General features: G+C 67.3%; 49 protein-coding genes, 1 pseudogene and 1 riboswitch (2 of these 51 cut by a window edge). Of the genes and pseudogenes, 16 read left to right on the top strand and 34 right to left on the bottom strand.

Annotated elements, in window-relative coordinates:
* The 7 genes from lgt to G370_RS0113665 all read right to left on the bottom strand — a co-directional run.
* Window positions 1-614 carry the 5' portion of a prolipoprotein diacylglyceryl transferase gene (lgt, locus tag G370_RS0113695; protein ID WP_019661114.1) on the bottom strand. 274 nt of this gene lie to the left of the window's left edge, so the window shows 614 of its 888 coding nt (coding positions 1-614); the start codon lies at window positions 612-614; the stop codon falls past the left edge of the window.
* 51 nt (window positions 615-665) lie between these two features.
* A complete protein-coding gene (locus G370_RS0113690; RefSeq protein WP_019661113.1) occupies window positions 666-1160 on the bottom strand; it encodes a TPM domain-containing protein in 495 nt (164 codons plus the stop codon).
* On the bottom strand, window positions 1160-2047 hold the full coding sequence (locus G370_RS0113685) for a TPM domain-containing protein (RefSeq protein ID WP_019661112.1): 888 nt from the start codon (window positions 2045-2047) through the stop codon (window positions 1160-1162). The genes G370_RS0113690 and G370_RS0113685 overlap by 1 nt, the downstream gene beginning before the upstream one ends.
* A 3-nt stretch (window positions 2048-2050) precedes the next feature.
* Window positions 2051-2671: a LemA family protein gene (locus G370_RS0113680; protein WP_005415338.1), complete on the bottom strand. Its 621-nt coding sequence runs from the start codon at window positions 2669-2671 to the stop codon at window positions 2051-2053.
* Between the two features lie 561 nt (window positions 2672-3232).
* Entirely contained in the window at window positions 3233-4393 is a 1161-nt protein-coding gene (locus G370_RS0113675) for an MFS transporter (RefSeq protein ID WP_019661111.1), read from the bottom strand.
* 226 nt (window positions 4394-4619) lie between these two features.
* On the bottom strand, window positions 4620-5369 hold the full coding sequence (locus tag G370_RS0113670) for a TerC family protein (protein ID WP_019661110.1): 750 nt from the start codon (window positions 5367-5369) through the stop codon (window positions 4620-4622).
* A 33-nt stretch (window positions 5370-5402) separates the two neighbouring features.
* Window positions 5403-5798 (bottom strand): diacylglycerol kinase, encoded by a 396-nt coding sequence (locus tag G370_RS0113665; protein WP_019661109.1) that lies wholly within the window; start codon window positions 5796-5798, stop codon window positions 5403-5405.
* Between the two features lie 212 nt (window positions 5799-6010).
* On the opposite strand from G370_RS0113665, the gene G370_RS0113660 reads away from it, so the two are divergent.
* Window positions 6011-6712, top strand: coding sequence for an SGNH/GDSL hydrolase family protein (locus G370_RS0113660; protein ID WP_019661108.1), 702 nt, complete (start codon window positions 6011-6013; stop codon window positions 6710-6712).
* 132 nt (window positions 6713-6844) lie between these two features.
* Here the strand turns inward: G370_RS0113660 and G370_RS0113655 are convergent, their stop codons facing one another.
* The 3 genes from G370_RS0113655 to G370_RS0113645 form a co-directional block, all read right to left on the bottom strand.
* The gene (locus G370_RS0113655) at window positions 6845-8116 is read right to left on the bottom strand and encodes a sensor histidine kinase (protein WP_019661107.1); all 1272 of its coding nucleotides are present in this window, start codon (window positions 8114-8116) and stop codon (window positions 6845-6847) included.
* Window positions 8117-8269: 153 nt separating this feature from the next.
* The gene (locus tag G370_RS0113650) at window positions 8270-8983 is read right to left on the bottom strand and encodes a response regulator transcription factor (protein WP_019661106.1); all 714 of its coding nucleotides are present in this window, start codon (window positions 8981-8983) and stop codon (window positions 8270-8272) included.
* 87 nt (window positions 8984-9070) lie between these two features.
* A complete protein-coding gene (locus G370_RS0113645; protein WP_019661105.1) occupies window positions 9071-9715 on the bottom strand; it encodes an arylesterase in 645 nt (214 codons plus the stop codon).
* Between the two features lie 75 nt (window positions 9716-9790).
* Between G370_RS0113645 and G370_RS0113640 the strand changes: the two genes are divergently transcribed.
* Together G370_RS0113640 and G370_RS0113635 are read left to right on the top strand one after the other, a co-directional pair.
* Window positions 9791-10438 carry an ABC transporter ATP-binding protein gene (locus tag G370_RS0113640; RefSeq protein ID WP_019661104.1) on the top strand — a complete coding sequence of 216 codons (648 nt, stop codon included), beginning with the start codon at window positions 9791-9793 and terminating at the stop codon, window positions 10436-10438.
* Window positions 10435-12951 (top strand): ABC transporter permease, encoded by a 2517-nt coding sequence (locus G370_RS0113635; protein WP_019661103.1) that lies wholly within the window; start codon window positions 10435-10437, stop codon window positions 12949-12951. The genes G370_RS0113640 and G370_RS0113635 overlap by 4 nt, the downstream gene beginning before the upstream one ends.
* 107 nt (window positions 12952-13058) lie before the next feature.
* On the opposite strand, the gene G370_RS0113630 is transcribed toward G370_RS0113635, so the two are convergent.
* From G370_RS0113630 to G370_RS0113610, 5 genes are all read right to left on the bottom strand, one after another.
* Window positions 13059-13985: a DUF6607 family protein gene (locus tag G370_RS0113630; protein ID WP_019661102.1), complete on the bottom strand. Its 927-nt coding sequence runs from the start codon at window positions 13983-13985 to the stop codon at window positions 13059-13061.
* Between the two features lie 73 nt (window positions 13986-14058).
* Window positions 14059-14658 carry a ChuX/HutX family heme-like substrate-binding protein gene (locus tag G370_RS0113625; RefSeq protein WP_019661101.1) on the bottom strand — a complete coding sequence of 200 codons (600 nt, stop codon included), beginning with the start codon at window positions 14656-14658 and terminating at the stop codon, window positions 14059-14061.
* Between the two features lie 4 nt (window positions 14659-14662).
* Window positions 14663-16906 carry a TonB-dependent hemoglobin/transferrin/lactoferrin family receptor gene (locus G370_RS0113620; RefSeq protein WP_281162052.1) on the bottom strand — a complete coding sequence of 748 codons (2244 nt, stop codon included), beginning with the start codon at window positions 16904-16906 and terminating at the stop codon, window positions 14663-14665.
* 153 nt (window positions 16907-17059) lie between these two features.
* Window positions 17060-17254, bottom strand: a complete 195-nt coding sequence (hemP, locus tag G370_RS0113615) for a hemin uptake protein HemP (RefSeq protein ID WP_005412278.1) — start codon at window positions 17252-17254, stop codon at window positions 17060-17062.
* 247 nt (window positions 17255-17501) lie between these two features.
* Window positions 17502-18473 (bottom strand): aldo/keto reductase, encoded by a 972-nt coding sequence (locus G370_RS0113610; RefSeq protein WP_026347143.1) that lies wholly within the window; start codon window positions 18471-18473, stop codon window positions 17502-17504.
* Window positions 18474-18666: 193 nt separating this feature from the next.
* On the opposite strand from G370_RS0113610, the gene G370_RS0113605 reads away from it, so the two are divergent.
* From G370_RS0113605 to G370_RS0113585, 5 genes are all read left to right on the top strand, one after another.
* Window positions 18667-19965 carry a NupC/NupG family nucleoside CNT transporter gene (locus G370_RS0113605; RefSeq protein WP_019661098.1) on the top strand — a complete coding sequence of 433 codons (1299 nt, stop codon included), beginning with the start codon at window positions 18667-18669 and terminating at the stop codon, window positions 19963-19965.
* Between the two features lie 25 nt (window positions 19966-19990).
* The gene (locus tag G370_RS0113600) at window positions 19991-20956 is read left to right on the top strand and encodes a ribokinase (protein WP_019661097.1); all 966 of its coding nucleotides are present in this window, start codon (window positions 19991-19993) and stop codon (window positions 20954-20956) included.
* A 150-nt stretch (window positions 20957-21106) separates the two neighbouring features.
* The gene (locus tag G370_RS0113595; protein ID WP_019661096.1) at window positions 21107-21538 is read left to right on the top strand and encodes a hypothetical protein; all 432 of its coding nucleotides are present in this window, start codon (window positions 21107-21109) and stop codon (window positions 21536-21538) included.
* Between the two features lie 147 nt (window positions 21539-21685).
* Window positions 21686-22681, top strand: coding sequence for a tRNA dihydrouridine synthase DusB (dusB, locus tag G370_RS0113590; RefSeq protein WP_026347142.1), 996 nt, complete (start codon window positions 21686-21688; stop codon window positions 22679-22681).
* A 63-nt stretch (window positions 22682-22744) separates the two neighbouring features.
* On the top strand, window positions 22745-23572 hold the full coding sequence (locus G370_RS0113585) for a class I SAM-dependent methyltransferase (protein ID WP_019661094.1): 828 nt from the start codon (window positions 22745-22747) through the stop codon (window positions 23570-23572).
* Between the two features lie 57 nt (window positions 23573-23629).
* Here the strand turns inward: G370_RS0113585 and G370_RS0113580 are convergent, their stop codons facing one another.
* The 3 genes from G370_RS0113580 to olsF all read right to left on the bottom strand — a co-directional run bounded on the left by G370_RS0113580 (window position 23630) and on the right by olsF (window position 27333).
* On the bottom strand, window positions 23630-24697 hold the full coding sequence (locus G370_RS0113580) for a metal-dependent hydrolase (protein WP_019661093.1): 1068 nt from the start codon (window positions 24695-24697) through the stop codon (window positions 23630-23632).
* 123 nt (window positions 24698-24820) lie between these two features.
* A complete protein-coding gene (locus G370_RS0113575) occupies window positions 24821-25621 on the bottom strand; it encodes a UDP-2,3-diacylglucosamine diphosphatase (protein ID WP_019661092.1) in 801 nt (266 codons plus the stop codon).
* On the bottom strand, window positions 25618-27333 hold the full coding sequence (gene olsF, locus G370_RS0113570) for a bifunctional ornithine lipid synthase OlsF (RefSeq protein ID WP_019661091.1): 1716 nt from the start codon (window positions 27331-27333) through the stop codon (window positions 25618-25620). Before olsF ends, G370_RS0113575 begins: the two co-directional genes overlap by 4 nt.
* A gap of 327 nt (window positions 27334-27660) precedes the next feature.
* On the opposite strand from olsF, the gene metK reads away from it, so the two are divergent.
* Window positions 27661-28872, top strand: coding sequence for a methionine adenosyltransferase (gene metK / locus G370_RS0113565; RefSeq protein WP_005408103.1), 1212 nt, complete (start codon window positions 27661-27663; stop codon window positions 28870-28872).
* A gap of 140 nt (window positions 28873-29012) precedes the next feature.
* Entirely contained in the window at window positions 29013-29519 is a 507-nt protein-coding gene (locus G370_RS0113560) for an acyl-CoA thioesterase (RefSeq protein ID WP_019661090.1), read from the top strand.
* A 67-nt stretch (window positions 29520-29586) separates the two neighbouring features.
* Here the strand turns inward: G370_RS0113560 and ppc are convergent, their stop codons facing one another.
* Together ppc and G370_RS0113550 are read right to left on the bottom strand one after the other, a co-directional pair.
* A complete protein-coding gene (gene ppc, locus G370_RS0113555; RefSeq protein WP_019661089.1) occupies window positions 29587-32298 on the bottom strand; it encodes a phosphoenolpyruvate carboxylase in 2712 nt (903 codons plus the stop codon).
* A gap of 237 nt (window positions 32299-32535) precedes the next feature.
* Window positions 32536-35052 carry a S9 family peptidase gene (locus G370_RS0113550; RefSeq protein WP_019661088.1) on the bottom strand — a complete coding sequence of 839 codons (2517 nt, stop codon included), beginning with the start codon at window positions 35050-35052 and terminating at the stop codon, window positions 32536-32538.
* Window positions 35053-35171: 119 nt separating this feature from the next.
* A riboswitch (S-adenosyl-L-homocysteine riboswitch) is annotated at window positions 35172-35255 on the top strand.
* A gap of 36 nt (window positions 35256-35291) precedes the next feature.
* Here G370_RS0113550 and ahcY point away from each other — a divergent pair.
* The 3 genes from ahcY to G370_RS0113535 all read left to right on the top strand — a co-directional run bounded on the left by ahcY (window position 35292) and on the right by G370_RS0113535 (window position 37893).
* The gene (gene ahcY / locus G370_RS0113545) at window positions 35292-36737 is read left to right on the top strand and encodes an adenosylhomocysteinase (protein WP_019661087.1); all 1446 of its coding nucleotides are present in this window, start codon (window positions 35292-35294) and stop codon (window positions 36735-36737) included.
* 197 nt (window positions 36738-36934) lie between these two features.
* The gene (gene ybaK / locus G370_RS0113540) at window positions 36935-37408 is read left to right on the top strand and encodes a Cys-tRNA(Pro) deacylase (RefSeq protein WP_019661086.1); all 474 of its coding nucleotides are present in this window, start codon (window positions 36935-36937) and stop codon (window positions 37406-37408) included.
* Entirely contained in the window at window positions 37408-37893 is a 486-nt protein-coding gene (locus tag G370_RS0113535) for a hypothetical protein (RefSeq protein ID WP_019661085.1), read from the top strand. Before ybaK ends, G370_RS0113535 begins: the two co-directional genes overlap by 1 nt.
* Window positions 37894-37968: 75 nt before the next feature.
* Here G370_RS0113535 and G370_RS0113530 read toward each other — a convergent pair whose 3' ends face one another.
* Genes G370_RS0113530 through G370_RS0113515 form a run of 4 tightly spaced genes read right to left on the bottom strand, consistent with a single transcriptional unit; the run spans window position 37969 to window position 41309 of the window.
* Entirely contained in the window at window positions 37969-38526 is a 558-nt protein-coding gene (locus G370_RS0113530) for a DUF3228 family protein (RefSeq protein ID WP_010481895.1), read from the bottom strand.
* A 51-nt stretch (window positions 38527-38577) separates the two neighbouring features.
* A complete protein-coding gene (locus G370_RS0113525) occupies window positions 38578-39309 on the bottom strand; it encodes a LytR/AlgR family response regulator transcription factor (protein WP_019661084.1) in 732 nt (243 codons plus the stop codon).
* Window positions 39306-40352 carry a sensor histidine kinase gene (locus G370_RS0113520; RefSeq protein WP_026347141.1) on the bottom strand — a complete coding sequence of 349 codons (1047 nt, stop codon included), beginning with the start codon at window positions 40350-40352 and terminating at the stop codon, window positions 39306-39308. Before G370_RS0113520 ends, G370_RS0113525 begins: the two co-directional genes overlap by 4 nt.
* A 24-nt stretch (window positions 40353-40376) precedes the next feature.
* Window positions 40377-41309, bottom strand: coding sequence for an alpha/beta fold hydrolase (locus G370_RS0113515; RefSeq protein ID WP_019661082.1), 933 nt, complete (start codon window positions 41307-41309; stop codon window positions 40377-40379).
* Between the two features lie 202 nt (window positions 41310-41511).
* Here G370_RS0113515 and metF point away from each other — a divergent pair, with 202 nt between their 5' ends.
* Entirely contained in the window at window positions 41512-42339 is an 828-nt protein-coding gene (metF, locus tag G370_RS0113510) for a methylenetetrahydrofolate reductase [NAD(P)H] (RefSeq protein WP_019661081.1), read from the top strand.
* Window positions 42340-42379: 40 nt separating this feature from the next.
* Entirely contained in the window at window positions 42380-42964 is a 585-nt protein-coding gene (locus G370_RS0113505; protein ID WP_019661080.1) for a DUF4124 domain-containing protein, read from the top strand.
* A gap of 87 nt (window positions 42965-43051) precedes the next feature.
* On the opposite strand, the gene G370_RS0113500 is transcribed toward G370_RS0113505, so the two are convergent.
* From G370_RS0113500 to G370_RS0113490, 3 genes are all read right to left on the bottom strand, one after another.
* The gene (locus G370_RS0113500) at window positions 43052-44008 is read right to left on the bottom strand and encodes a Nudix family hydrolase (RefSeq protein ID WP_019661079.1); all 957 of its coding nucleotides are present in this window, start codon (window positions 44006-44008) and stop codon (window positions 43052-43054) included.
* A 102-nt stretch (window positions 44009-44110) separates the two neighbouring features.
* Window positions 44111-46843: a preprotein translocase subunit SecA gene (secA, locus tag G370_RS0113495; RefSeq protein ID WP_019661078.1), complete on the bottom strand. Its 2733-nt coding sequence runs from the start codon at window positions 46841-46843 to the stop codon at window positions 44111-44113.
* Between the two features lie 279 nt (window positions 46844-47122).
* Window positions 47123-48079, bottom strand: coding sequence for a M23 family metallopeptidase (locus G370_RS0113490; RefSeq protein ID WP_019661077.1), 957 nt, complete (start codon window positions 48077-48079; stop codon window positions 47123-47125).
* Window positions 48080-48091: 12 nt separating this feature from the next.
* Here G370_RS0113490 and G370_RS0113485 point away from each other — a divergent pair, with 12 nt between their 5' ends.
* The gene (locus G370_RS0113485; RefSeq protein ID WP_026347140.1) at window positions 48092-48541 is read left to right on the top strand and encodes a DciA family protein; all 450 of its coding nucleotides are present in this window, start codon (window positions 48092-48094) and stop codon (window positions 48539-48541) included.
* 282 nt (window positions 48542-48823) lie between these two features.
* On the opposite strand, the gene lpxC is transcribed toward G370_RS0113485, so the two are convergent.
* The 7 genes and pseudogenes from lpxC to murG form a co-directional block, all read right to left on the bottom strand.
* Window positions 48824-49735 carry a UDP-3-O-acyl-N-acetylglucosamine deacetylase gene (gene lpxC, locus G370_RS0113480; protein WP_019661076.1) on the bottom strand — a complete coding sequence of 304 codons (912 nt, stop codon included), beginning with the start codon at window positions 49733-49735 and terminating at the stop codon, window positions 48824-48826.
* Window positions 49736-49906: 171 nt separating this feature from the next.
* Window positions 49907-51142, bottom strand: a complete 1236-nt coding sequence (gene ftsZ, locus G370_RS0113475; protein ID WP_010481920.1) for a cell division protein FtsZ — start codon at window positions 51140-51142, stop codon at window positions 49907-49909.
* A gap of 169 nt (window positions 51143-51311) precedes the next feature.
* Window positions 51312-52547 carry a cell division protein FtsA gene (ftsA, locus tag G370_RS0113470; protein WP_005408083.1) on the bottom strand — a complete coding sequence of 412 codons (1236 nt, stop codon included), beginning with the start codon at window positions 52545-52547 and terminating at the stop codon, window positions 51312-51314.
* Window positions 52548-52615: 68 nt separating this feature from the next.
* Window positions 52616-53293: pseudogene (locus G370_RS0113465) on the bottom strand (cell division protein FtsQ/DivIB); the annotation flags it as partial.
* Entirely contained in the window at window positions 53290-54252 is a 963-nt protein-coding gene (locus G370_RS0113460; RefSeq protein WP_019661074.1) for a D-alanine--D-alanine ligase, read from the bottom strand. The gene G370_RS0113460 and the pseudogene G370_RS0113465, both read right to left, overlap by 4 nt.
* The gene (gene murC, locus G370_RS0113455) at window positions 54249-55685 is read right to left on the bottom strand and encodes a UDP-N-acetylmuramate--L-alanine ligase (protein ID WP_019661073.1); all 1437 of its coding nucleotides are present in this window, start codon (window positions 55683-55685) and stop codon (window positions 54249-54251) included. Before murC ends, G370_RS0113460 begins: the two co-directional genes overlap by 4 nt.
* Before the next feature lie 40 nt (window positions 55686-55725).
* Window positions 55726-56438: the 3' portion of an undecaprenyldiphospho-muramoylpentapeptide beta-N-acetylglucosaminyltransferase gene (gene murG / locus G370_RS0113450; protein ID WP_019661072.1), read on the bottom strand. 376 nt of this gene lie beyond the right edge of the window; 713 of the gene's 1089 nt are visible here — the last part of the coding sequence; its start codon lies beyond the right edge, outside the window; the stop codon is at window positions 55726-55728.

The following is a 56438-nucleotide window of genomic DNA, read 5'->3' as shown; positions in this document are numbered from 1 at the left end:
AGGCCTTCCAGCAGCGCTTCATACAGCTGCGAGGGATGGCGGGCGAACTGGTTCAGCGCGCCGGTGGCGAACTGCGCCTGCAGGGTCGCGTGGTCCAACTGGTTCAGCGGCGCCGGCAGGCCCGACGGGAACACCACGCCCCACGTGCCGTCGGTGTACTTGCCCCACAGCTCGGCGCCGATGAAGTTGCCGATGCGACCAAAACCCAGGCCCAGCGGCACCAGCGGCGCCATGAAATCCATGGTGTCGAAGAAGTGCAGGCGGTGCTTGCGCGACCACCACCAGCAGGCGCCCAGCACGCCCAGCAGGCCGCCGTGGAAGCTCATGCCGCCATCCCATACCTTGAACAGCAGCAGCGGGTTGTGCAGGAAATCGCCCAGCGCGTAGAACAGCATGTAGCCGATGCGCCCGCCCAGCACCACGCCGAGCATGGCGTAGAACAGCAGGTCGGAGAAGCCGTTGGCGTCGACGCCCGGCAGGCGACCGGCGGCGATGCGCGTGCGTCCCAGCAGCCAAGCAGCGGTGAAGCCCAGCAGGTACATGATGCCGTACCAATGCACCTTGATCGGCCCCAGCGAGAGGGCGATGGGGTCGATGTCGTGGAAATAGATCATGGAAGGTGCCTTGCGGTTGAACGCCTATTCTCGGGCCAGTGCCGCCCCGGCTCAACCAAGAAGCTGGGGCGAGTTCGGCAACGCGTCATCGTTCGACCGCGTCGAGGCCGGGAAGTGCCCTTCGATCAGGCTGGAAACCTCGTCGATGGCATCCTGCAGCGCTTCCACCGGATTGGAACCACGCAGGCCCTCGCGCAGATGGGTGCAGACCCGCTGCCACTGCGCCGGGCTGACCCGGCCGTGCAGGCCGCGGTCGGCGACGATCTCGATGGCATGGTCGGCCAGCAGCAGGTAGATCAGCACGCCGTTGTTGTGGGCGGTATCCCAGGTGCGCAGGCGTGCGAAGGCATGCTCGGCGGCCTGCCTCGGGGTGACCTTGTGCCACAACGCGGACAGAGGCAGATCGGCCTCCACAGCGAACATCACCTGACCGCCGTGGCGCTGCTCACCGGCGGCGATGGCCTCGGTGATCGCCTGCAGCGTGGCTGGCGGGAACGCGCGACGTACCGACGGCGAACATACATGGCGGAACAGACGTTGGATCATCACCAGCCTCCCGAAGCGCCACCGCCACCGGAACGGCCACCGCCGCCGCCCCAGCCGCCACCACCGCCGAATCCACCACCACCGCCGAAGCCGCCTCCCCCGCCCCAGCTGCCACCGCCCCAGCCACCACCGCCGGCAAAGCGCCCCGGATGACCGGACAGCATCGCCACGATCAGGCCGACCACGCCGGCCAGGCCACTGGCCATCAGGGTGGAGGTGAACAGGAACGCCGCCAGCGCCGCACCGGCACCGCCGAGCAGGCCGCGCAGCGGTCGCGGTACGCGCGAGAACACGCCGCGCAGGATGCTGCCGGCGAACACGCCGATGAACAGCGCCAGGAACCAGGTGTCGCCGCCACCGCCGGGCTCGCGCCCGCGATGACCGCTGACCGGTGCCGGCAACGCTTCGCCATCGATCAGCTTGACCAGCACCGCAGTTGCATCGGTGATGCCACCAGCGTAGTCGCCGGCGCGGAAACGCGGCACCAGGTATTCCTGGATGACCCGGTTGGCGATGGCATCGGGAATCGCGCCTTCAAGACCGTAACCCGGCTCGATCCGCACGCGCCGGTCGTCCTTGGCCACCACCAGCAGCACGCCGTCATCCACGCCCTTGCGGCCGATCTGCCACTGGTCGAAGACCCGCGTGGTGTACTGCGCGATGTCCTCCGGCTGGGTGGTGGGTACCACCAGCACCTGCAGCTGGCTGCCCTTGCGCTGTTGCAGGTCCAGCGCCTGCTGCACCAGTGCCTGCTTCTGCGCAGCCTCCAGCGTGCCGGTGGTGTCGACCACCGGCGAGTCCAGCGCCGGAATCGGCGCCAGCTGCTGAGCCTGTGCCGCCAGCGGCAGCCACAGCAGCAGGGCCAGCAGCGCAGTGGCCAGGCGCATCGGTCAGTGGCCCGGCTGCGGTGCCGGCTGCTGCTGCGGCGCGTTGCCGAAATCCACCGCCGGTGCGTTGGAGATCTGCGCTTCGTTGTCCACCGTGAAGTTCGGCTTGGTCTTGTAGCCGAAGATCTTGGCGGTGATCACCTGCGGGAACGAACGGATGTAGGTGTTGTAGTCCTGCACCTGCTGGATGTAGCGGCCGCGGGCAACGGTGATGCGGTTCTCGGTGCCTTCCAGCTGGGCCTGCAGGTCGCGGAAGTTCTGGTCGGACTTCAGCACCGGGTAGTTCTCGGTGACCACCAGCAGCCGTGACAGCGCGCTACCCAGTTCGCCCTGGGCCTGCTGGAACTGCTTGAGCGAGGCTTCGTCATCTGCGTTGACGTTGATCTGGCCAACCCGCGAACGGGCGTTGGTGACTTCGGTCAGCACGCGCTCTTCCTGGCTGGCGAAGCCCTTCACGGTCTGCACCAGGTTGGGCACCAGGTCGGCGCGCCGCTTGTACTGGTTGAGCACTTCGGACCAGCTGGCCTTGACCGCCTCATCCTTCTGCTGGATGGCGTTGTAGCCGCAGCCGGACAGCAGGGAGGCCAGCAGCATCAAGGGCAGGACACGGGTGAACAGGCGCATGGCGGAGGTTCCGGGTGGGCTTGGCGCCGAGCATGCCATGGTTCGGGTGAAAGACCGGCCATCGGGCGCCGCCCCCTCCGCGGTGTGGTCCAGCCAGCTCGGGGTGGGCCGGGAGGGTGGGTCGGCTGGGGGCCGCTGCAAGTACGTCCATGTAAGCTCGGTCGCCGCATCCATGCGGCTCACGCCCCCAGCCGACCCACCCTCCCGGCCACGGACAATTTCCTGCGCACCGCGGGAAGATCAAAAGAAAAATCAAAAGCAAAAGCCGGTTCTTCAGGCATTCGTGTCGACCAAGGTCGACACCTACCAAAGCAGAACGCCGTTCCGACCGATCGCGGCAATCTGTCGGAGGTGGGGCGGTGCGGGTTGGCAGGACCGTTGGCGCCATGGATGGCGCCATCGAGCCCCCATGGATGGGTTCACGGCGTGTCCTGCCAACCCACACCGCCCCGCCCAACCCTCAGAAAACCAGCGCCGGCTGTTGCGGTTGCTGTTGCTTCGGCGGTTGCCTTCGCCTTTAGCGGGTGCAGGGCTGCAAGCCCTGCCGGAACCCCATATCACTCAGCAGGCCTCAGCCACCGCAGTGCGGCTACGCCCCAGCCATGCCAGCAGCAGGCCCGACGCGGCCAGCAGGCCACCGGCCACCGGAATGGCGGCGTAGCCCAGGCCCGAGCTGATCACTGCACCACCCAGCGCCGCACCCACGGCATTACCCAGGTTGAATGCACCCACGTTGATCGACGACGCCAGGCCCGGCGCCTCGCTGGCCACCTGCATCACCCGGATCTGCAGCGGCGGCACAAGGGCGAAGGTCGCCGCGCCGAACAGCAGCACGCCGAGCGCCGCGGTGGCGTGACTCATGAAGGCCAGCGGCAGCACGAACATCAGCACCGCCAGGGCAGCCAGCAGGATACGGGTGGCGCCATCGAGCGACCAGTCGGCCATGCGCCCACCGATGCCGTTGCCGAAGGTGAAGCCGATGCCGATCAGGGCCAGCGCCATCGCGATGAAGGCATTGGAGGCGCCGGTCAACTCGGTCAGTACCGGTGCGACGTAGGTGTACAGCGTGAACATCGCACCCGCACCAAGCACGGTGGTGGCCATGGCCAGCAGCACCTGCGGCTGCAGGATCGCCTTCAGTTCGCGGCGCACGTTCGGGCGCGGTCCCGGTGCGGACGCGGGCAGCGCGAAGCCCAACGCAGTGATCGCGACCAGGCCCAGCGCCGCAGTACCGGCGAAGGACAGGCGCCAGCCCATCTGCTGGCCGACCCAGGTCGCCAGCGGCACGCCGCCGATGTTGGCGATGGTCAGGCCCATGAACATGGTGGCCACGGCCGCAGCCTGCTTTTCCTTCGGCACCAGGCTCGCCGCGACCACCGCACCGATGCCGAAGAAGGCACCGTGGTTGAGGCTGGTGACCAGGCGCGACAGCAACAGCATCCCGTAGTTCGGCGCCAGCGCAGACAACAGATTGCCGGCGACGAAGATCGACATCAGCAGCATCAGCGCGGTGCGCTTGCCGAAACGCCCCATCAGCAGGGTCATCACCGGCGCGCCCAGCATCACGCCCACGGCATAGGCGGTGATCAGCATGCCCGCAGTGGGGATGCCAACGCCGACGCCGTCGGCGATGACCGGCAACAGGCCCATCGGGGCAAACTCGGTGGTTCCGATGGCGAAGGCGCCAACGGCAAGCGCCAGCAAGGCGGCTCTGGAATTCATGGGGGAGTCCTGGGGGGCGGGAATCGGGAGTGCGTAGCCTGCGCGCTTTGCTGCGCCGGATTAAGCCTCGCCCCGGGAAAACACTGTTGATCCTGATTCACAAGTGGAGGCCGGAGCGCAGCCAAAAGTGCAAAAACCGCAGTGCCGTTGCAGAGCCAACCTCCCCCACAACGCAGAACCCCCGGCATGCCGGGGGTTCTGAGGGACTCACACGCCTGTGGCGCGCTTACCAGTTGCCGGCACCCGGCACGTTGTGCTCGCGGGCGCGGCGGCGCATCAGCAGATTCAGCCACTCCACCAGCACCGAGAAGCCCATCGCGGCGTAGATGTAGGGCTTGGGCACGTGCACGTCCAGGCCGTCCAGGATCAGCACAGCACCGATCATCAGGATGAAGGCCAGGGCCAGCATCTTCACGGTCGGGTTGGCATCGATGAAGCGGCCCAGCGGGTTGGCGGCCAGCAGCATCACCATCACCGACAGCAGGATCGCGGCGACCATCACCGGGATGTGGTCGGCGATGCCGACGGCGGTGATCACCGAGTCCAGCGAGAACACGATGTCGATCACCGCGATCTGCGCGATCACGTAGCCGAACACGGCCGAGGCCTTGGTGGTGCTGGGATCTTCATCCTCGCCGCCGCTGATCAGCTCCTTGATCTCCATGCAGCCCTTGATGATCAGGAACAGGCCACCAACGATCAGCACCAGGTCGCGGATGGAGATGCCCATGCCGGCCACGGTGAACAGGTTGGCCGCCATGTGCGCCAGGTAGGCCAGCGACACCAGCAGCGCGATGCGGGTGATGCAGGCCACCGCGATGCCGAGCTTGCGGGCGAACGGGCGACGCTCTTCCGGCAGCTTGCTGACCGCGATGGAAATGAACACCAGGTTGTCGATGCCGAGCACGATTTCCAGCGCGCTGAGCGTGAACAGGGTTACCCAGGCATTGGGGTCGGCGAGGAACTCAAAGGACATGGAAACTCTTCAAGGCAGTGGGGGAATGGGGTTTCAGCCGTAGTTGCCGGCCAGCGCGTGCGGAACCACGACCAGCGCCCAGCACAGCAGCACGTTCATCATCAGCACGAAGACCGCCGCCGAGCCCATGTCCTTGGCGCGGCCGGCCAGTTCATGGATCTCGCTGCCGTAACGTTCGATCACCGCTTCGATGGCCGAGTTGGCCAGCTCCATCGCAAGCACCAGCAGCATCGAGCCGATCAGCAGCGCGCGTTCGACCGGCGTCTGGCCCAGCCAGATCGCGAGCGGCGTCAGCAGGATCAGCAGGTAGACCTCCAGCCGGAACGACGACTCGTGCAGCCAGGCAGCGCGCAGGCCCTGCCAGGACCAGCGGGCGGCCTGGAAGATGCGGCGCGGGCCGCGCGGCAGATGGCCGAACTGATCAGCCACGGGGCGAACATCCAGCAACAGGGACGCGGCGCAGCGACCGCTCAGACGCACGGCAGGGGATCATGGGCGCACAGGAATAGGCAGATGGCCGCCATTTTGCCACAAGGCCGCCCGCCGCCGCCCGGCACCGGCCCGGTGAACGGACTGCCAGGGGCAAGCTTCGACCTGCCCCAGCTTCTATCATGGTCGTCCCTACCCTGCCGGAGCGCCTGATGTCCCATCGCCGTACCTGCCTGCTGATGCTGGGCCTGCTGACCGCCGCCCCCCTTGCCCAGGCCCTGGGCCCGGCCAAGTCGCCGCGGGTACCCGAACAGGTCTCCAACGTGGCCTGGGCCAGCGACATGGCCCACTTCGCCAGCGCCGACCAGGCCAGCCCGCCGCCGCGGGGCGGTATCGAGTTCATCGGCAGCTCCTCGATCCGCATGTGGGAGAGCCTGGCCACCGACTTCCCCGGCCAGCCGGTGTTCAACCGCGGCTTCGGGGGTTCGGAAGTGCGTGACAGCACCTGGTATGCCGATCGCATCGTGGTGCCGTATGCACCGTGCAAGGTGTTCTTCTACGCGGGCGACAACGACCTCAACAGCGGCCGCAGCGCCGTGCAGGTGCGCGACGATGTGGTTGCCTTCGTGCAGCGCGTGCATCGCGACCTGCCGAAGACCCGGGTCGAGTACCTGTCGATCAAGCCGAGCCCGTCGCGTGCGCATCTGCTGCCGGCTATCAACGAGGCCAATACGCTGATCAAGGCCGCCCTGGCCACGCTGCCCAACACCGGCTTCACCGACATCTACACGCCGATGCTGGGCACCGATGGCCAGCCGGATGCAACGCTGTTCCGCGAGGACATGCTGCACATGACCCCGGCCGGCTATGCGATCTGGACCAAGGCGCTGGCGCCGAAGGTCAACTGCAACTGAAGCCGACGTGCGCCGGAGGGCGCCAGCGCACGCCCTCCGGTAGATACCAACCTTGGTTGGCATGGGGCACCGGCGTGAATCCTGCTGAAAGCGCCGACCAAGGTCGGCAACTACCGGGCGTCAGGCGCCACGTCAGCGGAAGATGACCGTGGCCTCCGTGCCCTGCCCTGGCTCGCTGGCCAGCCTGACCTTCCAGCCGAAACGGTCGCACAGCCGGCGCACGATCGACAGGCCCAGGCCGGTGCCCTGCGGGCGGCTCGGCTCGGCGCGGTAGAACGGTTCGAAGGCCCGCGACAGGGCGTCTGCAGACATGCCGATACCGGTATCGCGCACTACCACCCGGTCGTTGTGCACATGCACGTCGATGCGCCCCTCGTCGGTGTAGCTGCAGGCATTGCGCACCAGGTTGCTGATCACCACCTGCAGCACCCGCGGCGGCGCATGCAACTGCACCGGGCCGTCGCTGTGCAGGTGCACCGACACCGGGCGAGACCCCAGCAGTTCGTTGGCATTGTCCACCTCGTAGCGGACGATGTCGTTGACGTCGAACAGCTCGATCTGCGGTTCGACATCGGCCTCGCGGGCCAGGATCAGGAACGCATCGATCACCGCCTCCATGTCGCGGCCAGCCCGCTGGATGCGCTGCAGGCTGCGGCGCAGGCGCGGCTGCAGGGTTTCATCGCCAAGGGCCATGTCGCTGGCGACGCGGATGACGGTCAGCGGTGTGCGCAGTTCATGGCTGGCGTCGCGGGTGAAATTGCGCTCGCGCGCCACATGCGCGCTGACCCGGTTGGCCAGCGAATGCAGTGCGGCCGCCAGCTGGCGGGTCTCGCCCTGCATGTCCGCCGGCAGCTTGTTCGGCTCCAGATCGGCCGCTTCGGGGTGGCCCGGGTCCCAGCGCGAGACGCGCCGTGCCAGCCAGTTCACCGGCGACACCAGACGCTTGGAAGCCCGATAGGTCACCCAGCTGGCGCCATACACCGCCAACAGGGTCAGCAGCACCGGCACGATGCCAAACCAGAACGCCAGCATCTCCGCACGCGAACGCAGGAACACCAGGTACAGGCGACCGGCGGGCCGCACATCGACCAGCACCAGCTGGTCATCCTGAGGCAGTTCGTGGAAGCCGGGCTCCAGGTTGCGCAGGTTGGCCGGCAAGGACAGCGCCGACTGCCCGCTTTCCAGCAGGTAGCCGCGGATGTTCTGGGTGTTGGGCGGCGGCTGCACCGGCGACGCCTCGTGCAGCGTCCAGTAATAGGCCGCTTCCTCGCGCAGGGCGGCGCCGACCAGGCTGTGCTTGATCACCAGCGACACCAGCCAGGCACCGAGCAGGATGCCCAGGCTGGCCAGGACTGCCTGCAGGATGAAGGCGATACGGATCTTGCGCGGCAGGCCGTGCGGCATTGCGGGGTCCCGGTCAGAGCGCTGCGATTATAGGCAGCGCGCTGCGCCGTAGTCGTGCACGGACGCTGACCGGCGGCAGCGCCGGCCGGTCATCCGTGCCCGATGCGGGGTCGTTGCCCGGCCGGGCCTGATGCTGCACCGGTCCGGCCCCGATCAGGCCATCGGCTGTGCGATATCGGCAATGCGGTAGCCGGCGCTCTGCACGGTGTGCAGCAGCGGACGGTCGAACGGCTTGTCGATGATCTTGCGCAGGTTGTACAGATGGCTGCGCAGCGTGTCCGAGTCCGGCAGGCCATTGCCCCAGATCTCGCGTTCGATCTCCTGGCGGGTGACCACGCGCGGCGATTCGCGCATCAGGATGGTCAGCAGGCGCAGGCCGATCGGCGACAGCTGCAGCTCGGTACCGGCACGGGTGGCCCGCATGCTGACCGGATCGAGCACCAGGTCGGCGACTTTCAGCACCTCCGAACCCACCTGGCGACGTTCGCGGCGGATCAGCGCGCGCAGGCGGGCTTCCAGCTCCTGGTTCGCGAACGGCTTGGTCAGGTAGTCGTCGGCGCCGAACCCGAGGCCGGTGAGCTTGTCGTCCAGCGTGTCGCGTGCCGTGAGCATCAGCACCGGGGTGGACTTGCGCGCATCGTTGCGCAGGCGACGGCACACTTCGATGCCATCCAGGCGCGGCAGCATCAAGTCGAGCACCACGACGTCATAGCTGTTCTCCGCCGCAAGGCGGTAGCCATCCAGGCCGTCCTGTGCATAGTCGACTTCGAAGCCGCGACCTTCCAGGTATTCGCCGATCATCTCGGAGATGTTGCGGTTGTCTTCGACCACCAGCACCAAGCCGGAGGTCTCCTTCGTCTGACGCATGTGATTCCCTCTAACTTCAGCTTTGTGAAACATGCCGGATCGACGGTGGACGCGATGTGAAGTTCCGTCAAGAGGTACACAAACGGTTCAGAGGAGCGGCCTGAGCAGCGGCCAGACGTTGTCCAGCACCCTCGGTTGCGCCTGCGCCGTGGGGTGCAGGCCGTCGGCCTGCATCATGCCCGGCTGCAGGGCCACGCCCTCCAGCAGGAAGGGCAGCAGCGGCACCTCGTACTGCGTGGCCAGAGCCTTGTAGGCCGCAGCCAGGCGCTGGCGATAGGCCGGCCCGTAGTTGGGCGGTACGTCGATGCCCAGCAGCAATACCTTCGCGCCGGCCTTCTGGCTGGCCTGCACCATCTTTTCCAGGTTGCCCTGCACCTGCGCCGGGGTCAGCCCACGCAATGCGTCATTGCCGCCCAGCGCGATCACCACCACCGTCGGCTTTTCCTTCGCCAGCAGGCCCGGCAGGCGGGTCAGCGCGCCGGCGGTGGTCTCGCCGCTCATGCTGGCGTTGACGATGCGCGCCGGGGTTTTCGACTGCTGCCTGACCCGCTGTTGCAGCAGGCTGACCCAGCCGGCGTCGGCAGGGATATTGTGGGCGGCACTGAGGCTGTCGCCGAGCACCAGCACGGTGCGGGCCGGACCTTTGGCACAGGCCAGCCCCGGCAACAGCAGGAACCCTAGCAGCAGCACCACCATCGCGCCGGCTCGCCGGCTCCATCCCGTCTTGCGCATTGGAGTCTCCTCATCGACAGCCTGTCCCCCCGCAGCGCGCCCGTCGCCATCGCCGTCGACCAGGTCGGCAAATCCGTGCAGGGCCCGGAGGGTGAAGTCCACATACTGGACAACATCACCCTGACCGTCCATGAAGGCACCAGTGCGGCCATCGTCGGCGCCTCCGGTTCGGGCAAGACCACCCTGCTCGGGCTGCTGGCCGGGCTGGACCTGCCCAGCCGCGGCCGCATTGCGCTGTCGGGCCAGGACCTGGGCGACCTCGATGAAGAAGCGCGGGCCCAGCTGCGCGCGCGTGAGGTTGGCTTCGTGTTCCAGAGCTTCCACCTGCTACCGGCGCTGACCGCCGCCGAAAACGTCGCGTTGCCACTGGAACTGGCCGGGCGCGAAGACCGTGCGCGGGTCGATGAAGTGCTGGCCCAGGTCGGGCTGGCCCATCGCGCCCGCCACTATCCGCGCCAGTTGTCGGGCGGCGAGCAGCAGCGCGTGGCATTGGCGCGTGCGTTCGTCACCCGCCCGCGCATCCTGTTCGCCGACGAACCGACCGGCTCGCTGGACCACGCCACCGGCCAGCACATCAGCGACCTGCTGTTCGAACTCAACGCCGGCAGCGGCACCACCCTGGTGCTGGTCACCCACGACCTGCGCCTGGCCCAGCGCTGCCAGTACATCCATCGCATCGACGAGGGCCGGCTGCTGCCGGTCGAGCATGGGGCGCAGGCATGAACCTGCTGCGGCACGCGTGGCGCGCGCTGCGTCGCGAGGCCCTGGCCGGTGACCTGCTGACCGTGTTCGCCGCACTGGTGCTGGGCGTAGCGGTGATGACCGCGGTGGGCACGCTGGTCAACCGGGTCAACCTGGCGCTGACCGGCAGCGCTGCGGAAATGCTCGGCGGCGACCTTGGCATCGTCGGGCGCGATGACCCGCCGCAGGCGTTCGCCGACGAGGCACAGCGGCGTGGACTGGCCTACACCCGCATCGCCAGCTTCGGCAGCGTGCTGTTCAACGGTGATGCCAGCCAGATGGCCAGCATCAAGGCGGTGCAGGCGGGCTATCCGCTGCGTGGCACGCTGCGGGTGCGGGCCACACCCGGCGGCGCCCTGATCGCCGATGCCGGCATGCCGCCCGAGGGCCAGGCCTATGCCGACCCGCGCCTGTTGCAGGGACTGGGGCTGAAAGCCGGCGATGACCTCGAATTCGGCGCCGGCACGCTGCGCGTCGCCGGCATCATCGAGGCCGAACCGGATACCGGTGGCGACCTGCTGACGCTCTCCCCCACCCTGTTGGTCAACCGCGCCGATGTGGAAGGCACAGGCCTGCTTGGCCCCGGCAGCCGCATCAACTACCGGCTGATGTTCGCCGGCTCCGCCGACCAGGTTGCCGCGTTGCGCCAGTGGCTGCTGCCACAGGTGAAAGGCCTTCGCCTGCTGAGCGTGGACGACACCCAGCGCGGCGTGCGCCAGGCCTTTGATCTTGCCGGGCGCTTCCTCGGCCTGAGCGCGCTGCTGGCGGTATTGCTTGCCGGCGTGGCGACCGCGCTGGCGGCCAACCGTTTTGCCCTGCGCCGCATCGACCAGGTGGCGATCCTGCGCTGCCTGGGCGCGCGCCAGCGCGACATTCTGTCCGGTCTGGCACTGCAGCTGCTGATGCTGGCAGTGCCGGCCTGCGCACTCGGCATCGGCCTGGGCATGGCTGCGCAGGAAGGCCTGGTGCAGGTACTGGGCAGCCTGGTGCCGCAGCGCTTGCCGCTACCCGAGGCAATGCCGGCGCTGACCGGCGCCGGCATCGGCCTGTTGCTGCTGTTCGGCTTCGGCCTGCCGCCGCTGCTGCGCCTGCGCGGGGTGCCGCCGATGCGCGTGCTCAACCGCTCCTTCGCCGCCCTGCCCCCGGCCTCGCTGCTGGCCTACGTAGCAGCGCTGGCGGCCAGCCTGCTGCTGGCGGTGCAGGTGACCGGTGATCTCAAGCTGGCGCTATGGGTGCTGGGCGGCCTGGCCGCGTTGGCGGTGGCGGCCGGCGTGGTCGGTTTCGTGCTGCTGCAGCTGCTGCGCGGCCTGCAGCACCGTCTGCACGGCCACTGGCGGCTGGGCTTGGCGACGCTGACCCGGCGCCGGATGCTGGCGGTGATGCAGCTGGTCGGGCTGTCGCTGTCGCTGTGCGCGCTGTTGCTGCTGGCGGTGACCGGCCCCGGCCTGCTGCAGCAGTGGCGCGAACGCCTGCCCGCAGATACGCCGAACTACTTCCTGATCAACATCCAGCCCGGACAGCGTGACAGCGTGCTGGCCGCGCTGCGCGGACTGGGGGCCAACGACGCCAGCATCGAACCAATGGCGACCGGCCGCCTGATCGCGATCAACGGCAAGCCGCCGCTGCGCGTGGATCGCTCGCCGGACCAGAGCGGGCAGCCGGCGTCAGGCGAAGCCCAGCGCGATGACGACGACGAGAACCGGCCGTTGAACTTCAGCTGGCGCAGCAGCTTCCCGCCGGCCAACACGCTGATGAACGGCACCTTCTGGACGCCCGACAGCACGGCGGCGGAGGCGTCGGTTGAAATCGGCTGGGCCAAGCGCTACGGCGTGTATCCGGGCGACCGCATCACCATTTCAGTAGGCGAGCAGGAGCGCGAGTTCACCGTCACCAGTGTGCGCAAGGCCGACTGGAACACCTTCCGGCCGAACTTCTTCGTGCTGCTGAATCCCAATGCGGTGGGCGACACCCCGCACAACCTGCTGTCGGCGTTCCATCTGCCGGCCGGCAACGCGGCCGGGCTGGGCGAGCTGGTGCGCGCGCAGCCCAACCTGTCGCTGCTGGACGTGGACGCGGTGATCTCGCAGGTGCGCGATGTGATGGAGCGGGTCGCGCAGGCGGTGCAGCTGGTGATGGTGTTCAGCCTGCTGGCCGGCGTGCTGGTGCTGCTGGCCGCACTGCAGGCCACGGCGGGCGAGCGCCGCTACGACAGCGCGGTGCTGCGCACGCTGGGCGCGACCCGGCGCCAGCTGCGTGGCGCGGTGCTCGTTGAGTTCGGCGCACTGGGCACGCTGGCCGCGTTGCTCGCGGTGGGCGCGGCGGCCGTCATCGGCGTGGCAGTCTCGCAGAAGGTGTTCGAGCTGCCGTTGCTGCCGCCGTGGCCGGGCCTGCTGATCGGCGGCGTGGTCGGCATCGGGCTGAGCCTGCTGGCAGGCTGGTGGGGTACGCGGGCAATCCTGCATACGCCGCCGGCATTGGCGCTGCGTGAGGCCTGAGGCGGCGCCGGACCGGGGCGCGTGCCGAGCAAGCTCGGCACCTACCAAGTGCACATGACGGCGTTGCCAGTGTTCAAGGAACAAGCACATCCACGCATGGCGTGGCTCTACTGGGCCTTTTCCACGTACTTGGCGAACACGTCGTCAATCTGCGTGTCCTTCACCTTCTTGCCGGACTGGATCTCTTCGGCCTGGGTGAAAAGCGGGATGATCATCGCCATGCCGTCGATCCTGGTCTTCAGGTGCACGCCCGGCGCCTGGGTCAGGAAACCATCCCAACGCTGGCGCACCTTGGCCCAGTAACCGGCGGTGGCCTTCCAGTAGTTGCGCGCCGGGGTGAAGTCGACCTCGGTGGTCTTCACGTAGTCGTTGAAGCCGAACTCGCGTGCGATCTCCACCTGGCTGCCATCGGCGTTGCGCTGCACCTTGGTGTTGAACTGCTCGTGGGTCCAGCCATTGGGCGTGAGCGTGTGGCGGTTGACCACGGCCAGCGCGTTGTAGTCGCTGCGCTTGGTGTACTCACGGCGCGGCAGCGGGCGCCAGCTCAGATCGCTGGTCCAGCTCGGCACGTTGTTGGCGTAGGTCCAGGTGCCGGTGCCGCAGTAGCGCGGTGCGTCGCTCACTTCGTACACGCACTGGGTCCAGGCGCCCTGGTTCACCGCCGACGGAATACTGCGCACCTTCCAGGTCTGGTCGGCGCTGAACTCGAAACGGTTCGGTGCTTCGTACACCCAGTCCTGGCGCCAGTGCTTGGTGATGTGGCCGCTCTTTTCATCCAGCAGCAGGTGCTGCAGCACGATGCGCTTCGGGGTGTCCTCGACCACGATGACCACTTCGCTGCCGCCGCTGCGCATCGCCGGTGCACGCTCGTAGCCCGGCTTCAGCAGCACGGTCTCGTCGAAGGCGAAGTCCACGGTGTACTCACCCTGCATGGCGAGGATGCTGTCGTGGTCGCGGGCGATATCGGAGGGCTGCGCGCTGGCCACGCCGCTGGCGGCGAGCAGCAGCATGGCGCTGGCTGTCTGGAGCTTCATCGGGGTCTTCCTTCGGGGTTGCAGATTCATTGAGGGGCCATCCGTGGCCAACGGGCGTTCCATCAGGAGAAGGTCACAGGCGGATCAGCGGCAGGTCGCCGGGAATCTGGGGCGCCGGACGCCGGGCGGCGTCGGCACAGCAGCAGTCGTCGATCACCAGCTCGCCTTCAGCACCTTCCAGGCGTGCGATGCGGCGCGCGGTGGCCGCGCCCAGCGAGGACAGGGTCGACAGACTGGCGGCCAGCGTGCGTCCGTCGTCGGCGGCATGCAGGCGCAGCGCGCACAGGCGCCAGCGCTGGCCGCCAAGATGGCCGGCCAGGCGCCGCCACAGGCGTTCGCCAACGCTCGCCTCGCTGTCGTGTTCCGGTCCCGGCGGCAGCGGCGCGACCAGACGGTCCCAGGCCAGGAAATCGCTGTCGGGCAGCAGGTACAGGCGCCACACGCAGCGGCCGCGGCCATCAAGGAAGCACAGGCTTTCGCGCAGGCCCTCGCTGTCCACGCCCTGGCAGGCGTGTACGCGTACGGCCTGGCGCCAGCCGCCCAGCTCGTTGCCGTCGGCGTGGTACAGGCACAACACGGTGCCGAGCGTGGCCAGCTGTGCCGGGGTCGGCCAGGCCGCGCTGTTCGGCGCGGCGATGGAGTCATTCCTGCGTGCGGACAAGGCTCGGCTCATGAGATCACCAGGAAACGGCAAGGCTGGCGGAGAAGGTGCGGCCCGGGCTGCTGAAACGATCGCTCAGTGCGCGATCGGTGATCAGGCTCGGGGTGATCGACGACCATTCGATGTAGCGCTTGTCGGCCAAGTTGAACACACCGACATTGAAGGTGGCACCCGGCGCGAAGTTCCAGTGCGCCATCAGGTCCAGCACGCCGTAGCCGGCCGGCTGGTAGACGAACGGCGCCGGTGCGTTCGGATTGGTCTGCGCCGCAGGCGGCGGCAGGCGCTTCTTGCGCTGCACGAAGGTACCGGCCAGTTCGACGCCCCAGGTATCGGTGTCGTACATCAGGCCCAGCGTGCCACGCAGCGGATCGACCGAGGCCAGCGGTTCGTCATCGGTCCGGTTGTCACCACGCGACCATGCCAACGCACTGCGCAGCGCCAAGCCCTTCAGCGCCGGGCTGAGTTCGCCAAACTCGATGCCGGCCTTCATTTCCGCGCCATAGATGCGCGCGTCGGCGATGTTCTGCGACTGGAACACGGTCAAACCCTGCGCGTTGCGACCGGTATCGACGTTGGACTGGATGAAATCCTTGTAGTCGTTGTAGTAGCCGCTGACGCTGACGTACGCCGCCGGCGCGATGAAGCGCAGGCCCAGTTCGTAACCGTCGCTGGTTTCCGGCTTCAGATCCGGATTGGCGATGGCGGTATAGCGGAAGGCGATGTTGGTCAGGCCGATGTTGACGTCGTTGTACGGCGGCGAACGGAAGCCGCGCGCATAACCGGCGAACAGCGACCATTCGTCGGTAAAGCGCCAGACCATGCCCAGCTTCGGCGACACGCTGGTCTTCTTCAGCTGCGCCACGGCCGTGGTCGGGTTGTCTTCGGCGAAGATGCTGTCCACTTCCGGCTTCAGCTCGTAGCGGTCCACGCGCACGCCCGGCACCAGCGACAGCCTGCCATCGGCAAAGCGCATCTCATCCTGTGCATACAGGCCCAGCTCGGTAGTCTTGCTGATCGGGAAGTCACGCACCGGGAAGGTGTCCGGCAGCACCGTGTTGCTGACCACGCCAGCCTTACTGACCTGATAGCCGTCGCGCTTCTGCCGTATCTCGGTACGGGTGCCTTCGAAACCGTAGGTCAATGCGTGCTCGACGCTGCCGGTGGCGAACGCCTTGTTGAACTGCGCCTGCAGGCCATAGGCATGCTGGTCGAAGGAGAACACGCGGTGGCGACGGGTGCCGTCGGTGCGGGTCTCGTCGGTCTGCTGCCGGGTTTCGCTGTTCTGCGCGTACACCTGCCAATGCAAGCTGTCGGCGAACGGCTGGTCCAGCGCATCCATCTCGTGGGCGAAGGAGACGCGGTTGCGCTTCTGGGTGTCGTGGGACTTCATGCCAGTGGCCGCAGCCATCGCGCCGGGGCGCGGTGCAACGCTGGCGATCGCCGACAGCACATTGGTATCGGTGGTGTCTTCGTTGCCTTCCACGGTCAGGCGGAAGCGCTGGTCCTCGCTGGGTGCATAGACCAGTTTGCTGAGCAGGCTGCGGCCGTCGCGATCCTGCGGATTGGACGCGGTGCGGGTGTCGTTGTCGCTGCGAACCGTGCCCTTGTTGTCCGTTTCCTGGCCCTGGTGGTGGTTGACGTTGACCAGGCCGCTCCAGTGGTCGCCACCGAAGGCGGCCGTGGCACCGCCGAGCAGGCCCTTCCACTCACCGTCGTAGCCGAACTTCAGGCCGAAGTAGCTGTTCTTGCCGTCCTTGAGATAGTCGGCCGGGTCTTTGGTCACGAACGCGACCACGCCACCGAGTGCATCGGAGCCGTACAGCGGGCTGGCCGGTCCACGCACGATCTCGACGCGCTTGAGCGTATCGAGGTCGGTGAAGTTGCGGTTGGAACTGGCGAACGAACCGATGTCGAACCGGGTCGGCATGACGATGCCGTCGGTCTGGATGCGCACGCGGTTGCCGTCCAGGCCACGGATGCGGAAACCATCCAGGCCGAAGCGGGTCGCGCTGCGGGTGACCGACAGGCCCGGCTCGTAGCGCACCAGATCCTTGATGTCCTGCACCAGGTGCCGGTCCATCTGCTCACGGTCGATGACATCCACGGTGGCCGCCACGTCGCTCAGCGCCCGCTCGGTGCGGGTGGCGGTGACCTGCACCCGATCGAATTCGCGCGCATCGGGGGCAGCAGTGGCAGCAGCGTGGGCGGACAGCGGCAGCGCCATCCAGACAGCAAGGCAAAGGGCGGTATGGCGGGTCATCGGGTTCGTTCGGTCAGGCAGGGGAACCCCCGGTTACCGGCGCACCCGGAAGGTGCACGCGGTAGACCGAGGGGGAGAGAGCGGGAGCGGACGGGTCGCCCACCCTGTCGGCGCTGCCGGCAGGAGGGAGGGAGGCGGGCGACCAGACCGCGATTACTTGGTCAGGATCAGCTTGTCGTTGCTGGTGTGCCGCAGGCGATAGAAACGGTCGCCGTGCTGGATCAGGATTTCACGACGGCCCTTGAGCAGGGCTTCGCTGTCGATGACCTCTTCCGGCGGAACGACACGGACCGGACGATCGCGGAGGGTCAGCGTTTCGGGGCGCAGCAGTACAGGTTGAGCATTCATGAGCATCTGGACTCGTGCGAGGGACGAGTTAAATGATAATGATTCTCAGTTGACAATCAACAACCATTCTCAATTTCATTGATGAGATTAATGATCGAATTCGGAAATTCGATAAACACCATCAATCAAAAGATTGAGTGCGACACCTTTGTAGAGTCGAGCCACGCTCGACTGCTCTTGGCGCCGTCGCCAGGAAACGCCCGCGCTGCGCGCGGAGTCGAGCATGGCTCGACTCCGCAAAGGGCTGTCAGGCGAAGACGGCTTCGACCTGGGCCCAGCCGGCGGCGTCGACCTGCTCCAGCACGTCCAGTGCCTGCAGGTTCTGCAGCAGCTGGCTGACCCGGCTGGCGCCGAGGATCACGCTGGAGACGTTCGGGTTGCGCAGGCACCAGGCGATGGCCAGCGTGGCCGGGGCCTGGCCCAGCGCGCGTGCCACCTCGCTGAAGCGGCGCACCTGGGCCAGGCGGGCTTCGGCGTCGGCACCCAGCACCAGGTCCTGCAACCACTGCATGCCTTCCCGGCCCAGCCGCGCATCGGCCGGAATGCCCTGGTCGTACTTGCCGGTGAGCAGGCCCGAGGCCAGCGGCGAGAAGATGGTGGTGCCCAGTCCGGCGCCGGCATACAGCGGCGCGTACTCGACCTCGACCCGTTCGCGGTGCAGCAGGTTGTACTGCGGCTGCTCCACCGACGGGCCCTGCAGGTTGCGCGCCTGCGCGATGTCCAGCGCCTGCTGGATCTGCACGGCCGACCACTCCGAGGTCCCCCAGTAGAGGATCTTGCCCTGCCGCACCAGGGTGTCCATGGCATGCACGGTCTCGGCGACCGGTGCGTCCGGATCCGGGCGGTGGCAGTAATAGAGGTCCAGGTAATCCACCCGCAGGCGCTTGAGCGCGGCGTGGCAGGCATCGGTCACATGCTTGCGCGACAGGCCGCGCTGGGTCGGCCGCGGGTCCTTGGCGCTGCCGAAGAACACCTTGCTGGAGACGCAGAAACCGTCGCGCGGCAGGCGCAGGTCGGCGATCACATCGCCCATCACCTGTTCGGCGCGGCCGTCGGCATAGCCCTCGGCATTGTCGAAGAAGTTGACGCCATGATCCCAGGCGGCCGCCACCAGGTTGCGGGCCTCGTCGCGCGGGATCTGGTCACCGAAGGTCACCCAGGCGCCGAAGGACAGGGCGGAAATCGGCAGGCCGGTGGAGCCCAAGCGACGGTATTGCATGCGAATCTCCTGCTGCGGGCCCGCATCCGGGCCGGGATCGAACTCCATTCTACCTGCCGCCGCCGGCCGCAAGCCCTTGCCGTTGCTGGCCCGATCGGTACCGTTGGGTGCGCGCACGCTGCTTTTTCTTGCCCCGGCCCCTGCCCTGCACTAGGCTTCCCGTTTTTCGCGACGCCCCAGGGGAGTCACTCACATGGTCGAAGGTTTGGGCAGGATCGGCTTCGGCCTGTTCGGGTTGGCGGTGCTGATCGGCATCACCTGGTTGTTTTCCAACAACAAGCGTGCAGTTGACTGGAAGCTGGTTGCCACCGGTATCACCCTGCAGATCGCCTTTGCGGCGCTGGTGATCCTGGTGCCGGGCGGGCGCGACGTGTTCGATGCGCTGGGCAAGGGCTTCGTCAAGATCCTCAGCTTCGTCAACGAGGGCTCGGGCTTCATCTTCGGCTCGTTGATGGACACCAAGAACTACGGCTTCATCTTCGCCTTCCAGGTGCTGCCGACCATCATCTTCTTCTCGGCGCTGATGGGGGTGATGTACCACCTCAACGTCATGCAGGCGATCGTGCGCGTGATGGCCTGGTCGATCACCAAGGTGATGCGCGTGTCCGGCGCGGAAACCACCAGCGTCTGCGCCAGCGTCTTCATCGGCCAGACCGAGGCGCCGCTGACCGTTCGCCCGTACATCGCCAGGATGACCCAGTCCGAACTGCTGACCATGATGATCGGCGGCATGGCGCATATCGCCGGCGGCGTGCTTGCGGCCTACGTGGGCATGCTGGGCGGCGGCGATCCGGCGCAGCAGGCTTTCTACGCCAAGCACCTGCTGGCGGCCAGCATCATGGCGGCCCCGGCCACCCTGGTCGTGGCCAAGCTGCTGATTCCGGAAACCGGCACCCCGCTGACCCGCGGCACGGTGAAGATGGAAGTCGAAAAGACCTCCAGCAACATCATCGATGCCGCCGCTGCCGGCGCCGGTGACGGCCTGAAGCTGGCACTGAACATCGGCGCGATGCTGCTGGCCTTCATCGCCCTTATCGCGCTGCTGAACGCGCCGCTGACCTGGGTGGGCGAAGTGACCGGCCTGGCCGCTGCCATCGGCAAGCCGACCAACCTGTCGACCATCTTCGGCTATCTGCTGGCCCCGATCGCCTGGGTGATCGGCACGCCGTGGGCCGACGCCACCACCGTCGGCTCGCTGATCGGCCAGAAGGTCGTGATCAACGAGTTCGTCGCCTACACCGAACTGTCGCAGATCGTGAACGGCCAGATCCCGGGCGTGAGCCTGTCCGCCGAAGGCCGCCTGATTGCCACTTACGCGCTGTGCGGCTTCGCCAACTTCAGCTCGATCGCGATCCAGATCGGCGGTATCGGTGGCCTGGCGCCGGAGCGCCGCCACGACCTGGCCAAGTTCGGCCTGCGCGCGGTGCTAGGCGGTACCATTGCCACCTTCATGACGGCGACCATCGCCGGCGTGCTGACGCACTTCAGTTGAACCCCTGGTTGAGAAAAGATTTCCTATGAGCAGCAGTGTCGTTGTCGTCGGTTCCTTCAATGTCGATCACGTGTGGCGGTGCGAAACGCTGCCGGCACCGGGTGCGACCATTGCCGGCCGCTACAGCACCGGCCCCGGTGGCAAGGGCTTCAACCAGGCCGTGGCGGCCTGCCGCGCTGGTGCGGACACCCACTTCGTGTGTGCGTTGGGCGATGACGCCGGTGGCGCCACTGCGCGCGAACTGGCTGCGCACGATGGCTTCGCGCTGATCGCCGAGGCCAGCAGCGAGCCGACCGGCACCGCCGGCATCTACGTCGATGCCCGTGGCCGCAACACGATCGTGATCGGCCCCGGCGCCAATGCCGCGCTGGGCACCGATTTCCTGCAACAGCAGCAGGCCCTGCTGGCCGGTGCCAAGGTGGTGCTGGTGCAGCTGGAATCGCCGGTGCAGACCATCGAAGCGGCGCTGGCCACGGCCCGCGAGGCCGGTGTCACCACCGTGCTCAACACCGCGCCGGCCGACGCGCCCTCGACCATCGGCCTGCTCAAGCTGGCCGATGTGATCACCCCGAACGAGACCGAGTTCGCCGCCCTGCTCGGCCGCCATGTCGGTGAGCGCGTGGACGCCAACGACGTCGCCGCGCTGGATGGCGCCAGCCTGCACGCGCTGTGCCGCAAGCTGGTCGGCAACGGTACCGTGGTGGTGACGCTGGGTTCGGTGGGCGTGTTCGTCTCGCACGCCGACGAGAACCTGCGCGGCGACACCCAGCCGTACTACCGCGTCGGTGCCGAACAGGTGCAGGCCATCGACACCACCGGTGCCGGTGATGCCTTCAACGGTGCGCTGGCTGCGTCGCTGGCACAGGTGGCCGATGCACCGTTCGCCCGCCACGTGCGCTTTGCCAACCAGTTCGCCGGTCGCTCGACCGAGAAGGAAGGCGCTGCAGCGGCGATGCCGCGCTTCACCCCGGCCGACGCCGAAGCCAAGTAATTCCACGCCACGCGTGGATGACAAGGCCCGGGTGCACAGGCACCTGGGCCTTTCTTTCGCCCATTGCCCAGCCCCTGCGACCGCCTGTCGCATTGCCCACATCCTGCCCCCTCGCTCACGATCCGCGCAGCTTCCTTGCACGGGCAGGACATGGACGGATTCCCCTGGTTGCTGGTCGCGGCCGCAGGCAGTGCCGCTGCGGCGCTGCTGCATATCGGCTGCATCGCCTTTGGCGCTCCTTGGTACAGGTACTTCGGTGCCGGCCCGCGCATGGTCCGCCTGGCGCATGCGGGGCACTGGTGGCCGCCGCTGATGACCGCCGGCATTACGGCCGTGCTGGTGGCCTGGACGCTGTACGCACTGGCCGCTGCGGGCTGGCATTCGCCGCTGCCGGCCAGTCGTCTGGTCCTGTCGGGCATCGCCCTGCTGTTGCTGCTGCGCGCGGCGATGGGGTTCGGGCTGGCGCTGCTGCGGCCCGGCTACAACGGCCGGCGCTTCTGGGTGGTCAGTTCACTGGTCTGCCTCAGCCTGGGGCTGGCCTTCGCGCTGGGTGCCGGCCAGGCCTGGCAGCGCCTGGGGTAGCCGCCCACCTTCGCCCGCCCTTGGGGGCGGCGGAAGCAACCGTCAAGCATCTGCTGATGCCGGTACGGCATGAGGTCGGTGCCGATCGGCCTGAACCGGGGCGCAGCCGATACGGCCGCGTCGCTGTCGGCGCCCTACAATGGGCGCATGCAGATCGGCCCGTACACCATTGCTCCGAACGTCGTGCTGGCGCCCATGGCCGGCGTCACCGACAAACCCTTCCGCCTGCTGTGCAAACGGCTGGGCGCGGGCCTGGCCGCCTCGGAAATGACCATCAGCGACCCGCGCTTCTGGACCACGCGCAAGTCGATCCACCGCATGGACCATGACGGCGAACCGGCACCGATCAGCGTGCAGATCGCCGGGACCGAGCCGCAGCAGCTGGCCGAGGCCGCGCGCTACAACGTCGACCACGGCGCGCAGATCATCGACATCAACATGGGCTGCCCGGCCAAGAAGGTGTGCAATGCCTGGGCCGGCTCGGCGCTGATGCGCGACGAGCAGTTGGTGGCGCGCATCCTCGAAGCCGTGGTCAACGCGGTGGACGTGCCGGTCACGCTGAAGATCCGCACCGGTTGGGACTGTGACCACCGCAATGGCCCGCTGATCGCGCGCATCGCCGAGGACAGCGGTATCGCTGCACTGGCCGTGCACGGCCGCACCCGCGACCAGCACTACACCGGCCAGGCCGAGTACGCCACCATCGGCGAGATCAAGGCCGCACTGCGCATTCCGGTGATCGCCAACGGCGATATCGATTCGCCGCAGAAGGCGGCCAACGTGCTGAAGGAAACCGGCGTGGACGCGGTGATGATCGGCCGCTCCGCACAGGGCCGGCCGTGGATCTTCCGCGAGGTGGCGCACTACCTGGCCACCGGCGACGAACTGCCACCGCCGTCGTTGGCGGAAGTGCGCGACATCCTGCTCGGCCACCTGCATGCGCTGCATGCGTTCTATGGCGAGCCGCAGGGCGTGCGCATCGCGCGCAAGCACTTGGGCTGGTATGCCAAGGACCGGCCGGAGAACGCCGCCTTCCGCGCCGTGGTCAACCGTGCCGAAGACCCACAGAGCCAGATCGCGCTGACCACCGAGTACTTCGACCGCCTGATCGCCGGGGAACCGGCGCTGCCTTCGGCCGCCTGACCGCCCTGCCGCGTCGCAACGTCGAGCCTGCTCGACCGAATTGAACTCCGAGAGCCCGCCTCCATGACCCCGCCGATCTCCTCTCCCACCTACCTCCACGGGTTTTCCGGCACCGAGCAGCAGCGCCTCATGACCCAGGCCCGGCTGCTGGAATCGAGCATCTTCGGCCAGATCGACTACAGCGGCGCGCGGCGCCTGCTGGAAGTCGGCAGTGGCGTTGGTGCACAGACCGAGATCCTGCTGCGCCGCTTTCCCGAGCTGCACGTGACCGGCGTGGACCTGAGCGAAGCGCAGCTGGCTACCGCACGCGAAAACCTGGCGCGTACGCCATGGTGCAGCGACCGCTACACCCTGCAGCAGGCCGATGCCGGCGAGCTGCCGTTCGAGGCCCGCAGCTTCGACTCCGCGTTCCTGTGCTGGGTGCTGGAACACGTGCCGTCACCGGCGCGCGTACTCAGCGAAGTGCGCCGCGTGCTGGCACCGGGTTCGCCGGTGTACATCACCGAGGTGATGAACGCCTCTTTCCTGCTCGATCCGTATTCGCCGCACATCTGGCGCTACTGGATGGCGTTCAACGATTTCCAGTACGACCATGGTGGCGACCCGTTCGTCGGCGCCAAGCTGGGCAACCTGCTCCTGGCCGGCGGCTTCCGCGACGTGCACACCGAGATCAAGACCATCCACCTGGACAACCGTGAACCGGCGCGCCGCAAGACGATGATCGCGTTCTGGGAGCAGCTGCTGCTGTCGGCGGCCGACCAGCTGCTGCAGGCCGGCTCGGTGGACGAGGAAACCGTGGAAGGCATGCGCCGCGAGTTCCGCCTGGTGCAGAACGACCCGAATGCGGTGTTCTTCTATTCGTTCGTCCAGGGCCGCGCCACGGTGTATTGATCCGGTGTTCTGCTGCCGATCGAGGCCGCAGAGCCACGCCATGCGTGGATCCACTGATCAATGCACGGCGGTGTGGTCGGCCGCGCCCGGCGCCGCCGCCGGCTCCTGCCAGATCCGCTGCCACATCGCCGCCAGGCGGCGACCGGCGTCGGCACGCGCGGCGGGACTGCTGTAGTCCACGCGCACCTGCTCGGGAACAATTGCCCGCCACTGCCCGTCGGCCTGCTCGGCCACGACGAAATTGAAGGTGTAGTCCGGCTCCAGCCCCATGCGCAGGTCGCTCAGCACCAGCCGGCCGTCCACGACCTGCGCACGCATGAAGCCACGGTTGAACCACTGCAGGCGCCGCACTGCCGGAATGCCCCCCGCTTCGCGCAAGGCCTGCACGTTGGACGCATGGCCTTCGAACCGCATCGGCCCGTGGTCGGCCACCAGCGAGCGATCACCCACCACGTAGCCGTTGGGCGTCATCGCCACCACCCGCCACAGCAGGGTGTTGAACGGCATCGGCACCGAGAAGCGCGGCGCATCGCCCAGGCCCATCGCGGACAGGCTCTGCTGCGCGGCACGGTCGACCTGTGCCTTGGCGATCAGGCCCCAGCCCAGGTAGCCACTGCTGATCAGCAGCGCCACGCCCAGCACCTTGCCCACCCAGGACCGGGCGCGACCAAACCAGGCCAGCACGCAGCCCAGCAGCAGCCATACCGTGTAGCCAGGATCGATGATGAAGACACTGGAACCCATGGTCGGATGTGGCCGCAACGGCCACCACAGCTGGGTACCGTAGACGGTGAACGCATCCAACAGCGGATGGGTGACCAGCGCCAGCTGGATCGCCCAGAACCAGCGCAGCGGTGACTGCGCGACGCGGCCATTGCCGAAGCGCTTGAACAGCCACCAGATCAATGCGGCCACCCAGGGCAGCACCAGCAGCGAATGACTGAAACTGCGGTGCTCGATCATGTTCGCCACCGGATCGGCTGCGGTGAAACCGAGCCACAGGGCGTCGAGGTCCGGCAGGGTGCCAAGCGCGGCACCGGCCAGCAGGGCCGCGCGGCGGTGGCCAGGCGGGGCGATGGCAGCAGCGACGGCGCCACCGAGCACGATCTGGGTCAGGGAGTCCATGGGCCGATGCTAGCGGCTTGCGGGCGGTGCATGTAGAGCCGAGCCCATGCTCGGCTGCTCTTCATTGCGTGTAACGGCAGCCGAGCATGGGCTCGGCTCTACAAGGGTACAGACGCGGGCGGGTTACGCCGCCTGCGACATGCGTGCGCCCGGCAGCTCCGCCAGCGTCTGGCCGTTGTGGTCCAGCAGGCGCAGCGCGCCATCATGGTCTTCGGCCAGCGCGGTCAGGCTTTCCACCCAGTCGCCGTCGTTCGCGTAGACCAGGCCATCGCGTTCAGTCAACGCAGCTCGGTGGATGTGGCCACAGACGATGCCATCCAGCCCGCGACGGCGGACATCGTCCAGCCCGGCCTGCACGAAGCGCTCGATGTAGCGTTCGGCGGCGCCGCTGCGCTTCTTCAGGAATTCAGACAATGACCAGTAGCGCATGCCCAGCAGCCGCCGCACCGCGTTCAGCGCCTGGTTGCCGGTCAGGATGCGGTAGTACAGCCAATCGCCGAATTTCTCCTGCAGGCCACCGAAGTGGGTCACGCCGTCGTACTCGTCCCCATGCGCGACCAGCAGCCGGCGGCCATGGGCGGTCACGTGGATGGCGCGGCGGCGCACCTGCATCGCCGGCAGCATCAGCCCACAGACCTGGCGCAGCGAGGCATCGTGGTTGCCGGGGATGTAGATGATCTCGGTACCCGCACGGCGCAATGCATGCAGGGCCTGGATGACTTCGCTGTGTGACTGCCGCCAATTGGCCCGGCGATGCGCCATCCACCACAGGTCGATGATGTCGCCGACCAGGTACAACCGTTCGCAACGCAGCTGCAAGAGGAACCGTGCCAGCTCGGTGGCATGGCAATGACGTGAACCCAGATGCACATCGGAGACGAACACTGCGCGCCGGTGCGGCGACAGGTTCGCCAGCGCGCTCATGCCGGCGTCCCCGCGTCGCGCAGGTAGCGTTTGCGCTTGTTCGGCCGGATCGCACACAGGTCCACTTCGATCAGGCCGTCGATCGAATCGCTGAAGTCCGGGTCGACACCGAAGGCGAGGAAGCGGGCACCACCGGGTTCACACAGATCGGTGTACTGGCGGTACAGCGTGGGTACGCCGGTACCGAGCGCAGCCAGGTTGGCCTTGAGCACCTCGAACGCGGCGCCTGCATCCAGCTCACCGAAACTGGGCGGTGCGGCGAAGTACTGGAACGGGCGGTTCGATTCGGCCAGGCCAGCGGTACCGCTGTAATAGCGCTGGTAGTACGCCACCAGCTGCTCGCGCGCTTCACGCGGTAGCGCCGCGCTGATCGACACGGCGCCGAACAGGTAGCGGATGCCCGGCCGGCACTGCAGGTAGGCGCCGATGCCCTGCCACAGATAGTCCAGGCTGCGGCTGCCCCAGTAGTCGGGCACCACGAAGCTGCGGCCCAGTTCCAGGCCCTCGGCGATGTGGGTGATGGCATCGTCGGAATAGCGGAACAGCGACGCGCTGTAGAGCCCGGACAGGCCGTGCCGGGCCAGTGCGTGGGCGCCGCGCATGATCCGGTACGCGCCGGCGATGCGCTGCGCGGCGGCGTCCCAGATCACGATGTGCTCGTACTGCGGGTCGTAGTTGTCGAGGTCACGGCTGCGCCCGGTGCCCTCGCCCACCTGGCGGAAGGTCAGTTCGCGCAGGCGGCCCAGCTCCAGCAGCAGCGGCGAATCGGCAGTACAGGTGGCCAGCAGAATCTGCTTGCCATCGGCGGTCTGGCCCAGCTGGGTCGCTGCGGCAATCCCTGCAGCGACCTGCGAAGGGGGCACCGGGGCGGCCAGCGGCTCAGGGCCTGCGCAGGCAGCGGCATTGCCGGCCGCGCCATTGCGGCCCAGCGCATACAGCGCGCGGCGTACCGCCAGCAGCTGTGCGCCCGGGTCACCGCCATCGCCCAGCCGCATCGGCTCGCCGATGCTCAGCCGCAGCGGGCGGCCACGACGGGTGAACATCTCGCGTGCCAGCAGCGCGGTGCCGGCCGGCTTGAACAGGGTTGATGCGCCGTAGAACAGCGCTGAGTTGCGCGCTTCCACCCGCACTGGCAGCACCGGCGCCCCGGCGGCGCGGGCAAAGCGCACGAACCCGCGCTGCCAGCGACCATCGCGGATGCCTCGCAGCGAGAGGCGCGAGACCTCGCCGGCCGGGAACACGATCACGCACTGCTCGGCGGCCAGCGCCTCCTCCACCGCGTGCAGACTGCCGCGCTGGGCCTTGCCGCCAAGGATGCGCACCGGCAACAGCAGATCCTGCAGTGGCGCGATAGCCCCCAACAGATCGTTCGCCACGATCCGCACGTCACGGCGGATGCGGCCGACCGCGTCCAGCAGCGCCAGCGCGTCCAGCGCCCCGGACGGATGATTGGCAACAATCAGCAGGCGGCCGGTGGCCGGGATCTTCGCCAGCGCGGCCGGATCCACCTGGTACTGGCCATCGACGAATTCCAGGGCGGCGGCGACGAAGCCGAATCCGCGCAACCCTGCACTGCGCTTCAGGAAGGCCTCGATCTGGTCCAACCGCGACCAGCGACCGACGCTGCGCAGCAGCGGCCGTGCCAGCTGGCCACGACGGCCATGGAACCAATCGGGGAAGCGTTGCTGGAGACGCTGTTCGAGTTCCTGCATGGCGGATCCACTCATGCCCGGCGGCCGGATTGGCCGACAGCCTGCGCCCGGCAGGCGGCAGCCAGATGGCGGTTTCGGGGCAGAACGATGACGGCCGGCCCGGCAGGGTCGCGGCCTGCGTGGTCCGGGGTTGGACAGCCCCGTCCGTCGTCACGCTGGTGGAACACTGGGCCTCGAGGCCGGGCCCCAATCCCGTCACGACGGCCCTTGCCAGGCCTACGCGGGCTTAACCACCGGCAACCGGTACCGGTTCACAATGCACAGGCGGCGCACCCCGTGTATCATGCGCGCCCATCTTTCCATCCGAATCAAGGGATATTACGCCTGATGTCCAGCTATCTCTTCACCTCCGAGTCGGTCTCTGAAGGCCATCCGGACAAGGTTGCCGACCAGATCTCCGATGCGGTGCTGGACGCGATCCTGACCCAGGACCAGCGTGCCCGCGTGGCCTGCGAGACCATGGTCAAGACCGGCGTTGCCATCGTGGCCGGTGAAATCACCACCAGCGCCTGGATCGACCTGGAAGCGCTGACCCGCAAGGTCATCACGGACATCGGCTACGACAGCTCCGACGTCGGCTTCGACGGCGCCACCTGCGGCGTGCTGAACCTGATCGGCAAGCAGTCGCCGCACATCGCCCAGGGCGTGGACCGCAAGAAGCCGGAAGAAATGGGCGCTGGCGACCAGGGCCTGATGTTCGGCTATGCCACCAACGAGACCGACAGCTACATGCCGGCCGCGATCCACCTGTCGCACCGCCTGGTCGAGCAGCAGGCCAAGATCCGCAAGAAGAAGAACTCGCCGCTGTCGTGGCTGCGCCCGGACGCCAAGAGCCAGGTCACCCTGCGCTATGAAAACGGCGTGGTCTCGGCCATCGACGCCGTGGTCCTGTCGACCCAGCACGCCCCGGGCATCAAGCAGAAGGACCTCATCGAGGCCGTCCGCGAAGAAATCATCAAGCCGGTGCTGCCGGCCAAGTGGCTGCACAAGGGTACCAAGTTCCACATCAACCCGACCGGCAAGTTCGAGATCGGCGGCCCGGTGGGCGACTGTGGCCTGACCGGCCGCAAGATCATCGTCGACACCTACGGCGGCTGGGCCCGTCACGGTGGTGGCGCGTTCTCCGGCAAGGACCCGTCCAAGGTCGACCGTTCGGCTGCCTACGCGGCCCGCTACGTCGCCAAGAACGTGGTTGCTGCCGGCCTGGCCGACCGCTGCGAAGTGCAGGTCTCCTACGCCATCGGCGTGGCCGAGCCGACCTCGATCTCGGTCACCACCTTCGGCACCGGCAAGATCAGCGATGACAAGATCGAGAAGCTGATCCGCAAGCACTTCGACCTGCGCCCGTACGGCATCATCAAGATGCTGGACCTGATCCACCCGATGTACCAGCAGACTGCGGCCTACGGCCACTTCGGCCGCAAGCCGAAGGAGTTCAGCTACCTCAACGGCGAAGGCGAGACCGTCAACGCCACGGCCTTCTCCTGGGAGAAGACCGACCGCGCCGCCGCCCTGCGCGCCGATGCGAAGCTGAAGTAAGAAACACGAAGGGCCGCTCACGCGGCCCTTCTGCGTTCTGTAGAGCCGAGCCCATGCTCGGCTTTCTTTTTCTTGCGACAAGAGCAGCCGAGCATGGGCTCGGCTCTACAAGAGCTACGCCACGCCGATACAATCGGTCCATGTCGACCGAACTGAAAACCCACCAGCTGTCCATGACCGTGCTGATGTCGCCGGACATGGCCAATTTCTCCGGCAAGGTCCACGGTGGCGCCATCCTGCGCCTGCTTGATCAGGTGGCCTACGCCTGTGCCAGCCGCTACGCCGGCAGCTATGTGGTCACCCTGTCGGTGGACCAGGTGATGTTCCGCCAGCCCATCGCGGTGGGCGAGCTGGTCACCTTCCTGGCCTCGGTGAACCATACCGGCACCTCGTCGATGGAGATCGGCATCAAGGTGGTGGCCGAAGACATCCTCAAGCGCAGCGTGCGCCACGCCAACAGCTGTTTCTTCACGATGGTGGCCGTGGATGAGGAAGGCCGGCCGACGCCGGTGCCAACATTGCAGCCGGTCACCTCGGACGAGAAGCGCCGCCAGGCCGCAGCGCTGATCCGCCGCCAACTGCGCCAGGAAATGGAACAGCGCCACCTGGAACTGCTGGCATCGAATCCTCCGTCGCCGGAGGAGTGAGGGCGTGCGGGGCACGCCCCGCACCCACCGAGGCAGGTAGCGCCGGGCCATGCCCGGCGGATACGCATCAACCCGTGTTCTGCACCCCCTGCGAAACGCCGTTCACGCACGCCACCAGCGCGCGCAGCAGCTCGTCATCCTCGCGCCCGCTGGCCCGCCAGCGCTGCAGCAGATCCACCTGCAGCACGCTGATCGGATCGACGTAGGGATTGCGCAGGCGGATCGACAGCGCCAGCCGCGCATCATGGTCCAGCAGCGTCTTCTGGTCCATCAGCGCCAGCAGCCAGTGCCGGGTAAGTTCCAGTTCGCGCTGTACCTGCGGGAAGAAGCGCCCGTGCAGGTCGCCAGACAACAGCGAGAACTGCTCGGCGATGGTGATATCACCCTTGGACAGCACCATCGCGATGTCGTCCAGGAAGGTGCGGAAGAACGGCCAGTCACGCGCCATTTCGCGCAGGGTCTCTTCATGGCCAGCGTCCACCGCCGCCTGCAGGCCGCTGCCCACGCCGTACCAGCCGGGAATGACGGCACGCGCCTGGCTCCAGGCAAACACCCAGGGAATCGCACGCAGGTTGCCCAGTGCCGCATCCTGGCCGAGCCGGCGCGAAGGACGCGAGCCCAGCGTCATCCGCTCGATCACGTCGATGGGTGTGGCGGTACGGAAGTAGTCCATGAAGCCGGCCTGGCCAACGAAGGCGCGATACACCTCGCTGCTGGCCGATGACACCGCGTCCATCACCGGCCGCCACGCATCCTCGCGCGGCTCGGCGGCACGCGGGCGCAGGCTGGCGCGCAGCACCGCACCGGTGGCCTGTTCCAGCGAGCGCAGGGCCAGCGCGCGGATGCCATATTTGCGATGGATCACTTCGCCCTGCTCGGTCACCCGCAGGCGGCCATCGATGCTGCCGCGCGGTGAAGCATCCACCGCGTGCGTGGTCTTCCCACCGCCACGGCTGATCGAGCCGCCACGGCCATGGAAGAAGGTCAGGCGGATGCCCGCCTCGGCCGCCACCTCCAGCAGTTCCACCTGCGCGCGCTGCAGGCCCCAGCGCGAGGCGGCGATGCCACCGTCCTTGCTGCTGTCCGAGTAGCCGAGCATCACCATCTGCACGTCGCCGCGCGCGCGCAGATGGGTGCGGTACACCGGGTCGTCCAGCAGGTCGCGCAGCGTGGCGGTGCCGCGCTTGAGGTCATCCACGGTTTCAAACAGCGGCGCGATGTCCAGCGGCACCGTGTCATCGGCGTCGACCAGGCCACCGCGCCGCGCCAGCGCCAGTACCGCCAGCACGTCGCTGCGGTCGTGCGCCATCGAAATGATGTAACTGCCCAGTGCATCGCCGCCATGGCGTGCGCGTGCATCAGCCAGCGCGGCAAACACCGCATCCAGCCGCTGGTTGCCTTCGTCGTCGCCCTTCGGCAACGGCGTGTCACCACTCGCATGCGGCGCCAGCAGGCGCGCACGCCCCACGGCACCGAGATCGTCCCACGCTACGTCACTGCCCAGCACCGTGGCCAGCGCACGCGCATGCACGCTCGATTCCTGGCGCACATCCAGCCGCGCCAGATGGAAGCCGAACGTCTTCACCCGCCACAGCAGACGCTGCACGGCAAAGCCGCCGGCATGTTCGCCGCGATTGGCGCGCAGGCTGTCGAGAATCAGCTGCAGATCGTCGATCAGTTCGGCGGGGCCGGCGTAGGCGCCGCTGCCATCATCCAGCGTGGCCTGCAGGCGTGCGCGCATGCGGTCGTTGAGCAGGCGGTACGGCATGTCGGCATGGCGCGGGCGCGACTGCACCTGCGGCAGCAGCTGCTGATACTGCGCCACGCGTGCCTGCAACGCATCACTCACACCCACCCGCTCGGTAGACTGGCTGAGCAGGCTGGCCAGCTGCAGCAGTTCCTTCTGGTAGCGCCCCAGCACTGCCCGCCGCTGTGCATCCAGCGTGTTGCGGATGGTGGTGGCATCCACGTTCGGGTTGCCGTCCATGTCGCCGCCCACCCAGGTGCCGAAGCGCAGCAGGCGCGGCAGGGGCAGTTCTTCGCCGAAGGTATCGCGCAGCGCCTGCTGCAGCGATTCGTACAGCACCGGGATCACCCGGTACAGCACCTGTACCAGATAAAAGCCGACGTGCTCGCGCTCGTCGTCCACGGTGGGCCGCACCGGCGAGGAATCGGTGGTCTGCCACGAAGCGGTCAGCGCCATGCGGAAGCGCGCGGCATCGGCGGCCGCTTCCCCCGGCGTGCGCTGGCCATCAAGGTTGTCGACCAGGCTGGCCACCATCAGCTGCTCTTTCTCCAGCAGCGCGCGGCGCACCGCTTCGGTCGGGTGCGCGGTAAACACCGGTTCGATGTCGATGCGCGGCAGCCATTGCGCCAGCTCGTCCAGCGTCACGCCCTGCGCCTTCAGGTGCTGCAGCGCATCCTGCAGGCCATCGGGCTGCGCCCCTGCGGTACCGGCACGCTGGTAGTCACGGCGGCGGCGGATGCGATGCACGCGCTCGGCAATGTTGACCACCTGGAAATAGGTGCTGAACGCCCGCACCATGGTCTCGGCCTGCTGCGGCGTGCGTCCGGCCAGGCCATCGGCAAGCTCGGACAACGCCGCCTGGTTCTCGCGACGGGCGATGGCGCGGGTGCGCACGTCCTCGACATCGTCGAGAAACGCGGCGGAGACCTGTTCAACCAGCAGGTCGCCGACCAGCGCGCCGAGCCGGCGCACGTCATCGCGAAGCGGAAGATCGGGAGAAGCAAACTCGATGCTGCTGCGGTACTCGTTCATCGGCGACGCACAGGCCTCGGTCAACGGATCCAGACCCCAAGCCTAAACCAGAACGGGCAGCGTGCTGCGATGCAAAAATGGTTTCATCTGCACGTATCCATGGCGGACGCAGCCGAGCATGGGCTCGGCTCTACAAGCGTCATGGCGCGTGACACCGTGTAGCGCCCGAGCCCATGCTCGGGCGGCGGCGCAGCCGCACAGGCGGCCGCTGTTGCAGCGGCCACCCTCATGCACGTATCAGCGCTTCTTCTTCGCCTTGCCCTGCTCGGCCGGGCCAATGGTCTGCTCCAGCCAGCGCTCGCTCTCGGCCAGCATGGTCATGATCGATTCGCGTGCGCGGTAGGCATGCGATTCGTTGGGCAGCATCACCAGCCGCGCGGTGCCACCCAGGCCCTTCACCGCGGCGAACATGCGCTCGCTCTGGATCGGGAAGGTGCCGGAGTTGTTGTCGTCCACGCCGTGGATGAAGAGGATCGGATCCTTGATCCTGTCGGCGTAGTTGAAAGGCGCCATCTTCTGGTAGACCTCCTGTGCCTGCCAGTAGTTGCGTTCCTCGGCCTGGAAGCCGAACGGGGTGAGCGTGCGGTTGTAGGCGCCGCTGCGGGCGATGCCGGCCTTGAACAGGCGGGTGTGTGCCAGCAGGTTGGCGGTCATGAACGCACCGTAGGAATGGCCGCCGATGGCGATGTGATCGCGATCGGTCACGCCACGGCGCACCACCTCATCCACCGCTGCCTGCGCGTTGGCCACCAGCTGTTCGATGTAGGTGTCGTTCGGCTCCTTGGCGCCCTCACCGATGATCGGCATCGACGGGCTGGCCAGCACCACATAGCCCTTGGCCAGGAACGCCTGCGGGCCCCAGTAGCTGACCGCGTTGAAGCGGTACGGCGAATCGGTCACCTGGCTGGCCGCAGCCGCGCTCTTGAACTCACCCGGGTAGGCCCACATCAGCAGCGGCCGCGGGCCGTCCCGCTTGGGGTCGTAGCCCGGCGGCAGCAGCAGGGTCGCGGTCAGGTCGACCCCATCCTTGCGCTTGTAGCGGATCTGCTCCTTCTGCACGCCCTTCAACTGCGGCAGCGGGTGCGCGAAATGGGTCAGCGCGCGCGGTGCAGCACCGGCATCGGCCAGCGACTGCACGTAGAAGTTGGCCGGCTCATCCGGGCTCTCGCGGCTCAGCAGCAGCGAGCTGGCCTGGTCGTCCAGCAACGCCACCGGCAGCGAATAGCTCGGCGCCTGCGAGTGGAACAGGCGCGTTGCCTTGCCCGTGGCGATGTCGAAGCGGTCCACGAACGGACGGTCGCCTTCCGGCGAAGCACCGGCACCGGCCAGGTACAGGCTGCTGCCATCGGGGCTGGTCTGCAGCAGCGAACGACCCCGCTCGTCACTGGCCAGCAGCGGCCGGCCCGGATCGGAATAGCGGTCCTGCGCGTCACGATCCCACAGCAGGCGCGGCTCGGCACCGGCGTTGTCCGGGGCGATCAGCCAGGTCTTGGTCCTGCGGGTCTTCCACCACGATTCGGTCAGCAGGGCCAGGTCACCGCGGCCCCAGCTGATGCCGGCCAGGCGGCTGCCAAGCTGGGCCAGGGTGACCGGCGGTTTGTCGAACGGCGCGGCCTGCATCAGCACCGCATCGCGCACCTTGGCGTCCCTGTTCGGGTCGCCGCCGTCCTGCGCTTCGGCCCAGACCAGGGTGGCGTCGGCATCACCGCGCCAGCTGATGTCGCGCACGCCGGTCACTTCGGCATCGTTGCCGGTCGGCAGCCCTTCCACCAGCGGGCGAACGGCGACGGTGTGCACCAGCTTGCCGCTGGCACGGTCGATCACTTCGATGCGGCGCGGGAAACTGCTCACCGGCACCACGTAGGAGTACGGGCGCTGCACCGGCTGGCGCAGCACGAGGCGGCCATCCGGCGACACCGAGAAGCCCATGAAGATGCCGGCCGCGCCGATCGCGCGGGTGCTGCCATCCAGGCCGACTTCCATTGGCTGGGTAGTGGCGTAGTAGTCGAACTGGCGTGCGTCGGCCTCGTTCTTCAGCAGGTCCTGGTAGGTACGGATCGACACCACGCCGCCGCCCTGGCTGGTCTGCTGCACGGCCGGGCCGGTCGGAATGCCATCGGCGGGCGGGGCCGCACCGAGGTTGGCCGGGCGGGTGAACACCACCAGGCCGCGGCTGTCCGGCAGCCACTGGTAGCCGCTGCCGATCACCGTGTTCAGGCCGGCAACCAGGCGACGGGCACTGCCGCCGGCCACGTCCACCAGCCACAGTTCATTGGCGCCACTGGCAGCGTCGACCTGGTTGAAGGCCAGCCACTTCTGGTCCGGCGACCACATCACACTGGCGATCGACAGCTTGGCCGGCAGGCCGCTGATCTGCCGCTCCTTGCCGTCGGCCACGTTCATCAGCCACAGCTTCTCGCCGAAGCTGAAGCGGCTGTCGGAGAACGTGCGAGGGTTGATGCGCAGGCCAGCCAGCTTCAGTTCCGGCTGCGCCACCACCTGGATCGAAGGCAGCGACGGCATCTGCATCATCGCGGCCACGTCGCGGCGCGGCGACAGGAACAGCGACGGCGCGCGCGGGGCGTCGACCACTGCCTGCAGTGCGGCCGATGGCAGTTCGTAGCCATTGACGCCCTGCGCCTGCGCCGGAGCTGGCTGCGAGGCGGCCGCCCAGGCCAGCGGGGCCACCGCCAGCAGCCCCATCGACAGGACCAGGCCGGTCCAGCGCCGTGTGCGGCGCGCGTGCATGCTCATCGTTCCACCTGTGTGATGCGTGAAAACACCGACCTTAACAGGCCGTGCGAGCGGCCCCATCTGCCGATGGTTGGGTCATGCCGATGTCATGCCGGGGCCGCGATATAATGGGGTTCTCCCCTGCCGAGGGGCGCTGCGACCGGATCCCACGAGGCCCGGCCAGGCTCGGTAAGGTGGCTTTGTAACAACGGCGCCCGGCTAGATTCGAGCAACCGCTCGTCCACAACCGGAGCACACGAATGAACGCTGTTGCCAAGACCTTCTCCACCGAAGGTGACTACAAGATCCGCGATATCACGCTGGCCGACTGGGGCCGCAAGGAACTGGACATCGCCGAGCACGAAATGCCGGGCCTGATGTCGATCCGCCGCAAGTACCAGGCCGAGCTGCCGCTGAAGGGCGTGCGCGTGACCGGGTCGCTGCACATGACCATCCAGACCGCGGTGCTGATCGAGACCCTGAAGGACATCGGCGCCGACGTGCGCTGGGCCTCGTGCAACATCTTCTCGACCCAGGACCACGCGGCCGCCGCCATTGCCGCCACCGGCACCCCGGTGTTTGCCTGGAAGGGCGAGACCCTGGAAGAGTACTGGGACTGCACCCTGGACGCGCTGACCTTCACCCTGGCCGATGGCACCCTGACCGGCCCGGAGCTGGTGGTGGACGACGGCGGTGACGTGACCCTGCTGATCCACAAGGGCTACGAGCTGGAAAACGGCAGCGACTGGGTCAACACCGCCTCCGCCTCGCACGAAGAACAGGTCATCAAGAACCTGCTCAAGCGCGTGGCCAAGGAGCGCCCCGGTTACTGGGGCCGCGTGGTCAAGGACTGGAAGGGTGTCTCCGAGGAGACCACCACCGGCGTGCATCGCCTGTACCAGCTGGCCCAGGCCGGCACCCTGCTGATCCCGGCGATCAACGTCAACGACTCGGTCACCAAGAGCAAGTTCGACAACCTGTACGGCTGCCGCGAGTCGCTGGCCGACGGCCTGAAGCGCGCGATGGACGTGATGCTGGCCGGCAAGGTGGCCGTGGTCTGCGGCTACGGCGACGTCGGCAAGGGCTGCGCGGCCTCGCTGCGTGCCTACGGTGCGCGCGTGATCGTCACCGAGATCGACCCGATCTGCGCCCTGCAGGCGGCGATGGAAGGCTATGAAGTCAACACCATCGAATCGACCCTGGGCCGTGCCGACCTGTACGTCACCACCACCGGCAACCGCGACATCATCCGCATCGAGCACCTGAGCGCGATGAAGGACCAGGCCATCGTCTGCAACATCGGCCACTTCGACAACGAGATCCAGGTCGACGCACTGGTGTCCTACCCGGGCATCAAGCACGTCAACATCAAGCCGCAGGTGGACAAGTACATCTTCCCGAACGGCAACGCGATCTTCCTGCTGGCCGAAGGCCGCCTGGTGAACCTGGGCTGCGCCACCGGCCACCCGAGCTTCGTGATGTCCAACAGCTTCGCCAACCAGACCCTGGCACAGATCGACCTGTGGGCGAACAAGGACAGCTACGAGAAGAAGGTGTACCTGCTGCCGAAGAAGCTGGACGAGGAAGTGGCGCGCCTGCACCTGGAAAAGATCGGCGTGAAGCTCACCACCCTGACCCAGGAACAGGCCGACTACATCGGCGTGCCGGTGGAAGGCCCGTTCAAGCCGGACCACTATCGCTACTGATGCCTGCAGGGTGCCGGACAGCGGCCGGCACTACCGGTGCATGCGACACGGACGGGCGCCTTCGGGCGCCCGTTCTGCGTTGGCGTGTGGTCGTACACCCCGCATCCAGTCCCCACTGGTAGATCCACGCCATGCGTGGATGCTCCGGCAGTAGCTTCGGTCAAGGCAACGCGACCAGCGCGCGCTACGATGCCTGCATGACCCCGGCCATCAACCTGCTCAAGCGCGAGAAGATCGCCCACACCGTGCGCAGCTACGTGCACGACGCCCACGCCGAATCCTATGGCGGCGAAGCCGTGGACAAGCTCGGCCTCGATCCGGCCCAGGTGTTCAAGACCCTGCTGGCCAGCACCGAGGCACACGAACTGCTGGTGGCGATCGTGCCGGTGGCCGGCCAGCTGGACCTGAAGGCGCTGGCCGAAGCGGCCGGCTGCAAGAAGTGCGAGATGGCCGCCGCCGATGCCGCGCAGCGCGCGACTGGTTACCTGGTCGGTGGCATCAGCCCGCTCGGGCAGAAGAAGCGCCTGCGCACCTTCCTGGATGCCAGCGCTCAGGCATTGCCCGCGCTGCATGTCAGCGCCGGTCGCCGCGGCGTGGAAGTGGAACTGGCGCCGGCTGACCTGCTGCGCCTCACCGCCGGCCACTACGCTGCCATCGGCAAGTCTCGCTGATGCGCTGGCCCTGGTCTGCAGCGCGGATACCCCGTCTCGACGATGCACAGGCCGATGTGCTGTTGCAGGACCTGCTGTCGCGCGACGCAACACGCATCACCGATGCCGCACGTAGCGTCGCACGGCTGTTCAGTGCCTCATCGTTGGACGCGTTGGCCACACATGTCGACCTGATCGAACGCAGCTGCGAGGGCATCGCCTTGGGCGGCATGCTGATCAGCAACCAGGCACACCTCAAGGCGGGCCTGCAACGGCTACGCTACTGGCAGGCGCGTAAGGGATGCCTGTGTGCGCTCAACCCCGGCTACCCATTCTTCGATCCGCGTCGCCTGATCGAACAAGGGCAGATGCAGCTGCTCTCGTTGCAGGAGGCCGAGGATGGTTGGGGCGATTGCCACACCGTTGCCTGCACGCAATGCGGCCAGCATTGGCAGGCCATCGACCGCGAGTACCATTACCCGTGGTGGGAATGGAAAGGTGCCTGAAGGCCAAGCAGCCACGCATGGCGTGGCTCTACTGCGGTCCGCACATTCACGCGATGCGTGGATGGCAAATATTGCTCACGGCCGCCAGTTCGCGTTGTTCTCCCAGAACTCGACAGAACGCCGGTACGCCTCACGGTCCAGCGGCACGCCGGAGCCGCCCTCCTCCACGCCCAGCGCATTGCGCATCATCGTGATCGGCGCCATTGGCACCTCTTCCGGTTCGGCGGTGTAGATGCAGCCGACGATGCCCCAGTCGGCCTCGATCGGCGAACCTTCCCTGGCCAGCTGCTCGGCGCTGTACAGGATCACCACCAGGTAGTTCGCACGCGGCGATTCCACGCCCTCGAACCAACGCACCAGCACCGGCAATTCCTCGCGGTTGCGCGCTTCGTAACCACTGCGCAGCAGGTGGCGGTTGGCCTCGGTGACCGGCACCGTCAGGCAGCGCGTGCTGGTCCAGTTCTCGTAGACGAACAGCTTGCAGAACGGGGCGTAGCCGTCGAGTACCTTCAGCGGCGCCTGCGCATTGAGGTGCGCCTCGAACTGCTCGGCAGTGCAGTCCTGGATGGTGTTGCCGCGCGGCACGCGCGGGAACAGGCGGGGACGGGCGAAATCGGTGAGGACGATGGACATGGCGCAGGTGTGATCAGGAGTTCTGCTGCACAGGGTAACTGCTGGCAGCCCCTACAACGCCATCCGTTCGCGCAGTTCACGTGCCTGCCGCCGCGATACCTCCACCTCGCTGCCGTCGTCCAGCGTCAGGTCGTAGCCATCTGCAATGCTGGGCGTCACGCCACGAATGCGGCGCAGGTTGACCAGCGTGTTGCGGTTGGCGCGGAAGAACAACTCCGGCGGCAGGCGTGCTTCCAGCGCGCTCAGGCTGCGGGTCAGCAGGGCGTTCTGGTCGCGGAACCATAGCCGTGTGTAGTTGCCATCCACCAGCAGCCGACGGATCTCCGAGACCGAGACGAACCAGCAGCGTTCGCCCTCGCGCACGAACACCTGGTCCTGCGCGCCCAGCGTGCTGCGCGGCTCCGGCGTTTCGCCCGCCACCACCTCGCGCTGGCGCGCCCGCTGCAACGCTTCCAGCAAGCGCGGCGCCTCGACCGGCTTCACCAGATAGTCCAGCGCGTTGGCCTGGAAGGCGCGCACCGCGTAGGTGTCGTAGGCGGTAACGAAGACCACCGCCGGCACCGTCTCCAGCCCATCCAGCACATCGAAGCCGCTGCCGGAGGGCATCTGCACATCCAGCAGCACCAGGTCCGGCGCCAGTGTGGCGATCGCCTCGCGTGCAGCGGGCACATCGTCGGCCTCGCCCACGCACTGCACCCATGGCAGCGCCGACAACAGCGTGCGCAGCTCCTGCCGCGCCAGCCGTGCATCATCAACGATCAACACACGCAGCACGCCACTCATTGCGGAATCTCCAGCAGGGCCTGCATGCGGTCGCCGACCGGCTGCAACATGAAACTCCCCTGCGTGCCAAGCTGCGCACGCAGGTAGGCAAGGCCGACGCCATGGCCATGGGTGGGCTCGTTGGCGCCGCCCAGCGGATTGTCCACCTGCAGGCGCAGTACGTCATTGTCCAGCGTGGCCCGGATCTCTATCCCGCCGCCGCCCGGGCGGCTGGCGATGCCATGCTTGATCGCGTTTTCCACCAGCAGCTGCAGCGCCATCGCCGGCAGCTGTGCCTGCAGGGCGTCGGCATCGATCTGCCGGTTCACCTGCAGGCGCTGTTCGAAGTGGACTGCCTCGATGGCCAGGTAGTCGTCCACGACCGCCAGTTCCTCGGCCAGCGTGACCTGCTCGCTGCGGTTGTGTGCCAGCGCCTGGCGCAGCGTGCGCGACAGGCGGGTGACCATGTCGCGCGCACGCTCAGGATCTTCCAGGATCAGCGCACGCAGGTTGTTCAGCGCATTGAACATGAAATGCGGGTTGAGCCGTGCACGCAGTGCATCGCGCTCCAGCGCGCTGCGCTCGGCCTCGGCACGCAGGCGCGCCAGGTCCGCACTGCGTATCCGGCGCAGGCTGTGCAGGCCTGCCCAGAGCGCTGCCCACAGGGCCAGCATCACCGCAGTGGTGTACCAGTAGAGCAGCAGCGCCTTGGGGCTGAAGTCGGCCGTCTTCCGCCCCAGGCTCACCCAGTTCCAGGCCAGCGCCGAGTGCAGCGCGATGTTCACCAGCAGCTGCGCCACTGCCGCGCCCAATGCCACCGACAGCGCCAGCCTCAGCAACAGCCCGGCCGTGCCGCGCGCCCACCAGTCGGCACGCAGCGCCAGCGCACGGATGGCACCGCTGCACCCGAACAGGGCCAACGCCAGGCCCAGCGTGATCAACACGCCTGCGCTTCCGGCATCGCTGAAATAGGCCTGGCGCAGGCCGATTCCGGCAACGCCATAGAGCACCCACACCAGCGCATTGAGCAGCCAGAAGCGTACCGTCGAGGAGGAATCCGGCATGTCCATTCCGAGGCGTGTTGAAACTCAGTGGTGGTGGTCGAGGAAGGCCTGCACCTGACCGCGCAGCCAGCGCGGATCATCCCACATCAGGAAGTGGAACCCCTGCGCGCTCATCGCGATCTGCACGCCCTGAAGTTTCGCGTACTGCGCCTGGAACACCGCGCGCGTGCTGTCCTCGGTGCCGCCCATCGGCTGGTAGCCGGCCCAGCTGCCCAGCACCAGTGTCGGTGCGGTGATCGAGGCGATGCTGTCACGCAGGTCGGTGGTCATCACCGCATGCATGGCGTCAGCGGTGGTCTGGCGGTCGCTGGCTTCGCCCCAGCGCCCCAGTTCGGCCTGCCGCTGCGGATCGCGGGTCATGCCCGGCAGGCCGGCTTTCAGCTGCGCCTGCCACTGCGCGGCATCGGCGGCGAGCATGCCCTTGCGCAGCTGGTCGGCCATCGGCCGCACGCTGTCTGCGGTGGCGTTCGGGTCACGCGCCGCCGGCAGGAACGGCAATGCATCGACCACCACCAGCGCGCTGACTGCCTTCGGCTCGGCCTGCGCCATCTGCAGCCCCAGCAGGCCGCCAAGACTGTGGCCGATCACCACCACCGGGCCCAGCTGTTGGTCATGCAGGTAGGCCAGCAGCTGCCCGCGCATGGCCGCCAGGAATTCGGCCGGGCGCGGGTCGGCAGGCGCGGCGTCGGCAAAGCCCGGCAGCTGCACCAGGTGGCACTGCACATCCTCCAGCGCCAGGCAGGTCTCGCGCCAGACCTCGGCGCCGCTGTTCAGGCCGGGGATCGTCAGCAGCGGACGGCCCTTCCCGACTACCTCGACCTGCACCTTGCCCGCACCCGGGGCGCCGGCAGTGGCGGCATGCGCCGAGCCGGAACCGAGCACGGCCATCGCCATGCCGATCATCGCCAGCCGGGCCACGGCCTTCATTGCGTACCAGAGTGCCAGGAAGATCTTCATCGTCTGCTCCTTCATGGGATGGGTGGCGCCGGGATGGGAGCAGCGTGGGCCTGGCGGAGGCACCCCGGTTGCGATTTCGGAGCAGCGGCCGCACGGCGGGGCAAACGGTCGCGGGTTGGGGACGGCTGGCCTCAGGCAATCTTCAAGCATCCATCTTGATGAAGAGATATACTGTTTCGCACCCGCCGCCACCGCCCGTGCCATGACCGCCATCAGCTTCGAGTTCTATCCGCCCAAGACCGACGAACAGCGCAGCCAGCTGGACCGTGCTGCGGCCAAGCTGAAGGACTACGCCCCCGAATACGTGTCGTGTACCTTCGGCGCCGGTGGCTCGACCCTGAGCTACACCTCCGAGACCGTGCGCCACCTCAACCAGCACCATGGGTTCGATGCCGCGCCGCACCTGTCGTGCGTGGGCGGCACCCGCCAGGAGATCCGCGAGCTGCTCAAGCTGTACCGCGCCATCGGCTGCCGCCGCCTGGTCGCGCTGCGTGGCGACCTGCCCTCGGGCATGGGCTTTCCCGGCGACATGCGCTATGCCGCCGAACTGATCGCCTTCATCCGCGCCGAGCACGGCGATGCGTTCCACATCGAAGTGGGCGCGTATCCGGAGACGCATCCGCAGGCCTCCGATTCACTGGCTGACCTGAAGCACTTCAAGGCCAAGATCGATGCCGGTGCCGATGCGGCCATCACCCAGTATTTCTTCAATCCGGACGCGTACTTCCATTTCGTCGATGAAGTGCGGCGGCTGGGCGTGCAGGTGCCGATCACGCCGGGCATCATGCCGATCGCCAACTTCAGCCAGCTGCGCCGCTTCTCCGAACAGTGTGGTGCGGAGATTCCGCGCTGGATCAGTCGCAAGATGCAGGCCTATGGCGATGATGCGGAGTCGGTGCGTGCATTCGGCACGGAAGTGGTGGCCCGGCTGTGCCAGCGCCTGATCGAAGGCGGCGCGCCCGGCCTGCACTTCTACACGCTGAACCTGGCCAAGCCGACCACCTCGGTGCTGAAGCTGCTCCAAGGCTGAAAGCACGCCATGCGGACCGGATCGGCGCTACCCTGCGAGGATGATCCGGCTTTCCTTCCTGCTGTTGCTGCTGCCGCTGTGCGTGCTGTCGAGCGTCGCCCACGCACAGTCCACGCGCCTGAACCACTGCACCGATGCGCAGGGCCAAAGCGTGTATACCGACCGACCCTGCGACAGTGTGGGTGCGCGGTCGCGGGTGCCACCGCCTGCGCCCAGCGGCAACATCCTGCAGCGCGATACCCTGGGGGCACGCTGCCCGCGGCGGCTGAGTGAACTGGTGGACGCATTGCGCAACGGCATCGTCAGCAATGATGTGAACCGGCTGTCCTCGCTGTACCTGTGGGGCGCGGTCTCCGATGCGGGCGCGCAGCGAATCCTCGGTCAACTGGAATCGCTGGTGCGGCGGCCGCTGGTGGACGTCGTGCCGGTGTATCCAGGACAGGGCCAGGACGCAGTGACTGACGAGGGCCAGGGCCCTGCTGCGCAGGGATCCGCCCCTGAGCCGACGGCTGTTCGCCATCCGGTCGGCCTGCGCCTGGAGCAGACCCTGCCAGGCAGCGTGGCGCGTGCCTCGACGGTGGTGGGATTACGGCGGCAGTACGGGTGTTTCTGGATCACGTTGTGATCGCGGGCATCCATCCACGCCTGGCGTGGATCTACTGCTTCCATTCCACAGGGTAGCGCCGGGCGATGCCCGGCGACCGACGCGGCTTTACGCCAGCCACAGCCCGCGAATAGCGGCGATGCCCTGGCCGCCATGGCGGCGCGCTTCGGCAATGTGACTGCGGCCCATGCCGCCCAACGCATAGATGGGCAGTGACACCTGCGCGCGCAGCTCGGCGAAGGCATCCCAACCCAGCGGCACGGCATCTGGATGGCTGGGCGTGGCCTGCACCGGGCCCAGCACAGCGAAGTCGCAGCCCAACTGTTGTGCCTCCTGCAGTTGCTGCAGGTCGTGGCAGGATGCAGCCACCAGCTGGCCTTGGGGTAGCGGGCGCTGCGACAGCTGCAGCAGCTGTTCGCTGCCCAGGTGCACGCCCACGCCCAACGCACGCGCCAGTTCGATATCGCGGTTGAGCAACCATTGCACGCCGCTGCGGCGATGCGCACGCACGACCTGCTCGACCATCGCCTGCCGCTGCGGATGGGCCGTCGGCAACCGCAGTTGGATGCGCTGCTGGCCCGCAGCCACCACGCGCTGCAGCTGTTCATGCCAATGCTGCACGCCGCCCTCATCATCGGCCGGCGCCGGGGTGATCAGGTAGCTGTCGGGCTGGCGCAGGGCGGCCACCACCGGCAGGTCTGCCGGCGGCATTGAATAGCGGCCCAGCTTGTCCGGCGCCACCCAGGTGATCGCCTGGCCCTCCCGCCCACGCGGTGTCCCCTTCCAGCTGCGCACGTGGCGCACCTCCAGGGTCAGGTGCTTGTCCGGATAGCGCTGCGGCACATCCATCAGCCACTCGCCGACATCGGCCTCGATGCCCAGTTCCTCGCGCAGCTCGCGCACCAGCGCCTGTTCGGAGGTCTCGCCGGATTCGCGTTTGCCGCCGGGAAACTCCCACAGGCCGGCCATGTCGCGGTTCTCGGTACGGCGGTTGAGCAGCACGCGGCCACGGGCGTCGGTGATGACGGCGGCCACGACATGGATCGATCGGGTGGGGGAAGGCATGGGGGGAAGCATGCCCAGAACAGGGCGGCCGGCGCAATCACGGATCCGCTGCAACTCCCCTGCCACAAACGAAAAGCCCCGCTTTCGCGGGGCTCTTCGGCATCAGCTCAGCTGGCCGTGGCAGTGCTTGTACTTCTTGCCACTGCCGCACGGGCATGGATCGTTGCGGCCGATCTTCGGCTCGTCACGCTGCATCTGCGCCACGCCCTGCTGGGCAGCCTGCACCTGTGCAGCCTCTTCGTCGGCGCTGTAGCCGCCCGCGTCCTGGTGCTGGAACTGCGACTGGCTCAGGCGGGCTTCGGCCTGCTGCCGTTCGGCCGCTTCCAGCGCCTGCACTTCCTCGTCGCTGCGGATGCGCACGCGCGACAGCAGGGTCACCACTTCGCGCTTGACGTTTTCCAGCATGTCCGAGAACAGCTCGAAGGCTTCCTTCTTGTACTCCTGCTTCGGCTGCTTCTGCGCGTAACCGCGCAGGTAGATGCCCTGGCGCAGGTAATCCATGCGCGCCAGATGCTCCTTCCAGCTCTGGTCCAGAACGGTCAGCATCACGTGCTTCTCCAGCGCGCGCATGGTTTCTTCGCCCACGCCGGCTTCCTTCTCGGCGAAGTGCTGGTTGACGCGTTCCTGCACCTTGGCGGCAATCGCCTCGGCGTCCAGCTCCTCGTGTTCCTTGACCAGGTCGGTCAGCGACATCTGCAGGCCGAAGTCCGACTCCAGGGTCGCTTCCAGGCCTCGCAGGTCCCACTGCTCGTCGATCGAGTTCGGCGGCACGAAGCGGGCCACCACGTCGAAGATCACGTCGTCGCGGATGCCGTCGACGTTGTCCTTCACCGATTCGGCGTCCAGCAGCTCGTCGCGCTGGGCGTAGATCACCTTGCGCTGGTCGTTGTTGACGTCGTCGAAGTCCAGCAGGTTCTTGCGGATGTCGAAGTTGTGGGCCTCGACCTTGCGCTGCGCCTTCTCGATCTGGCGGCTGACCAGGCGGTCTTCGATGACGTCGTCTTCCTTCATGCCCATCATGCGCATGGCCTTCTGCACCCAGTCGGAGGCGAAGATGCGCATCAGGTTGTCTTCCAGCGACAGGTAGAAGCGGGACGAACCCGGGTCACCCTGGCGGCCGGAACGGCCACGCAACTGGTTGTCGATACGGCGCGACTCATGGCGCTCGGTGCCGACGATGTGCAGGCCGCCCGCCGCCTTCACTGCCTCGTGGCGCTTCTGCCAGTCGGCCTTGACCGCGGCTTTCTGCTCGTCGGTCGCGTCCTCGCCCAGCGCGTGGAGCTCTGCTTCCAGCGAACCGCCCAGCACGATGTCGGTACCACGGCCGGCCATGTTGGTGGCGATGGTCACCGCGCCCGGACGGCCGGCGTTGGCGACGATGGTCGCTTCGCGGTCGTGCTGCTTGGCATTGAGCACTTCGTGCTTCACACCGGCCTTGCTCAGGTGCTCGGACAGCATTTCCGAAGTTTCAATCGAGGTGGTACCGACCAGCACCGGCTGGCCGCGCTTGGCGCACTCTTCAATGTCGGCCAGCACCGCATTGAACTTGCCCTTGCGGTTGAGGAACACCTGGTCCGGGCTGTCCTTGCGGATGGTCGGGCGGTTGGTCGGGATCACCACCACTTCCAGGCCGTAGATGCTCTGGAACTCGAAGGCTTCGGTATCGGCCGTGCCGGTCATGCCGGACAGCTTCTTGTACATGCGGAACAGGTTCTGGAAGGTGATGCTCGCCAGCGTCTGGTTCTCGCGCTGGACCGGCACGCCTTCCTTCGCTTCCACCGCCTGGTGCAGGCCATCGGACCAGCGGCGGCCGGCCAGGGTACGACCGGTGAACTCGTCGACGATGACCACTTCGCCGTCGCGCACGATGTAGTCAACGTCGCGCTGGTAGATCGCGTGCGCGCGCAGGGCGGCGTTGAGATGGTGGACCACGGTCAGGTTCTGCGCCGCGTACAGGCCTTCGGTTTCGCCGTTGAGGATGCCGGCTTCAACCAGCAGCTGCTCGGCGTGCTCCATGCCCGCTTCGGACAGGTGCACCTGCTTGCCCTTCTCATCGACCCAGAAATCACCTTCGCCGTCCTCGCTCTCCTGCTTGACCAGGTGCGGCACGACGCGGTTGACACGGATGTACAGCTCCGGGGAATCGTCGGCCGGACCGGAGATGATCAGAGGGGTACGCGCTTCGTCGATCAGGATGGAGTCGACTTCGTCGACGATGGCGTAGTGCAGGCCGCGCTGGTAGCGGTCGGCCTTGGACAGCGCCATGTTGTCGCGCAGGTAGTCGAAACCGAATTCGTTGTTGGTGCCGTAGGTGATATCCGCAGCGTAGGCTTCGCGCTTGTCGCTGTGCGGCATGCCCGGATACACCACGCCCACGCTCAGGCCCAGCCAGTTGTACAGCTTGCCCATCTGCGCGGCGTCGCGGCGGGCCAGGTAGTCGTTCACGGTGACCACGTGCACGCCCTTGCCTTCCAGCGCGTTGAGGTACACCGGCAGGGTCGCCACCAGGGTCTTGCCTTCACCGGTACGCATTTCTGCGATCTTGCCCAGGTGAAGCACCATGCCGCCGATCAGCTGCACATCGTAATGGCGCATGCCCAGCACGCGGCGGCCGGCTTCGCGGCACACCGCGAACGCTTCCGGCAGCACCTTGTCCAGGGCTTCACCACCGGCAATGCGCTGCTTGAACTCCGGCGTCTTGGCCTGAAGCTGCTCGTCGGAAAGCTTCTCGATCTCCGGCTCCAGCGCATTGATCTTGGCGACGATGCGGTTGAGCTGGCGCAGCTGTCGTTCGTTACGACTGCCAAATACGCGGGTAAGCAGGCTGTTGATCATTGAAGGAACCGGGTTGGATGGACACGACGCCCGGCCTCCCCCTGGGGATCCGTCCGCCGCAAACGAAACAGGGCGCCTGGCGCCCTGTCGATGGCAACACCCATTGTAGCTTGGGACGGGCGGCTGAGGTTTCAACCCCGAGGGGGTAGTGCCGGCCGCTGGCCGGTGATCCGCGATGCTGCCGAAGATCATGAGGTTGCCGGCCAGCGGCCGGCACTACCAGATCAAACCGCATCGGGTCAGAGCCCTCCCGCGGCGCGGAAGGGATCCGACCCGGGATCAGCCGCGGCTGACGCGGCCGACCGGCGTGTTGCCGCCGTCGCCGAGGAATTTGCGCGGGTTGACCACGTTGCCGTTCTCCCACACCTCGAAGTGCACGTGGGCGCCGGTCGAACGACCGGTGGAACCGGCCTTGGCCACTTCCTGGCCGGCACGGACCAGGTCGCCGGCCTTCACCACCAGGCGGGAATTGTGCGCGTAGCGGGTGACGTAGCCATTTCCGTGGTCGACGTCGACCACGTTGCCGTAGCCCCCCTTCACGCCGGCGAAGCTGACCACGCCTTCGGCCACGGCCATAACCGGGTCACCGACCTTGGCGTGGAAGTCCATGCCCTTGTGGGTGGCGGCGCCTCGGCCGAACGGGTCGGCACGGGTGCCGAAGCCGGAGGTCACGTAGCTGTTGCGGATCGGCATGCGCGAAGGCACGGCGTTCTGCTGCAGCTGGTGGTCGAACATCAGCGACTCCATCACCGACAACTGGCGGCCTGAAGCAGCGAAGCGCTGCTCCAGCACCTGTAAGTCGGCGTTGACGTCCTTGACCGGGATGTCGCTGGTCGGACCGCCTGCGTCACCGTCACCGAGACCGGGGGTCTCGTTGAAGTCGAACTCGCCATCCTCCAGCTTGCCCATCTGGGTCAGCCGTTCGCCGAGCGCGTTGAGGCGGGTGGCCTGGGCCTGCAGCTCGCCGAGACGGGCCGCCAGCGCGTTGACCTGGGTCTGCGCATCGCGCTTGACCTTGGCCAGCTCCGCATCCTGGCGCTCGACCTTGGCCTGCAGCCGGGAATCATTCAGCGCGCTGACGCCAATGCCGCCAGCAAGGCCGATAATGCAGCCTACCCCGAGCACGCTGCCCAGCAGGGCGCGGGGGCGGTCCTCGAAATAGAACCGCAAACGCGTGATCGGCGACGATTTGGCCTGTCCTTCACGCGTTTTGATTACGATCTTTTTGAATGCCATCAGTGAGTTTTCATGTCTGAGCCGAAATCCAGCGTTCGCCCCGCGTCGGCACCGAAACCGGCGCTGGATGCGGTAATGGCGGACAAAAGCGGGAACCCGCTGCGGCGTGCCCTGTGGCTCGACGCGCTGGACCGACAGTTGCGCCCCCAGTTGCCGCCACCTCTGCGCAGCCGCTGCCGGCTGGCCAATGTGGACGGGGAACACCTCGTTTTTCTCGTCGAATCCCCGGTCTGGCATGCCAAGTTGCGGCTTGCCGAAGCCCAGTTGCTCGACGCGGCCCGTTCCATCGGGCTGAAGGCCACCAAGGTGACCATCAAGACTGCGTCTCCCACTCCCACGCGCTCCCCAGCGCTCGACAACCGGAATGGACCCCACGCAGTTTCAGCCGCCACGCACAAAGGGCTACGCGACGCCTTGGCTTGCCTGCAGGACGTTCCTTCCAAACCGAAGAAACGGTCATGATGGCAACGGAGCATCCGGCTCCGCTCCCCGTCGCGCGTGTCACCACGGCGTGAAACATTTCGGGGGCCGGGTCGCATCCTAGCGGCCATCCAGGGGCCTGTCGTTAGATTGTTGTTAAAACGGCGTTAAATTCAGGCTTCGGATCCAACAGGTTCACAAAACCGTGACCTCGAACCGGCCTTGATGCCTTTTCAAGCACACTGAATGCGTCGTCTGCGCCGGAAACAACAACGCCGCCTTGGATGGCGGCGTTTTTATCTTTAAATTCAACGACCTACGGAATCAGGCATAGGCCGGAGTGGCGTATTCGACCGGACCCGGGGTGGCAGGCGAGTCGAAGCTGACCCATTCCCAGGCAGTGGCGTCGGCCATCAGCGCCCGCACCAGCTTGTTGTTGAGCGCGTGGCCGGATTTGAAGCCCTCGTAAGCGCCCAGCACCTGGCCACCGGCCAGGTAGAGGTCGCCGATCGCATCGAGGATCTTGTGGCGCACGAATTCGTCGGCGTAGCGCAGGCCGTCTTCGTTGAGCACGCGGAACTCGTCCAGCACGATGGCGTTGTCCATCGAACCGCCCAGGCCCAGGTTGCGCTCGCGCATGTATTCCAGGTCGCGCATGAAACCGAAGGTGCGCGCGCGGGAGATTTCCTTGGTGTAGGCCAGCGTCGAGAACTCGATTTCCTGGCGCGACTGCTTGGCCGGGATCATCGGGTGGTCGAACTGGATGGTGAAGCCCAGTTTGTAACCCTCGTACGGGGTGAAGCGGGCCACCTTGTCGCCCTCGGTCACTTCCACGGTCTTCAGCACGCGGATGAAGCGCTTGGGCGCATCCTGTTCCACGATGCCTGCCGACTGCAGCAGGAACACGAACGGGCCGGCCGAACCGTCCATGATCGGCAGCTCGGCCGAGGACAGTTCGACGATGATGTTGTCCACACCCAGGCCAGCCAGCGCCGACATCAGGTGTTCGACGGTCTGGATCTTGGCGTCGTTGCAGGTCAGGCCGGTGCACAGGGTCACTTCGGTGACCAGCTCGGCCTTGGCCGGCACTTCCACCACCGGGTCCAGGTCCACGCGGCGGAACACGATGCCATGGTTGACCGGTGCCGGGCGCAGGGTCATGTAGACCTTGTCGCCGCTGTGCAGGCCAACGCCGGTGGCGCGGATCGTGTTCTTGAGGGTGCGTTGCTGGATCATGGGGGATGGACCGGAAGTGACACATTAGATTAACACGCACGCTCCCCTACCCCGGCTGAAACGCCGGCAGGACGCGCGTGAAGCAGGGCGGCCGGGCCCATCCTGGCCCGGCGCCCGCGTTTTCAGGACATGGTGGCGCTACCCGGGGAGGACAACCCCGGGCCGCCCCGCTCAGTCCGCCTGGCGGCGCAGGAACGCCGGGATGTCCAGGTAGTCGTTCGGCAGTTCCGCCGCAGCCGGTGCCGAAGCCGACGGGGCCGACGGGGCCGAAGCCGCTGCGGTATCGCTGCTGGCACGACGCAGGCCCAGGCCCATGCCACCGACGGCCTTGGACACAGCGTCGCCGCCGTTGTCGAAGTCACCGAATTCCGGCTGGCCGGTGGTGGCATTGCGGACCAGCTTGATCGGCGCACGCTCGCCCGGACGCTGGGTCTTGCTGGCCGACACGCGGTTCAGGCCGGTAGCGACCACGGTCACGCGCACTTCGTCCTGCATGTCCGGATCCAGCACGGTACCGACCACCACGGTGGCGTCTTCGGAAGCGAAGCCATCGATGGTGCGGCCGATCTCGTCGAACTCGGCCATGGTGAAGTCCGCACCGGCGGTGATGTTGACCAGGATGCCGTTGGCACCGGCCAGGTTCACATCGTCCAGCAGCGGGTTCTGGATCGCGGCTTCGGCAGCGGCCTGGGCGCGGTCATCACCACGCGCGGTGCCGGTACCCATCATCGCCAGGCCCATTTCGGACATGACGGTGCGCACGTCGGCGAAGTCGACGTTGATCAGGCCCGGACGCACGATCAGGTCGGCGATGCCCTGCACGGCGCCCTGCAGCACGTCGTTGGCGGCACGGAAGGCCTGGATCATGGTCGCGTTGCGGCCCAGCACGGTGATCAGCTTCTCGTTCGGGATGGTGATCAGCGAGTCGCAGTGCTGGCTCAGTTCCTCGATGCCCTTCAGCGCCACCTGCATGCGGCGACGGCCTTCGAACGGGAACGGCTTGGTGACCACGGCCACGGTCAGGATGCCCATTTCCTTGGCCAGCTGTGCCACCACCGGCGCAGCGCCGGTGCCGGTGCCGCCGCCCATGCCGGCGGTGATGAACACCATGTCCGCGCCCTGCAGCGCGTCCATGATGCGCTCACGGTCTTCCAGCGCGGCCTGGCGGCCGACTTCCGGGTTCGCGCCTGCGCCCAGGCCCTTGGTCACGTTGGTACCCAGCTGCAGCTGCAGCTTGGCACCACAATTCTTGATGGCCTGCGAGTCGGTGTTGGCGGTGATGAATTCCACGCCGTCCACCGCCGAGTTGACCATGTGCGCCACGGCATTGCCGCCGCCGCCGCCCACGCCAACCACCTTGATCACCGCATTGGGTGCCATCTTTTCGATCAGTTCAAAATGCGCCATGTCCGTGTCCTCGTTGTATCCGCTTGTCGGTGGCATGGACGGTCGGGCCTCCTGCCTTCGCGTGTCATGTTGCCGTTGCGGCTGTGTGGGTTGTGTATTGCGTTGTTGCGTTGTGATGCGGGTACTGCGGGTGTTGCGCCGGGCCGGGCCCGGAGTTGCGGGTTCCGCGTCAGAACTCGCCGCGGAACCAGGTCTTGAGTTTCTTGAACATGCTTCCAGCGCGCCCGGTCGGCAGCGATGGCCGCCGCGGGTGCTCGATCTGGCTGCCCATCAGCAGCAGGCCCACGCCGGTGGCGTGCACCGGGTTGCCCACCACTTCGCCCAGGCCGGTGACGTGCTGCGGGATGCCCACGCGCACCGGCATCTGCAGCATTTCCTCGGCCAGTTCGACCACGCCCTCCATCTTCGAGGCGCCACCGGTCAGCACCATGCCGGCGCGCACCAGTTCCTCGAAGCCGGAGCGGCGCAGTTCGGCCTGCACCATCTCGAAGATCTCCTCGTAGCGGCCCTGCACCGCCTGCGCCAGCGAATGGCGCGGCATGCGGCGCGGTGGACGGTCGCCCACCGACGGCACCTGGATGCTTTCCTCGGCGGTGGCCAGCTGGGCCAGGGCGCAGGCGTAGCGCACCTTGATCTGCTCGGCTTCCGGGGTGGGCGTGCGCAGCATGTGCGCGATATCGTTGGTGACGTGGTCGCCGGCGATCGGCAGCGAGGCCGTGTGGCAGATCGCGCCCTGCACGAACACCGCGATGTCGGTAGTGCCGGCGCCCATGTCGACCAGCACCACGCCCAGCTCGCGTTCGTCAGCGGTCAGCACCGCAACGCTGGAGGCGAGCGAGGACAGCACCAGGTCGTCCACCTGCAGGCCACAGCGCTGCACGCACTTGCTGATGTTGGCTGCGGCCGACTGCGCGCACACCACCAGGTGCGCATGCACCTCCAGGCGCACGCCGGTCATGCCGACCGGGTTGCGGATGCCTTCCTGCGAATCGTCCAGCACGTACTCGCGCGGGATCGCGTGCAGGATCTTCTGGTCGGCCGGAATCGCCACCGCCTTGGCCGCATCGAGCACGCGATCCAGGTCGCCCCAGGTCACTTCCCCGTCGCGGATCGGCACGATGCCGGGCGAGTTCTTGCACTGCACGTGGTTGCCGGAGATCGAGGCGTACACCGAGCGGATCTCGCAGCCGGCCATCAGCTCGGCTTCTTCCACCGCGCGCTGGATCGACTGCACGGTCGATTCGATGTCCACCACCACGCCGCGCTTCAACCCGCGCGATTCGTGCGAGCCGATGCCGATCACTTCGATCGGGTTTCCCGGCGAATACTCGCCCACCAGCGCCACCACCTTGGAGGTGCCGATGTCCAGGCCAACGATCAGTGATTTGTCACCCTTGCGATTCATGTCCTTTCCTGCGTCCTGCTGGCTGGGGTCGCCGGCGTTTTCGCCGGCGTGGCCGGGGTACCCCAGCTCAGCGTGAAACCATTGGTGTAGCGGAGGTCGGCGCGCTCGATCGGCGCGTCCTGGCGGTTGAGCTGTGGCAGTACCTTGACGAAGCGCTGCAGGCGCGAGCGCGCATCGTCACGGCCGACCACCACTTCGGTGCCGTTGCTCAGCACCAGCGACCAGCTGCCGCGTGCATCCATCGTTACCCGGCGCACATCGACGCCGGCCGGTGCGAACAATGCACGCGAGTCGCTGTACAGCTTCATCACTTCTTCGGTCTGGCTGTCCGGCCCGTCCAGTTCGGGCAACGCCAGGTCGGCCAGCTTCTTCGGCGTGGGGAACAACTTGCCCTGCTCGGAAACCAGGCGGTCGTTGCCCCAGCGCGCGAACGGCTTGTGCTCGACCAGGGTCACTTCCAGCACGTCCGGCCACTGCTTGCGCACCCGCGCGCTTTCCACCCACGGCAGTTTTTCCAGTGCGTCCTGCGCGTCCTGCAGCTTGACCGCGAAGAAGCCGGCGCGCGCATACGGCAGCAGCACCTGCTGCAGCTGCTCGGCCGGTACCCGCTTGAACTCGCCATGCACGCGCAGCTTCGCCAGCGGCCAGCGCTCGGCGCCGACCCAGCCATTGACCACGGCCACCACCGGCAGTGCAACCACCGACAGCGCCAACAGCCAGACGAAGATGCGCAGCACCGCGTTCATGCGTGCGAAGCCTCCAGGGTCTGTTCCAGCACGCGCCACACCAGTTCCTCGAAACCGATGCCGGCCTGGCGGGCCGCCTTGGGTACCAGCGAATGGCTGGTCATGCCCGGCGCGGTGTTCACCTCCAGCAGGAAGAAACGGCCGCTGCTCCGGTCGCGCATCACGTCCACGCGGCCCCAGCCACGGCAGCCGGCCGCGCGGAACGCGGCCAGCGCGATGCGGCGGATTTCCGCTTCGTCGCCACCCTCCAGGCCCGGGCAGAGGTACTGGGTGTCCTCGGCGATGTACTTGGCGTTGTAGTCGTACCACTGGCCCTTGGGCACGATGCGGATCGACGGCAGGGCAACGTCGCCGAGGATGGCCACGGTCAGCTCATCGCCCACCACCATCTGCTCCATCAGCAGCTGGCCGTCGTAGCGCGCGGCCAGGGTCACGGCCTCGTCCAGGCCAGCCTCGTCGGTGACCCGGCTGATGCCCACGCTGGAGCCTTCGTTGGCCGGCTTGACCACCACCGGCAGGCCCAGCTCTGCCGCCAGTGCATGCACCGTGGACGCGTCGACCTTCCGGTACTGCGGCGTCGGCAGGCCCAGCGACAGCCACACCTGCTTGGTGCGGATCTTGTCCATGCTCAGCGCCGAACCCAGCACGTCCGAGCCGGTGTACGGCACGCCGAAGGCGTCCATCAGGCCCTGCACGATGCCGTCCTCACCGCCACCGTTGTGGCCATGGAGGATGTTGAACACACGGTCGATGCCACCGGCGGCCAGCGCCTTGGCCAACGCCGGGATGCCATCGACGGCGAACGCATCGACGCCGCGCGACCGCAGGGCTTCGAGCACGTTGCGGCCCGAGTCCAGCGACACCTCGCGTTCGCTGGAACTGCCACCGAGCAGCACGGCGACGCGGCCGAACTCGGCTGGGTCGGTCACGCGCAGCGGCGGGAAGGTCAGCGTGCTCACGCCTCGCCCTCCCCCTTGAAGCCTTCCACCGCGATGTGGGTGGCCACGGCGCCGATGTCGCCCGCCCCCATCATCAGCAGCAGGTCACCGTCCTGCAGCACGTCCGGCAGCACGCTGGCCAGTTCGGCAGCCTTGCCCACCACCACCGGCTCGCTGCGACCGCGGGCGCGGATGGCGCGGGCCAGCGCATGCGAGTCGGCACCGGCAATCGGTTCCTCACCGGCCGGGTAGACCTCGCTCAGTACCAGTGCGTCGACGCTGGACAGCACCGCAGCGAACTTGTCGAACTGGTCACGGGTGCGGCTGTAGCGGTGCGGCTGGAAGGCCACCACCAGGCGCTTGTCAGCCCAGCCACCGCGGGCCGCGGCGAACACGGCCTCCAGCTCGCTCGGGTGATGGCCGTAGTCATCGATGATACGGACCTTGGCACCACTGGCGGTGGTCACTTCGCCCAGATCGTTGAAGCGACGGCCGACACCGGCGAAGCTTTCCAACGCACGCGCGATGGCATCCGGCGCCACGCCCAGCTGCCAGCCCACTGCGGCGGCGGCCAGCGCGTTGAGCACGTTGTGCCTGCCCGGCAGCGCCAGCACCACTTCCTGGCTGGTGCCCTGCGGCAGGCGCAGGGTGAAGCGCATGCGCGGCCCTTCCTGCACCACGTTCTCGGCGCGCACGTCGGCCTGCGGGCTCATGCCGTAGCTCATCACGTGACGCGGGGTTTTGGCGGCCAGCGCGGCCACTTCCGGGTCATCGATGCACAGCACGGCCAGGCCGTAGAACGGCAGGCGCTGCAGGAATTCGGCGAACGCCGCCTGCACGCGGGCAAAGTCGTTGCCGTAGTTTTCCAGATGGTCGGCATCAATGTTGGTGATGATCGACATCAGCGGGTTCAGGCGCAGGAAGCTGCCATCGCTTTCGTCGGCCTCGGCCACCAGCCACTGGCCTCCGCCCAGCTTGGCGTTGGCACCGGCCGCCAGCAGCTGGCCACCGATCACGAACGTCGGGTCCAGGCCACCTTCGCTCAGCACCGCAGCAGTCAGGCTGGTGGTGGTGGTCTTGCCATGGGTACCGGCCACGGCGATGCCGCGGCGGAAGCGCATCAGCTCGGCCAGCATCGCCGCACGCGGCATGATCGGAATGCGCTGGCTGCGCGCTTCCATCAGTTCCGGGTTGTCTTCGCGGATGGCACTGGAGACCACCACGCAGTCGGTGCCCAGTACGTTGGCTGCCGAGTGGCCGCGCATGATGCGCGCACCCAGGCTGGCCAGCCGACGGGTTGCCACGTTGTCGGCGTTGTCCGAGCCGGACACCTCATAGCCCAGCGTCAGCATCACTTCGGCGATACCGCTCATGCCGGTGCCGCCGATGCCGACGAAATGCACGCGCGGGAACGCGCGTACCAGGTCGTTGGTGTCGTGCAGGCGACGGATCATGCGCGGCCTCGCGCAGGGCAGGCGCGGTGGCATGCCTTCTTCATACAGCTTCCTCAAGAATGATATCGGCGATGCGCTCGGCGGCATCGACCTTGGCCAGGGCACGCGCGGCTTGCGCCATCTGCATGCGGCGGGCGGGATTTTCGGACAGATCGCGCAGCAGTGCGGCAATGCCGTCGGCCAGCGTTCCGTCCTGCTTCAGCAAAACCGCAGCACCGCGCTCGACCAGATACTCCGCATTGCGGGCCTGGTGATCGTCGACGGCAGCGGGGAATGGCACCAGCACACTGCCGACACCGACCGCGCACAGCTCGGCCAGCGTCGAAGCGCCCGCGCGGCACACCACCAGGTCGGCCCAGGCGAAGGCCTCGGCCATGTCGGCGATGAACGGCGTGATGTCGGCCAGCACGCCGGCCTTTGCATACGCCTCCACCGCTTCGGCGTGCATTTTCTCGCCACTCTGGTGGCGCACCTGTACCGGAATGCCGGCGCCGAGTGCGGCGATCGCCTGCGGCACGCCGGTGTTCAGTGCACGCGCGCCCTGGCTGCCGCCAACCACCAGCACGCGCAGCGGTCCGTGGCGGTCGGCGAAGCGCTGTTCCGGCGGTGCGGTGGCGGCGATCTCTGCGCGCACCGGATTGCCGACGAACTCCTCACGCTCGGCGAAGGTACCCGGGAAGCCGGTGAGGAGGCGGCGCGCATAGCGCGACAGGATGCGGTTGGTCATGCCGGGCGCGCGATTCTGTTCGTGCA

This window comes from Stenotrophomonas hibiscicola ATCC 19867 (assembly GCF_000382065.1).
GTDB classification, from domain to species: Bacteria; Pseudomonadota; Gammaproteobacteria; order Xanthomonadales; family Xanthomonadaceae; genus Stenotrophomonas; species Stenotrophomonas hibiscicola.
The sequence above is the reverse complement of the archived record's forward strand: the minus strand, read 5'-3'. Positions and strand labels throughout refer to the sequence as shown.

Bases quoted from the DNA above. Each gene is read 5' to 3' on its own strand.
- G370_RS0113690 (WP_019661113.1), bottom strand. From the start codon at position 1,160: ATGATCCAACGTCTGTTCCGCCATGTATGTTCGCCGTCGGTACGTCGC.
- G370_RS0113685 (WP_019661112.1), bottom strand. From the start codon at position 2,047: ATGCGCCTGGCCACTGCGCTGCTGGCCCTGCTGCTGTGGCTGCCGCTG.
- G370_RS0113680 (WP_005415338.1), bottom strand. From the start codon at position 2,671: ATGCGCCTGTTCACCCGTGTCCTGCCCTTGATGCTGCTGGCCTCCCTG.
- G370_RS0113675 (WP_019661111.1), bottom strand. From the start codon at position 4,393: ATGAATTCCAGAGCCGCCTTGCTGGCGCTTGCCGTTGGCGCCTTCGCC.
- G370_RS0113670 (WP_019661110.1), bottom strand. From the start codon at position 5,369: ATGTCCTTTGAGTTCCTCGCCGACCCCAATGCCTGGGTAACCCTGTTC.
- G370_RS0113660 (WP_019661108.1), top strand. From the start codon at position 6,011: ATGTCCCATCGCCGTACCTGCCTGCTGATGCTGGGCCTGCTGACCGCC.
- G370_RS0113655 (WP_019661107.1), bottom strand. From the start codon at position 8,116: ATGCCGCACGGCCTGCCGCGCAAGATCCGTATCGCCTTCATCCTGCAG.
- G370_RS0113650 (WP_019661106.1), bottom strand. From the start codon at position 8,983: ATGCGTCAGACGAAGGAGACCTCCGGCTTGGTGCTGGTGGTCGAAGAC.
- G370_RS0113645 (WP_019661105.1), bottom strand. From the start codon at position 9,715: ATGCGCAAGACGGGATGGAGCCGGCGAGCCGGCGCGATGGTGGTGCTG.
- G370_RS0113635 (WP_019661103.1), top strand. From the start codon at position 10,435: ATGAACCTGCTGCGGCACGCGTGGCGCGCGCTGCGTCGCGAGGCCCTG.
- G370_RS0113630 (WP_019661102.1), bottom strand. From the start codon at position 13,985: ATGAAGCTCCAGACAGCCAGCGCCATGCTGCTGCTCGCCGCCAGCGGC.
- G370_RS0113625 (WP_019661101.1), bottom strand. From the start codon at position 14,658: ATGAGCCGAGCCTTGTCCGCACGCAGGAATGACTCCATCGCCGCGCCG.
- G370_RS0113620 (WP_281162052.1), bottom strand. From the start codon at position 16,906: ATGACCCGCCATACCGCCCTTTGCCTTGCTGTCTGGATGGCGCTGCCG.
- hemP (WP_005412278.1), bottom strand. From the start codon at position 17,254: ATGAATGCTCAACCTGTACTGCTGCGCCCCGAAACGCTGACCCTCCGC.
- G370_RS0113610 (WP_026347143.1), bottom strand. From the start codon at position 18,473: ATGCAATACCGTCGCTTGGGCTCCACCGGCCTGCCGATTTCCGCCCTG.
- G370_RS0113605 (WP_019661098.1), top strand. From the start codon at position 18,667: ATGGTCGAAGGTTTGGGCAGGATCGGCTTCGGCCTGTTCGGGTTGGCG.
- G370_RS0113600 (WP_019661097.1), top strand. From the start codon at position 19,991: ATGAGCAGCAGTGTCGTTGTCGTCGGTTCCTTCAATGTCGATCACGTG.
- G370_RS0113595 (WP_019661096.1), top strand. From the start codon at position 21,107: ATGGACGGATTCCCCTGGTTGCTGGTCGCGGCCGCAGGCAGTGCCGCT.
- dusB (WP_026347142.1), top strand. From the start codon at position 21,686: ATGCAGATCGGCCCGTACACCATTGCTCCGAACGTCGTGCTGGCGCCC.
- G370_RS0113585 (WP_019661094.1), top strand. From the start codon at position 22,745: ATGACCCCGCCGATCTCCTCTCCCACCTACCTCCACGGGTTTTCCGGC.
- G370_RS0113580 (WP_019661093.1), bottom strand. From the start codon at position 24,697: ATGGACTCCCTGACCCAGATCGTGCTCGGTGGCGCCGTCGCTGCTGCC.
- G370_RS0113575 (WP_019661092.1), bottom strand. From the start codon at position 25,621: ATGAGCGCGCTGGCGAACCTGTCGCCGCACCGGCGCGCAGTGTTCGTC.
- olsF (WP_019661091.1), bottom strand. From the start codon at position 27,333: ATGCAGGAACTCGAACAGCGTCTCCAGCAACGCTTCCCCGATTGGTTC.
- metK (WP_005408103.1), top strand. From the start codon at position 27,661: ATGTCCAGCTATCTCTTCACCTCCGAGTCGGTCTCTGAAGGCCATCCG.
- G370_RS0113560 (WP_019661090.1), top strand. From the start codon at position 29,013: ATGTCGACCGAACTGAAAACCCACCAGCTGTCCATGACCGTGCTGATG.
- ppc (WP_019661089.1), bottom strand. From the start codon at position 32,298: ATGAACGAGTACCGCAGCAGCATCGAGTTTGCTTCTCCCGATCTTCCG.
- G370_RS0113550 (WP_019661088.1), bottom strand. From the start codon at position 35,052: ATGAGCATGCACGCGCGCCGCACACGGCGCTGGACCGGCCTGGTCCTG.
- ahcY (WP_019661087.1), top strand. From the start codon at position 35,292: ATGAACGCTGTTGCCAAGACCTTCTCCACCGAAGGTGACTACAAGATC.
- ybaK (WP_019661086.1), top strand. From the start codon at position 36,935: ATGACCCCGGCCATCAACCTGCTCAAGCGCGAGAAGATCGCCCACACC.
- G370_RS0113535 (WP_019661085.1), top strand. From the start codon at position 37,408: ATGCGCTGGCCCTGGTCTGCAGCGCGGATACCCCGTCTCGACGATGCA.
- G370_RS0113530 (WP_010481895.1), bottom strand. From the start codon at position 38,526: ATGTCCATCGTCCTCACCGATTTCGCCCGTCCCCGCCTGTTCCCGCGC.
- G370_RS0113525 (WP_019661084.1), bottom strand. From the start codon at position 39,309: ATGAGTGGCGTGCTGCGTGTGTTGATCGTTGATGATGCACGGCTGGCG.
- G370_RS0113520 (WP_026347141.1), bottom strand. From the start codon at position 40,352: ATGCCGGATTCCTCCTCGACGGTACGCTTCTGGCTGCTCAATGCGCTG.
- G370_RS0113515 (WP_019661082.1), bottom strand. From the start codon at position 41,309: ATGAAGATCTTCCTGGCACTCTGGTACGCAATGAAGGCCGTGGCCCGG.
- metF (WP_019661081.1), top strand. From the start codon at position 41,512: ATGACCGCCATCAGCTTCGAGTTCTATCCGCCCAAGACCGACGAACAG.
- G370_RS0113505 (WP_019661080.1), top strand. From the start codon at position 42,380: ATGATCCGGCTTTCCTTCCTGCTGTTGCTGCTGCCGCTGTGCGTGCTG.
- G370_RS0113500 (WP_019661079.1), bottom strand. From the start codon at position 44,008: ATGCCTTCCCCCACCCGATCGATCCATGTCGTGGCCGCCGTCATCACC.
- secA (WP_019661078.1), bottom strand. From the start codon at position 46,843: ATGATCAACAGCCTGCTTACCCGCGTATTTGGCAGTCGTAACGAACGA.
- G370_RS0113490 (WP_019661077.1), bottom strand. From the start codon at position 48,079: ATGGCATTCAAAAAGATCGTAATCAAAACGCGTGAAGGACAGGCCAAA.
- G370_RS0113485 (WP_026347140.1), top strand. From the start codon at position 48,092: ATGTCTGAGCCGAAATCCAGCGTTCGCCCCGCGTCGGCACCGAAACCG.
- lpxC (WP_019661076.1), bottom strand. From the start codon at position 49,735: ATGATCCAGCAACGCACCCTCAAGAACACGATCCGCGCCACCGGCGTT.
- ftsZ (WP_010481920.1), bottom strand. From the start codon at position 51,142: ATGGCGCATTTTGAACTGATCGAAAAGATGGCACCCAATGCGGTGATC.
- ftsA (WP_005408083.1), bottom strand. From the start codon at position 52,547: ATGAATCGCAAGGGTGACAAATCACTGATCGTTGGCCTGGACATCGGC.
- murC (WP_019661073.1), bottom strand. From the start codon at position 55,685: ATGATCCGTCGCCTGCACGACACCAACGACCTGGTACGCGCGTTCCCG.